This is a genomic window from Mycobacterium sp. 852002-53434_SCH5985345 (assembly GCF_001667155.1).
GTDB lineage: Bacteria > Actinomycetota > Actinomycetes > Mycobacteriales > Mycobacteriaceae > Mycobacterium.
The window spans coordinates 57672-113222 of record NZ_LZIE01000066.1 but is presented as its reverse complement, the minus strand read 5'-3'; the positions used below and the strand labels follow the sequence as shown (position 1 = coordinate 113222).

Here is a 55551-nt window from a genome sequence, read left to right as displayed (position 1 = left end):
GTTCGAATGATACGTCGCCCCACCGACAACACCAGCCGCCCCGAAACCACTGAAACCAAAGTGGCGTAAGTGATTTCGGGGCCCGGTGCGCCATTGCCCAGGCCGCCCTTGCGCTGCTGCGAAACAATGGGTCCAAGTCGACGAATGCGTCCGGTAAGCCGGAGATGGAGGAGCGTCATGGCCTCGTTGCTCACGGCCTGCGGCGGATTCCTGTTCGCCGTCTTGTGGATGGATCTCATCTTCGATGTGCAGGTCCTGCGATTTCGTTCTGCGCCAACCGATCTGCCAGAGGCCGTACTTGCCTCCATCGCGGCTTACTACCACCGCGCGACCACCACCTCGCGCCCGATGAGCCGGCTCATCGCCGCCGTCATGGTGGTCCTGCTGGGCGCGTTGACCTACCAGTCCGCACGCGGGCATGACCCCTGGTGGCTTCTGGTGCTGTCGGCAGTCCTCGCGGGGAGTCCGACCATGCTGGCGTTGACGCAAACGGTTCCCGATGCGGTGCGGCTGGGGCGCCGAACAGACGGTCCGCCCGAGCAGGCCCGGCTGGCGCGGTCCGTCTGCCGGGATCACCTTGTCTGCGCCGGCTGCATGTTCGCGTTCCTGGTGCTGTGGGTCGCGCGCAGCGTGGCACTTTGACCGGCCGACGGGTCGTAGTGACAAAACGCAGGTCAGGACCCGGTGGCCACGTCAGGGCCGTCCGTACTAAACTAGAACACGTTTCAATTCGGCCGCGTCCCAGGAGTAGGCATGCACACCCCTATTTGCGACGAACTCGGTATCGAGTTTCCGATCTTCGCGTTCACCCACTGTCGTGATGTCGTGGTCGCAGTCAGCAAGGCCGGCGGTTTCGGCGTGCTCGGCGCGGTCGGCTTCACCCCCGAGCAGCTCGAGATCGAGCTCAACTGGATCGACGAGAACATCGGCGACCACCCGTACGGCGTCGACATCGTCATCCCGAACAAGTACGAGGGTATGGACTCGCACCTGTCGGCCGAGGAACTGGCCGACACGCTGCGCAAGATGGTGCCCCAGGAACACCTCGACTTCGGCAAGAAGATCCTGGCCGACCACGGCGTGCCGATCGAGGACAGCGACGGCGACAGCCTGCAGTTGCTCGGGTGGACCGAGGCGACCGCCACGCCCCAGGTCGAGGTGGCGCTCAAGCACCCGAAGGTGAAGATGATCGCCAACGCCCTGGGCACTCCCCCGGCCGACATGATCAAGCACATCCACGAGGCGGGACTCAAGGTGGCCGCGCTGTGCGGGTCGCCGTCGCAGGCTCGCAAGCACGCGGACGCGGGCGTCGACATCATCATCGCCCAGGGCGGCGAGGCCGGTGGGCATTGCGGCGAGGTGGGCTCCATCGTGTTGTGGCCGCAGGTGGTAAAGGAGGTCGCCCCGGTGCCGGTGCTGGCGGCCGGTGGCATCGGCAGCGGCCAGCAGATCGCGGCGGCCCTGGCGCTGGGCGCCCAGGGGGCGTGGACGGGCTCGCAGTGGCTGATGGTCGAGGAATCCTCGAACACGCCGGTTCAGCAACAGGCGTACGTCAAGGCGGGCAGCCGGGACACCGTGCGCAGCCGGTCGTTCACCGGCAAGCCGGCCCGCATGTTGCGCAACGACTGGACCGAGGCGTGGGAGGCGCCGGACAACCCGAAGCCGCTGGGAATGCCGCTGCAGTACATGGTTTCCGGCATGGCGGTGCGGGCAACGAACCGGTACCCGAACGAGAGCGTGGACGTCGCATTCAACCCGGTGGGTCAGGTTGTCGGCCAGTTCACCAAGGTGGAGAAGACGGCGACGGTCATCGAGCGCTGGGTGCAGGAGTACCTGGAAGCGACGAACAGGCTGGACGAGCTGAACGAGGCCGCCTCCGTCTGACGGCGGAGCTAGACCTCGTCGTCGAGCTCATCGCGGCCGCTGAACATCTCCCTCGTCCGGTCCACCGCGTACGTGCCGATCTCGATCGAGTTCTGGACGATACCGCTGACACCGCCGGAAATGTCGCCCCGGATGATGTCACTACCGTGTTCGACGATGTCGGAGGCCTTCTCGACCGCGTTGGTCGCGATGTCCCTGGCCGCGTCGACCGCATCTTTCGGGCTGAAGCCCATCTCGAGTCTCCTCTCGTGGCAGGACAGTTGGCTATGACTCTAGACCGGGCGTAGTGCTCAGTAGTTGACCAAGGTGCGCCAGTAGGATTCGGGGATTTCGGCCCCGGACCGCAATATTCGGGCCAGCCCCACGGCCATCGCGATGCCCAGCAGGCCAAGCCAGAGTCCGGCCAGCCCGATGATCGCCCACAGCGCGGCGGTGACGACGGGCCACGGCGAGAGCACCGCGAGGATCGGCGCGAAAAAGAAACCCGTCCCGATATACCACGCCGAGCCCGCGCGATCCGACGCGAGGACGAAACGCAGCCAACGCGGGACGAGGGTCTCGCCCGGCCCGCCGTCGTCCATGGCTCAGCCGCTCACTCGGCCGGAGGGAAGAATCCCGCTCCGGTGAACCATCCCTCTTGCCAACCCCGCTCGCCCAGGCACAACATGGGCAGCCCGCGGTCCGACTGCGCCGCGGCTTGCGGCCCAGGGCACTTCGCGCCCGCCTGCTGCACCCCGTACAGCGGATAGGAGATGACCCAGTAGCCGGTGGTGGCCGCCGGGAACTGGTTCGGCGGAGGGAAGTGGCACGCCTCGGCCTGACCGCTGGGGCCCCGGCCGAAGATGAAGTGCTCATAGTTGTCGCACGGCGCGCCCAACGACGCCTGATAGTTCATCCCCGGCACGTCGCCGTCGTATCCGGCTGCCGCGCACGGCGCCACGCCAATCGCAATGCCCGCTATAGAAGCGGCGCTGAGCACTTCCCGAATCATGTTCCACCCCGCCTGTCGTCGCTGGTGACCTGCACCAAAGCATATCCATCGGGCCGTAGCCCACAAGACCGTATTGGTGGTCTGGATGAGAAACGAAGAACACGTTCCAATTTGCACCCGGCGATCTTGCGTCAACGCTTCCCAACCGTGGTGCGGCAATGGTTTATTTGCACAAAGACGACTAGACCACTTCGTCATCGAGGAGCGGGCCATGCCAACCGTCGAGCCAACCGCCAAGCCGGTCCCCAATCTCCCCCCCGGATTCGACTTCACCGATCCGGACATCCACGCCGAGCGACTGCCGGTGGAGGAGCTGGCCGAACTGCGGCGGACCGCGCCGATCTGGTGGAACGAGCAGCCGCTGGGGGCGGGCGGATTCGACGACGGCGGCTTCTGGGTGGTGTCCAAGCACAAGGACGTCAAAGAGGTATCGCTGCGCAGCGATGTCTTCTCCAGCCTGCAGAAGACCGCGCTGCCACGCTACAAGGACGGCACGGTGGGCGAGCAGGTCGAACGCGGCAAGTTCGTGCTGCTGAACATGGATGCGCCGCAACACACCCGGCTGCGCAAGATCATCTCGCGGGCATTCACCCCCCGATCCATCGAGCGCCTGCGCGGTGACCTCGCCGAGCGGGCCCGGAACATCGTCGCGGAAGCGGCCGCCGAGGGGCGCGGTGACTTCGTCGAGCAGGTCTCCTGCGAGTTGCCGTTGCAGGCCATCGCCGGGTTGATGGGTGTGCCGCAGGAAGACCGCAAGAAGCTTTTCCACTGGTCCAATGAGATGGTCGGCGACCAGGATCCGGAGTTCGCCAGCAACGACGCCATCACCGCTTCCGTCGAGCTCATCATGTACGGCATGCAGATGGCCGCCGACCGGACGAAGAATCCGGGCGAAGACCTCGTCACCAAGTTGGTCCAGGCGGACATCGACGGCCACAAGCTCTCCGACGACGAGTTCGGCTTCTTCGTCATCCTGCTGGCCGTTGCCGGCAACGAAACAACCCGCAACTCCATCACGCAGGGCATGATGGCCTTCACCGACTTTCCCGATCAGTGGGAGCTGTTCAAGAGGGAGCGTCCCGCCACCGCGGCCGACGAGATCGTCCGCTGGGCAACCCCGGTGACGTCCTTCCAGCGCACCGCGCTGGAGGATTACGAATTGTCAGGTGTGCAAATCAAGAAGGGTCAGCGGGTGGTGATGGTCTACCGCTCGGCCAATTTCGACGAGGAAGTCTTTGACGACCCGTTCACGTTCAACATCCTGCGCGACCCCAACCCGCACGTCGGGTTTGGCGGCACCGGCGCGCATTACTGCATCGGGGCGAACCTGGCGCGGATGACGATCGACCTGATGTTCAATGCGATCGCCGACGGCATCCCGGACCTGGAATCGATCGGAAAGCCCGAACGGCTACGGTCGGGCTGGCTCAACGGGATCAAGCACTGGCAGGTCGACTACCACACCAACGGCGCGAAATCCCCTGCTGCGCAGTAGCATCAACCGCATGGCAACCCATCGAGCAGTTCACGTCAAGTCGGCCGGGGCACCATTAGAACTGGTCGATGTCGAAACCAAGCCACCAGGACGTGATGAGGCGCGGATAAACGTCACCGCGTGTGGGATCTGCGGCACGGACGCACACTTTGTCGCCGGCGGCTTCCCCGGCATGACGTGGCCGTTGACTCCCGGGCACGAAATCGCCGGAACGATCGCCGAACTCGGTGCGGGTGTCGAGGGTTTCGCCGTCGGCGATCGCGTCGCGGTCGGGTGGTTCGGCGGGTGCTGCTACCACTGCGATGAATGCCGAAAAGGCCACTTCATCCATTGCGAGAACGGGAAGGTCCCGAGTTACCAATATCCGGGCGGGTATGCGGAATCGGTGACCGTTCCGGGGAGCGCGCTCGCCCGCATACCGGAAGGGCTTTCCGACGCAGAAGCCGCGCCGATGGGTTGCGCCGGCGTTACCACGTACAACGCGTTGCGGCATACGAAGGCAGTGCCCGGTGATCGGGTCGCCATCCTCGGTGTCGGCGGGCTCGGCCACCTCGGGGTGCAGTTCGCCCGGGCGATGGGTTTCGAGACCATCGCCATCGCTCGTGGCAGCGGCAAAGAGGAGGACGCCCGGAAGTTGGGCACCCACCACTACATTGACTCCACCGCCGCCGATCCCGCAGAAGCGCTGAAGGCCCTGGGCGGCGCGGCAGTCGTGCTGGCGACCGCGGGCAACTCGTCGGCGATGGCCGCAACCGTCGGCGGGATATCGCCGCAAGGCGAGCTCGTCACCATCGGCGTCACGCCCGAACCGTTGCCGATCAGCCCCATCCAACTGATCACACCCGGGGTCAGCATCGTCGGTCATCCTTCCGGCACGGCGAAAGACGTTGAAGAGACGATGCATTTCGCCGTGCTGTCCGGCGTGCGGGCCTGGATCGAGGAACTACCGCTGTCACAGGCGGCCGACGGATACGCGGCGCTGGAGCAAGGCCGTGCGCACTACCGCACAGTGCTGACGATGTGATTACAGTCGGCCTATGACCGACGAGTGGAGCTTGGACGCAGCCGACGGCGAGCTACTTCTTGCCACCGGCGTTCGCGGGCGAGCGGCGCGAATGGGTCACCGTCTCACCATCGCCATGACCCGCTGGCATGCCACCGTCGGCTGGGCCGGCTCGGAACCCGCCACCGTGGAGCTTGTGGTCGAAGCGGATTCCCTCGAGGTGCTGCGCGGCGAGGGCGGCGTGAAGGGGTTGTCAGGTCCCGAGAAGGTCTTGGTGCGTTCCAACGCCTTGAAGTCGTTGGACGCCGGCCGGTTTCCCGAGATCCGCTTTTTCGCACGGGCCATTGACAAGACCGAAGACGGGTACCGGCTCACCGGCCAACTCGAAGTTCGGGGAAAGTTCCGGGACCACGTAATCGACCTGCGCACAGAGGATCTCGGGGACGCGTGGCGGATGTCCACCGAATCATCGGTCCGCCAGACCGACTACGGCATCAAGCCGTACTCATTGCTGATGGGTTCGGTCCAGGTCGCCGATGAGGTTTCGGTGTCCTTCACCGCGATTCACGCGAAGAACGCCTGAGCGGCTGTCCCGGCGCCGACGTCAGGGCTGCGGCTGGGCGGGCGCCTGCGAGGCCGAGGCACCCGTCGCGTCACCGGTGTCGCCCGGAATGTGTTCGAGCATTCGCGTCAGGTAGGGCTGCCTGCTATTGGGTTCCGGCTGCTGCTCGTCGGGCGCGGCGGCCTCCGTGATCGGTTCGCCGACGGAGACTTTCGCCTGCGGGGTCAGCGGCGCCACGACCGGGGGCGGTGCCACGGCCTCGGCGAGCTGCGGAGTCGGTGCGGGCTCCGTGTGCCGCGGGACGGGCTTGCTGGCCGGGGCCAGCTGGATGCCCACCGCGAGCGATATCGAGGAGACAAAGGTGATGACGCCGGCGGCCAGAGTGGTCACGGCCCCGGCGTACGACAGCTTTCGCGGCGCCGGCGGCGCGGCGGCGGGTTCACCGGGGTGGACCACCAACTGGTCGTCGGTGAACTCGGTGCTTCGGGCGGCGGTCAGCGCAGCGCCCCGCGCAATGGTCACCTGAGCCATCGCTTGCACGAACACCGGCACCGGCAGGGTCTTTTCGAGCTGCCAGGAGAGGCCGTCGATGTCGCTGTGCGCGCCGATGACCACCACCCCGGCCGGCTGCCAGCCATTGCGGTCGAACATGCCGGTCAGCCAGCGAGTCAGGCCGTCGAAACCGCCGCGCACCTGCTTGGTCGCCGTCTGCGTTTCCCCGTCGCGGGTATCGACCATGACGACGGTCGTCGAGTCGTGTTCGAGGAGACAGACCGCGGTCTGCTCGTAGCCGATGACCGGCGCGATGGCCTGCGCCAGTGTCTCGACGGCATCGAGTTGCCTTACCGGCACGACATTGTCGAAGCCACTGTCGGTCAGCGCTTCCAGCAGCAACGCGGCGTGGGCCGCCGCGTCGTCGTTCCACGTCACCCCGATGACCCGCAGCCGATGGTCGCTGGCAGCCGCCTGCGCTTCCACCCGCGCGATCTCGTCGGCTACTTGGTCGGCGGTACTCACGGCGCGTGCGCCGTGACCGGCGTCCAGCGCCAGCTCCTGATGATCCAGGATGGTGCCGTCCGCGCCGTGTCCTTCAGCGAGCACCCACCCAACGGTGGTCGGCGTCACTGACAGCCCAAGTACCGTATCCAAACTCATGCCCCAATCGATCCCGGACGCCCGACGCCCTCAGCCACACCCACGCGCACCAGAAAACCCTGGTCAGGTGGGTCGTGAGGGCCGGAACGGACCGAGATAACGTGGTCTCCATCGGCTTGCTCCGTGAGAGCCTACGCGGTCGACGCGGGTCCGGTTGCCCCGGTTCCGCCTCGCGGCAGAATCCGCCCCTCGGGAACCAGTCGATGCGCCCACAGGTCGTGCTGGCGGGAGAAGGGCCGTCGGCGCGGGGAAACCGTCCCTTCCGCCCGCCGCGATAAACGTCTTACGGGTACCGAATCGACTTTTTCGGCGCTGGTTCGGCGGCGCGGCGCCGCTAGACGTCGTGGCGAGATCGAAAATGGCGGCTTTGCGCATTACGGCCCGGCCCGCCCTAGACCCCGCTGCCAGGCGTTATGCGCGGCCCGGTGGTCAAATCCCGATGCGGGTCAACCGGTGCGAACGTTGCGGCGCTCTTATCCCCGCGAGCGCAATTGGCGGGGGAATTCCGATACCAAACTGAGACACCCCCGCGTCCCGATCGACATTCGGGCTATTCGCACGGTAAATTCCTGCCTGAGACGACGGTCACACACGACAAGGGGCAGGTATGACAGATGTGAGCGAGATGGTCCGGGCCTGGGGGCGCCGGCTTTTAGTCGGTGCGGCAGCCGCCGTTACCCTCCCGGGGCTGATCGGTCTTGCCGGCGTCGCCCCGACCGCGGGAGCGTTCTCGCGCCCGGGCCTGCCGGTTGAATACCTGCAGGTGCCGTCGGCGGGGATGGGCCGCAACATTAAGGTCCAGTTCCAGAGCGGCGGCAACGGCTCCCCCGCGGTGTACTTGCTCGACGGCTTGCGCGCCCAGGACGACTACAACGGCTGGGACATCAACACGCCGGCGTTCGAGTGGTACTACCAGTCGGGCCTGTCGATCGTCATGCCCGTCGGTGGCCAGTCCAGCTTCTACAGCGACTGGTACAGCCCGGCCTGCGGCAAGGCCGGCTGCTCGACCTACAAGTGGGAAACCTTCCTGACCAGTGAGCTGCCGCAGTACCTGGCCTCCAACAAGAGCGTCAAGTCCACGGGCAGCGCCGCGGTCGGCATCTCCATGGCCGGTTCCTCGGCCCTGATCCTGGCCGCCTACCACCCGAACCAGTTCATCTATGCGGGCTCGCTGTCCGCGCTGATGGACCCCTCGCAGGGCATGGGGCCATCCCTGATCGGCCTCGCGATGGGCGACGCCGGTGGCTACAAGGCGAGCGACATGTGGGGCCCGTCGAGCGACCCCGCGTGGCAGCGCAACGACCCCTCACTGCAGATCCCCAAGCTGGTGGGCAACAACACTCGGCTCTGGATCTACTGCGGTAACGGCACACCGTCGGAGTTGGGCGGGGCGAACATGCCCGCCGAGTTCCTGGAGAACTTCGTGCGCAGCAGCAACCTGAAGTTCCAGGACCAGTACAACGCGGCCGGTGGCCACAACGCCGTGTTCAACTTCAACGCCAACGGAACACACAGCTGGGAGTACTGGGGAGCCCAGCTCAACGCCATGAAGCCGGACCTGCAGGGCACCCTGGGTGCTACCGCAGGCGGCGGCGGATAGCCTCACCTGCCCCGAGGTCGCTGCTGCGCCCGACGACGACGCCGTCGGGCGCAGTAGTGCGTCATGGCCCTTTGGGTCTCCCCCGATCAACGCGTCGCGGCGAATTGGTCGGTGACATCCGTCCAAGCCGTCGCGTCCCTGCGGTGATCGTTCATGTTGCGGCACTGGCCGTAGACGCGTAGGACGCCGAGGTGCGGTTCGTCGTCGTGGCGGTAAACGATCACTGTGACGCCGTCCTTGGTGAGTGTCTTCGCGAACGCGTGATTGTTGGGTGGTAGGCCCTCGGCCCAGCCATCGCCGGCCAGCGTCGCGGCAAACCGGCCGAAATAGGTGTCGGCCGGTGCGGTGGCGGGCAGCGAGAACGTCAGGTAGATCGAGCCCTGATACGGCGGGTCGTCGCGGTTTTTGCAGGACATCAGCGAGTAGCCCGCCGAGGACGCTTGCAGACCCGTCGCGGTGACGATGTGCTGGGCCGATTGGACGACCTGGGCCTTCGATTGATCGTCGCTCACCGGACTGGCGGGATGTTCGAGGGCGTCGGCGGGCGTCGAGTGCAGCCGGTCCACCATGATGAGCGCCGCACCGAGCAACAGGGGAATCGCCAGCGCGACGGCGATCAGCGCACGAATCTGCCTCGAGCGCAACGATTTCCCGCGCTTCCCGCCAACGCGGCGCGGGCCGCGATTGTCCATGGTCGACGACATCAGCACCCCAGGCTAACTCCCGAATGCGCTCGTATCCGGCGCTGCCGCAGAATCATGGTCATGCAGAGCCGGCGCATGATCCTGGTTACCCGCTGCGCCGGCATGGCCGTCGGACTGGCGATCCTGGTCGCATCGCCCGCGGGAGCCGACGATGCGAGCCCCCTCACCGAGTTGGTCGACGCCGCCGCGCAGCGGTTACAAATCGCCGAGCCGGTGGCCGCCTTCAAGTGGGTCAGTCACGGGGCCGTCGAAGACCAAGGACGCGTCCGGCACGAACTGGCGAAAATGGCCGCCCAGGCCTCGGCCAGGCGGATCGACCCCGACTACGTCACCCGGGTATTCGGCGACCAGATCCGGGCCACGGAGGGCATCGAATACAGCCGGTTCGCGGATTGGAAGTTCGATCCCGACGCCGCGCCGGCCGAGTCGGCCGATCTGTCGGCGTCGCGGTCGGCGATCGACGACGTCAACCAAACGATGCTGAACCAGATCGTGGCCAACTGGGACTTGCTGCATTCGGCGGCCTGCCCCGCGCAACTCGGGCTCGCCGCGAGCGGCGCCATCCGCGCCCGCGGCCTCGACACCCTCTATCAACGGGCGCTGGCGTTAGCCACTCAGTCATATTGCCAGCAATAATTTAGTTTTTCCTCAACGGTTTCTAACACTTTCTTTTTGCTCCTCGATATTGCCGTTTGCGCAGATAGAAGGCATATCTCGCGGCATTTTCGAATGGGTAACGCTTTGGCCACAGCGTCCGAAATCCATGACATGAAAATTCTCTGCAAGCCTCTCGTCAAGTCCCTGGCGGTCGGCGGGTTCGTTGCAGCGTCGATAGCTTCGTCCACTGGTATAGCCACCTCCGCACCCACGCCCAACTGGGACGCGATCGCCCAGTGCGAGTCCGGTGGCAACTGGCACGCCAACACCGGAAACGGCGAATACGGTGGACTCCAATTCAAGCCGGGTACCTGGGAGCGGTACGGCGGCGTCGGCAACCCGGCGGCCGCGTCCCGAGAGCAGCAAATCGCCGTCGCCAACCGGGTTTTCGCCGACCAAGGGGTGGAGGCGTGGCCGAAGTGCGGCGCCAATTCGGGCCTGCCGATCGGTTGGTACTCGCACCCCGCGCAGGGCATCAAGGAGATCATCAACGGGCTGATCCAGGCGGCGGCGCCGCACTGACGATCAATGTCCTCGCGGTCTATGACCGAACGGCAAGCTGTGTTTGGATCAGGCCATGGAAGGTTCGGCGACTGTTCATATGGCGGCGTCTGCGGACAAGATCTGGGATCTCATCGCAAACGTTCGCAACATCGGCCGGTTCTCCCCCGAAGTGTTCGAGGCCGAGTGGCTGGGCGACGCGAATGGCCCCGCCCTCGGCGCGAAATTCCGTGGTCACGTTCGGCGCAACGAGATTGGGCCGGTGTATTGGACGACGTGCGAGGTGACCGCGTGCGAGCCTGGCCGCGAATTCGGGTTCGCGGTGCTGCTCGGCGATCGGGCGGTCAACAACTGGCACTACCGGTTGGCGCCCAGCGGTGGCGGCACGGATGTGACCGAGTCTTTCCGGCTCAACCCGGCCCCGTGGCTCGGCCTCTACTGGCTCTTCGGGGGTTTCCTGCGTAAGCGACGCAACGTGCGCGACATGACCAAAACCCTGAACCGCATCAAAGATGTGGTCGAGGCCGGCTGACGCGCCGTGAAATCGATCTTCATCACCGGCGCGGGCAGCGGCATGGGCCGGGAGGGGGCAAAGCTGTTCCACGCCAAGGGGTGGCGGGTCGGCGCCCTGGACCGCAACGGCGACGGCCTGGCGACGCTGCGGGAAGAACTCGGTGGCGACCGGTTGTGGACCCGCCAGGTCGATGTGACGGACAGGGCGGCCCTGGAGGGTGCCCTCGCCGACTTCTGCGCAGGCAACAGTGACGGCGGGCTCGACATGATGTGGAACAACGCCGGCATCGGCGAAAGCGGCTGGTTCGAGGACGTGCCCTACGAGGCCGCCATGCGCGTCGTCGACATCAACTACAAAGCGGTGCTTACCGGCGCCTACGCGTCGTTACCGTATCTGAAGAAAACGCCTGGCAGCCTGATGTTTTCGACCTCGTCGTCGTCGGGCACCTACGGCATGCCGCGGCTCGCCGTCTATTCGTCGACCAAGCACGCGGTCAAAGGGTTGACCGAGGCGCTCAGCGTCGAGTGGCACCGGCACGGGGTCCGCGTCGCCGACGTGCTGCCCGGCCTGATCGACACGGCCATCCTGACCACGACGACGAATCACTCCAACGACGGCGGCGCGCCGAGGACGGCCGACGAGCTTCGGGCCACCGCGCCCAAGAAGGGGTTGTTCCGGCTGATGCCGGCGAGCAGTGTGGCGGAAGCCGCGTGGCAGGCTTACCACAACCCGAAGCGGTTGCATTGGTACGTGCCGAAGAGCATTCGCTTGATCGACTTCTTCAAGGGCCTGAGTCCGGAACTCGTGCGACGCAGCATCGTCAAATCCCTACCCGCGCTGATGCCGAAGCGGCAGTGAAGGAGTTGAACCAATGCGAAACCGGTTGATCGCAGTGGTTTTCGTGTTGATCGCCGGTGTCGGCGTCGCGGGGTGCGGACAGGCCCAGACCACGCCCCGTAAAGCGGCCCGCCTGACCATCGACGGCGCCACTCACACCACCCGCCCTCCGGCGTGCAGCCAAAACCAGCAGTACCGCACCATCGACATCAAGGACCGCGACGGCGGCGTCGAGGCAGTGGTGCTGACCAGTGGTTACCGGGTGATGCCCCAGTGGGTGAAGATCCGCAACGTCGACGGATTCACCGGGAGCTTCTGGAACGGCGGCGTGGGCGACGCGCGCGCCGACGTCACTAACGACGCCTACACGATCACCGGTAGCGCCTACGGCATCAACAGCAGCAACCCCGACAAAGTGGTGACGACGGAGTTCAAGATCATCGCGGAGTGCTGACGGTGTCCGGGGTCCGGGCATAGGCTCGGTGACATCAATCGATGGAGGGGCCGGTGAAGGCGCGATTGCACTGGTTGGCGATGCACGGGTTCATCCGGGGCGTCGCGACGCTCGGGGTCCGGCGCGGTGACCTGCACGCCAGGCTGATCGCCGACCCCGGGGTGGCGGCCGATCCGGTGCCGTTCTACGACGAACTCCGAGCGGCGGGGCCGCTGGTCGAGGGTCGCGTGAGTTATCTGACGGCCGAGCATGCGCTCGCCCACGAGCTGCTGCGCTCCGACGACTTCCGCGTGCTGGTGTTCGGGGCGAATCTGCCCGGTCCGCTGCGCTGGCTGGAGCGCCGCAGCCGCGACGATCTGCTGCATCCGCTTCGCGCGCCGTCGCTGCTCGCCGTCGAGCCGCCGGATCACACCCGCTACCGCAAGACGGTGTCCGCGGTCTTCACTCCCCGCGCGGTCGCCGCGTTGCGCGCTCGCGTGGAGCAGACCGCCGCCGACCTGTTGGATCAGCTGGCCGCCCAGTCCGGGGCCTCGCAGGTCGTTGACATTGTGGGCCGGTATTGCTCGCAACTCCCCGTCGCGATCATCAGCGACATCCTCGGCGTGCCGGAGCGTGACCGGCCGCGCGTCCTGGAGTTCGGTGAGCTCGCCGCACCGAGCCTGGACATCGGACTGACCTGGCGGCAATACCGCAGCGTGCAGCGAGGGCTCGCCGGCTTCAGCTCCTGGCTGGGCGAGCATCTCGGTCAGTTGCGGCGCGCCCCGAGCGACAACCTGATGAGCCAGCTGATCCAGGTAGCCGAAAGCGGCTCGGCCGAAACATATCTGGACGAGAACGAGCTGCAAGCGATCGCCGGGCTGGTATTGGCGGCCGGGTTCGAGACCACGGTCAACTTGCTCGGCAACGGGATCCGCATGCTCCTGGACGCTCCCGACCGCCTGGATACCCTGCGCGAACGACCGGAGCTGTGGCCTAACGCCGTTGAGGAGATACTGCGGTTGGAGTCGCCGGTACAGCTGACCGCGCGGATGGCGCAGGGCGACGTTGAGCTTGCCGGGAAGCGGCTGCAGCGTGGCGACTTGGTGCTCGTCTATCTGGCAGCCGCCAACCGCGACCCGTCCGTCTTCGACGAGCCGCACCGCTTCGACATCGAACGGCCCAACGCGGGAAGGCATCTCGCGTTCTCCGGGGGCCGGCACTTCTGCCTGGGCGCCGCGCTGGCGCGCGCCGAGGGCGAAGTCGGGCTGCGTACGTTCTTCGACCGCTTCCCCGAGGTGCGTGCGGCGGGCGTGGGCAGCAGGCGCGACACGCGGGTGCTGCGGGGCTGGTCGTCGCTGCCGGTCGCGCTGGGGCCGGCACGGTCGATGGCTCGCGTCGACGGCTAGTGCGGCGTGCCGGGAGGGTGCCGGCTGTTGACACCCGTTCGGCAACCGAGTTTATTTGCGCTATGACAGACGTTTCTATGATCTCGGTCGAGGATGTCGTCCTCGGGCTTTGGCAGGCGCTCTCGCGGCGGGACTGGGAGGCGGTCAAGACGTTTTTGTCCGATGACTGCCTCTACGTCGATATGCCGGTTCCGGCGCTTTCGGCGCGCGGACCGGAAGACATCGTCAAGCGGCTCAAGATGGGTCTCGAGCCGCTGGCGGGCTATGAGAACCACGATGGCGTGCTGGTGTCCAACGGTGCTGACGTGATGTACGAGCACTCCGAGACATGGACGTTCACCACGGGTGAGCGCGGCGTGCTGAGGTTCGTGACGGTCCACAAGGTCGAGGGCGGCAAGGTCACCGTTTGGAAAGACTATTGGGACATGAACAGCCTGGTCAGCTTCGCTCCCCCGAACCACTTCGAGAACCTGGCGACGGCCGACACGAGCTGGGTCTTCGACGCGACAAGCTTGGTCTAGCAGACTCGGGGTTACCTCATTTCTCTGCTGGTGTGAGCGCACAGGCGCTCCCCCCGAACTGACCAAGCGGAATGTTCAGGGCTAGGTAGCCAGACTGAGAAACGCTTCAGCGCATCCAACCACGTTGTCGCCGTAGCAGATTGGGCAACCGCGTTCGAGTATGTCGGTCATGGCGGAGGAGGGCGAGATCTCCTGCGATCCGCTTGCTGGGTGATCGCCGGTCCGTCTGGCCAATGAGGCCCTCCGACGCCGCGCGATGACGGTACTCGAGACGTTAACTGCGGCGCCGAAAATCGGAGATTCGGGTGCGGTCGTCTGACGACTTCAGGGCGGGCGCCTCAACCGACGCTGGTTGTACTCGATCACGCGATGCTTACCAAATGGATAGGAAACCCTATCCCTAGCGGCAACCCAATCTGGCTTCCCGGTCATTCCGGAAGCAGTGCTTTGTCTAGCACCATTTCCTTCATGAGTTCGTCATGAATTAGGCAACGACAATCACATGACCGAAACGAAGTCAACGAGGAGAATGCCATGACCGCCCGTAACATCCACCCGTCGACCGCCGTCGACCAGCAGAACCCTCTCCGGTCGGCGCTCTCCACGAGCTTCCGCGTCGCCTTCATCGTGGCTGTGGCTCTGGGCACCTTGGCTGGAACCGGGCTGGTCCTGTCGCTGTTGAAAGCGCTCGCCACCAGCAGGTACGGCGTCTACTTCGGGGTCTAGCCCGAAGTGAGCTCGGCATCTTGAGGAGATCCCATGTTATCGGAACTCGCGGTTGTGCTCGCCCTGTGCGCCGCGCTGGCATCCGCGATCGGCGCGGTGAGCCGTCAACGGTCCGCGCATGAAGTCACCGATGAACCAGTCGGCCACTGGGAGTTGTTCCGCATGTCGTTGCACGACTCCCGGTGGTGGCTTGGCGGCGGGGGGGCCGTTGCCAACTACAGCCTGCAAGCCGCCGCGCTGGGGGTCGGGTCGGTGATGTTGGTGACGTCGCTGCAGGTGACGGCGCTGCTATTCGCCCTGCCGCTCAATGCGCGGCTGACCCATCAGCGGGTGACCCGCCGGCAGTGGATGTGGGCGACGGTGCTCGCCGTCGCTTTGGCGGTGGTCGTCACGATTGGCGACCCGAAGGCCGGGCAGTCGCAGGGGTCGCTGACAACCTGGACTGTGGTGGCCCTGGTGTTGGGTCCGCTACTGGTGTTCTGTGTCCTGGGTGCGCGCATTTGGCCCGGCCCGCGTGCGGCTGTACTGCTGGCGGTGGTGGCCGGTTCGTCGCTGGCCCTGTTCGCGGTGCTAACCAAAGCCGTCGTCGCGGCGGCCGGACATGGTTTCGGGGCGCTGCTGTGCGCGCCGGAGTTCTACGTCTGGATACTGGCGGCGTTGGCAGGGATGATCTTTCAGCAGTCATCGTTTCGCGCTGGTGCGCTGACCGCCTCAATGCCGTCGGTGACCGTGGCCAAACCAGCGGTGGCATCGGTTCTGGGCATCGTGGTGCTCGGCGAGACCCTCAACGCCGATGGCGTGGGGATGATCGTGCTGGCGTCGGCGGCGATTGTGGTGATTGTCGCGATAGTGGCTCTAGCCCGCGGCGAGGCCCAAACGGCGGCACTCAGTAGCGAGCAAAACGCGGAAACCTCTGATCAGGCTGCGGTGCCCGAGACACTAACCCGGCCGCACGTGACGTTTGGGTCCGCGGTGCCATCGACACCTATTCTTGGCGAGCGCAGCTGTCGTGCCGCATGAGCGTTCCTACGCGCTCACGGTTCGGGAACAAGTCTGCTGCCCGAACCACAGTGGGCGACCCGAGCGGACTCAGGCGTCGGGAAACATTCTGGGCTGCAACGGATTCGGCGACATCGGCGCTTACGTCGCTTGGATGGTCACCCCTCGTATGTCGACCATCACAGCGCCTTGCGCAGCGCCGACGTCGCCAACCGCTATAAGTACTGTTGGGCGCCGCCGTGGCCGTGGCAGGCACCGCCGGCGATGACCGCGGCGACGGGAGTCGCTCGGAGCAACATGCTGCCAAACCCCTTTCGTGTTCGAAGTTTGGTGACGTTGCCCGATTCGTCGATCGGAGCGTAAGCCGCGCTGCGGTTGATCACACCGGAAATTGGAAAAATTGGCTACGACTCGGCCAACGTCCGGAGGCGTTTCAGGGTTCCGGCGAGCGTGCGTCCCACCTGGCGCACGGCGATTCGGTCCGCGATGTATCCGAGCAGCCCGCCCGGTGCCTGATACGACAGTCTGAACGTCACCTTCGTGCGGCCGTCGCGCGCGTCACGCAGTCGAATCCGCCCGCGCAGGGTGATGCCGGTGAGGCCCACGAAGGCCAGGTCGCGGTCGTCGTCGAACTCGACGACTTCGATGAGCCCCCCGACCGGGACGGAGCCGATCTTCCAGTGGACGGTGTAGCGCGCGCCTACGCCGGTCGGTTTGTCGTTGGAGGACTCCCAGCGCTCCAGGTTGGTCATGAACGACGGGTAGCAGTCCGGGTCGCTGACGATCTTCCAGACCGCGGAACGGTCGGCGTTGATGACGCAACAGCGTTCGACGCGCATCAGCCGATCACCGGGAATCGCCGCTCGGCGGCCAGCCGGTCGACGCCGCCCTGCAGGCTGGCCATCACCTTGTCGTGCACCGCCTGGTCGTCACCATCGACCTCGATCGGGTGTTGGACCTCGATCACGATCTTGGTGGGCAACGGGAGATGCGCCGCCAGGTCGCTGACGTTGAGACCCCAGGGCAGCGCCAGCGATATCGGGATGCTTTTGAGCCGGAGCAACTTGTCGGCCATCAGCAGCTTGGCCAACCACTGCCCGCGGTTGAGGAACAACGCGCTTTCCTGCCCGCCGACGCTGGCGACGGGCACGATCGGCACTCCGGCCTCGCGGGCCAGCTTGACGTAACCCATGCGCCCGCCGAAGTCGACTTTGTGGCGCTCCCACGAGGGCCGAAACACCTCGTAGTCGCCCCCGGGGTAGACCAGCAGCGCGGCCCCGGAATCCAATGCGAGACGGGCGTTTTCGGGGTTGGCGGCAACGGTGCCGAATTTGCGCAGCCAGCCCAGCGGCGGTGCGGACACCACGAGGTTGTGGGCCAACTGGTAGAAGGGCCGCTCGACGCCGAAATAGGAGCAGAACGCCAGCGTGAAGACGAAGGTGTCGGGTGGCACGTTGCCACCGCTGTGATTGCCGACCAGCAGTACCGGCCCCTCGGCGGGAATGCGATCCATGCCCCGCACGTCCGCCCGGAAATAGAGCGACGCGAGCAGCCAGGTGCCCGGGAGCTGGTCGCGAATGTAGTCGGGGTCGCGCTGGTCGAGATCCGCCTTGGGCACCCACGACACGACCTTGTCGCGGGCCCACTCCAAGACGCCCTTCGCGGTCGACATAACGGGCCGTATACCCCGGCTTCACCGGGGGTCAAACGCGGTAGAGAACTGCGGCGTTGTCGTGAGCGATCAGGTCGACCACCCGGATGGCGTCGCTCTCGCTCCAGTCGTCATTGACCACGAATTCCCGCAATGCGCGATGAATGCCGCTGCGCCACAAAGCCGCGCCGAGGAAGTGGAGTTCCGCGGGGCCGAACCCGTCCGAGGAGTAGAGGATCTTGCGGAAGGGGGCCAGCTCCAGCAGCCGGGCGATGAACGCACCGGACCGCGCGCCCAGCTGATTCACACTCAACCCACCGTCGAGGTAGACGTTGTTGAAGGCCTGTGCCAGGTATCCCGCCTCGCGCTCGTAGGGGTAGCAGTGCAACAAGACGATTGGGGTGTCCCCGGACTGCCGCAGGAAGTCGAGCAACAGCATCGGGTTGGTCTTGTGCAGATCGCAGTCGCGGTCGCCGAGGCCGACATGGAATTGCAGGGGTTTGCCCAGCCTCAGCGCCTGATGCAACCCGAAACGCAGCAGCACCCGATCCTGTAATCGGGTGCCGCCGCGGTCGCGCCATCGGGCGGCCGCGTCGGCGACCTGCGACGGCGACGGCTCGCTCAGGTCGCCGCCGAACCCGCCCCGGTAGGCCAGGATCGACTTGGTGCCGACCGCCGTCGCCGCGCGCCGCCGCAAAATGTCCTCGAAGGCCGCCGCGTAGTCGCCCGGCGCCTGCGCGGCCTGCTCGGCGATCTGCTCGAGGCGAATCACCTCGTAAGCGCGGCCGCCGGACTGTTCGGCCATGCCGGCCGGACCGGCGGTGCCGGCGTCGATCCCGGTGTCCACCAGCCAGTCGCTCACTCCCGCGGCCGGCAGGAACATGCGGGCCAGCTCGGGCTCGCTGAACTGGCTGCGGCGCTCCCAATAAGATTGCGGGTCAACGTGTCTGGCCAGCCCGAGGATGGGACCGCAGTGCGCGCGCACGGCGAAGCCGAGTTGCGAGTCGAACCCCGGCCCCACGATGGGTTCGGTGTTGGCCTCGTTGAGCCCGTTCTCGAACCGTTGCCGATCCCCCGCCGTCAGCCAGCAACCGTGGACGTGTTGATCGATCAGCCGCACTTCACCGATGTGCAGCTCCAGGGCGTCGGACGTCATCGCGTGCCCCGTCACAGGCTCCAGGCCATCCGGAATTTGTCCGCTAGTTGCTCGGTGTCGAGGTCGCCGTATCGCTCGTGTTCCAGGCGGCGCACGGCGACCACCATGTCGACCGCCGGATCGCCGAGAATGCCGCGCAGCAGCTCCGAATTATCCAGCGCCGCAATCACTTCGGGCTGTCCTCTGGCGAGGCTGACGACATCGTCGCGCTCGCGGTCGGAATCGGACAGGGTCGCCGGGTCGATCGTGATCTCCGGCGGCAAGCTCGCCTGACGCTTGATTCCATCGAGCGCCAGCCCAAGGATCGCCGCGGAGGCCAGGTACGGGTTGGCGGAGGGATCGACGATCTTGACTTCGACGTTCCCGCCACGCGGATTCCCGGGCCCGCCCGTGATGAACCGCACCGCCGCCTCGCGGTTCTCGGTTCCCCAGCACGCGTACGCGCCGGCCCAGTTGCCCGGGCGCATCCGCAAGCCGGACACGATCGACCCGCACAACACGCCCTGCGCAGCCGGCAGTCCGCCGACCAGCCCTGCCACCGCGCTCTCCCCCGCCGCCGTCATGCCGTGGGCGCTGGCGCCGTCGGAGAACAGCGGGCCATCCGTTGTAGTCAGCGAGAAATGTTGGTGGGCACCGGATCCCACGCCGCCCGCGAAGGGCGCAGGCGACAGGCTGATGCGAACCCCGTGGCGGCGGGCCACCCGCCCGATGACGAGCCGCAACAGCACCAGGTGGTCGGCGGCGGCCACCGGGGATTGTGGCGCCAGGGAGAGTTCGAACTGGTTGGCGCCGTACTCGGGATGAAACTGCTCGATCGCGATGCCCGCCGCCGCCGCCGACCGGGTGACGTCCCGGACGAACGCTTCGTGCTCGAGGATGCCGGCGAGGCCATACTGCGCCCACAACGTCGACGGGAGGCGGCCGCCGTCCGGGGCGACCAAGAGGAATTCCACCTCGTGTCCGATCATCGCCTCGATCCCGGCTTCGGTGAGCGCGGCTTCGACCCGGCCGAGCGTGCCGCGGGCGCAGGCTGGAACGGGTGTGCCGTCTTGGGAGAAAAACGCGGCGGGCGCCCACGCGAGCCCGTCGCCGGCGATGCGCAGGGCCGACACGTCGATGCGCAGGCGCTGGTCCCCGATGACGCCGACGTCGGGGGTGAAGGCGATGCCGCTCTGGTCGATCGCGAAGGCGTGCCACGAGGGGCTCGCGCCGAGACCGGGATCCGCGAACGCGTTGGTCCGCCGGATCGGAACGGTCTTGGCAAGGGTGAGCCCGGCGGAATTCACGACGGTGCCGATGACGGTGTCGACGCCCTCGGCCTCCAGCTGGGCGATCCCCGCGGCCGCAAGCGGTGTGCCGGTCATGGCAGTCATTGTGCAGGCTCGAGCCGCCCTGGCTGACGAATTCAGTTCTGGCGGGCGATCAGCTCGGCGACGAACCGATCGAGGAAGCCCTCGATGGGAGCGCCGCCCGCCGGCCGGATGACGAATTTCGTCAGGCCCGCATCGATGTAGGCGTCGAGTTGGCGGTGCAGGTGATCCCATCCGGTGGCGATCAGCTCGGCGGGGTCAACGTCGGGGCGACGCTTGCGGGCTGCAGCCGCCAGCTCCGGGGGCAAGTCGCCTTCTGTCACGGCCAATGAGATCCCGAAATGGTCGGGGTCTATCTGCCGGCCCGCTTGCGCCGCGGCTCGTTCGATCGCCTCACGGCCGGCCCGCGCCTCCTCGGGGGTCAGGAAACTGCCCAGCCAGCCGTCGCCGAGCGCGCCGATCCGCCGAAAGGCCCCGGGCGCCGAACCGGCCAACCAGATGTCCAGCGGCGGGTTGGGCCGCGGCATCACGGAAGCCCCGTTGACCGTGAAATATCGGCCCGTGTAGCTGGCCGAATCCTCGGCCAGCGCCGAGCGCAGCACCCGCAGCGACTCATCGAACACCGCGGCCCGCTCTCCGTCGGGGACCACGAACACCTCGCGTTCGGCCGGAATCGCGGACCGCAGCCCGAAGACGGGAAGGACCCGCTTCGGCGCGACCGCCGCCAACGAAGCCAGTTGTTTGGCGACCAGTACCGGATGCCGCCCGGGAAGCACGGCCACCGAGGTGCCGACCTTCAACCGCGTCGTCCTGGCGAGGGCGTAGGCCATGCCGACCACCGGATCGACCGCCGGGGAGTAGACCAGCTCAGAGAACCACAGCGAATCCACTCCAGTGGCCTCCAGCCGATCCACGATGGTGGCCAACCGATCCGGAGCGGTGTCCGCGCCCAACCCGACGCCGAAGCGAATCTTCATCCATGGCGCAACACCGTGGTGCCGCCTTTTGTGCCCGCGAAACATAAACCGCTGAGACGTTTTCCGGCGTGTCGTCGCTGACGTTCATGTGTCGCCGCGGAAATGCCCGCGGCGAGAAGGGCTATGCGCGGCTGGGAATGGTCAGCTTGCAGGCTTGGCCGATGTCGAGGGTCCGCAACACTCGACCCATGCCGACCCATAGCGCGCACGACAGGGCCAAGTCGGCCAGCAGCTCGTCGGAGAAGTGCTCGGAGCAACGGCTCCAGAAGTCCTCGTCGTCGCGCAGGGCGGTGTGATCGCTGGCGAATCGGTCCGCGAACTCGGCGGCCAGCCGCTCCTGCTCGCTGTAGCCGGGCCAGGTGCGCCACTCCTGGGCGTGGTCGTACAGCTCTTCGTCGACTCCGGCGGCGGGCCCGTCCTCGTCGCGGGTGTTGACGCAGACGACGCACTCGTTGCGGTGGGCGATCACGGCGCGGGCCAGTTCGCGCGTGCGCAGCGGCAACCGGTTCTTGGTGTAAACCGCGTTGCTGAAACCGCCAAGCGCGCCGCCGATGTCAGGTGACTTCACAAACCAGCCGGCCAGGTCGTCGTCGGCAAATGTTCCGATTCGGCTCATGGCGTGATGGTACGCCCGGAGCGCCCGTCTCAGGGTGCGGGCACCGGGATCTTCGTGGTGGGACGGTCGTCGTTCCAGTCCCGTTGCGCGAGAACGCGGCCCGCGACTCGATTCAGCGCCGCTTCGACGACGCGACGATCCGGTCGTCCGTCGAATCCCGGTGACCGGGCGAGCTTGTCGACCAGCCAGCCCACCAGCAGCGAGTGCACGTATTCCACCTGTTGGGCCCCCGCGGGGGTCAGCCACATCTGGTCGCCGTCGCCCCGGGCGTATCCGGTCGCGATCAGGCGCGAGAAGGTGGGCTCCAAGACCTCGAACGGTATCCGTAGGTAGTCGGCGATGTCGGTGAGCCGGGCCGTGCCATACATCTCCCCGTACCGGTTGATGCGCAGGACCCCCCACAATCCGGCCACGTCGAGTCGGCAGTCGGGTCGCATCGCGATGCTGCGCAATCGCATGCCAGGCACACCGCGCAGCATGCGTTCGACCGCGCCCTCCAGCATCTGGTCCGGTGTCTCAGTGTTTGGCATGCCGAACGCGTCGCCGAGATCGATTGTGCTGTCGTGCATTTCCCGCAGCGGGACCTCCCGCAGGAACAACGCCAGGACGAACCCCGCCAGCGCGACCGGAACCGCCCAGAGGAATACGTGGGTGAGCGACTCGGCGTAGGCGGCGACGATCGGAGCGGCCGCCTGGCGGGGCAACCGGTGCAACGCCTCCGGCGACGCGGCGGCCGCGGCCGGCGCGCGGCTGGCCACCAGCGCCGGGCCGATCCGGCTGTGCAGGAAATTGGTGAACAGTGACCCGAAGATGGCGGCGCCGAACGAGCTTCCGATCGTGCGGAAGAAGGTGACGCCGGAGGTCGCGACGCCGAGGTCGTCGAAGTCCACCGTGTTTTGCACGATCAGGACAAGGGTCTGCATGCACATCCCGATCCCGGCGCCGAGGATGACCAGGAACAGCGATTGAACCAAGACCGACGTCGACGGGTCCATCCGCGACATCAGAAAGAACGCCAGCGCCATGACGGCGGTGCCGGCGACCGGAAAGACTTTGTATCTGCCCGTGCGGCCGACGATGACACCACTGCCCATCGAGGTGGTCAGCATCCCGATCACCATCGGCAACGTGCGCAGGCCCGACGTGGTGGCCGAGACGCCGTCGACGAACTGCATGTACGTCGGCAGGAACGTCAGGGCGCCCAGCATCGCGAAACCGACCACGAAGGACAAGACGCAGCACACCGTGAACACCGGACTGCCGAACAGCCGGGTCGGCAGGATCGGCGCGGCGGCGCGGCTTTCCACCCAGGCGAAGGCGCACAACGCGATCGCGGAGCCGACAAACAGCCCGATGATCATGGGCGATCCCCACGGGTAGGTGGTCCCGCCCCAGCTGGTGGCCAGTGTCAGCCCCGAGGCGCCCAGGCCGACGAACAGGATGCCGGTGTAGTCGATGACCGGTTTGGTGCGGTTGGACAGCGCCGGGATGGCGGCGGCCGCCACGAAGAAGACCACGACCGAGATCGGCACGTTGATCCAGAACGCCCAGCGCCAGGTGAAGTGGTCGGTGAAGTAGCCCCCGAGCAAGGGACCGATCACGGTGGTGACGCCGAATACTGCGCCCATCGCACCCTGGTAGCGGCCGCGGTCCCGCAGCGGGATCACCTCGCCGATCAGCGCCATGGCGGTCACCATGAGCCCGCCGCCGCCGATGCCTTGCAGCGCGCGCGACGCGACCAGCATGCCCATCGAACTCGAGAGCCCACACAGCACCGATCCGGCGACGAAGAACACGACGGCCGCCTGGAACACCCGCTTGCGGCCGAACAGGTCACCGAACTTGCCGACGAGGGCGGTGATGATGGTCGAGGCGAGCAGGTAGCTGGTGACAACCCACGATTGATGGCCCGCGCCACCAAGATTGGCGACGATGGTTGGCAATGCGGTCGCCACGATCGTCTGGTCCAGCGCGGCCATCAGCATGCCGAGCAGGATCGCCACGAAGATGAAATTGCGTCGCTGCGGGTCGACCGACGCGCTGCCCGGCGCGGCGTCCGTCGATGAACCGCCTCGAATTGCTGCTGGGCTCGTCATGCCTGCCTTCCGTCGGCGACCGTTGCTCAGGGATGCCCGCGGTTAACCAAAGGCAATCTAACCGCGCAGCAACGGGGCCCGCGGAGGCGAATCCCCTAGCCGCCGGCTAGCGACAATCAACCCGCGCGTCGGTCTCTTGCTGGAGGCTGAAGACCTGCACGGGGGCTGACTTACCTTTCAGGGCGTGGGACCCCCGGTCGATCAGCGCCGGCGGCCGAGAACTCAGGGCGTCGACGCACTGCCGAGTGAGAAGGATTGCGTCGCCGGTGGTCTTGGTTAGTTGCTCGACGCGGGCAGCGACGTTGACGGTGTCACCGATCAGGGTGAACTCCAACTTGCCGCCGCCGCCGATGGTGCCGGCGATCACCGTGCCGGTATTGATGCCGATGCCGATCCGAAGCGTGCCGCCGAATCGCGCGGCGACACGGCGGTGGATCAGCACCGCGGCGCCCACCGCGGCGTCGGCATGCTCCGCAAGGTCGTTGGGCGCGCCGAACACCGCTAGTGCACCGTCGCCGAGGAACTTATTGACGTGCCCACCGGCGTCGACGACGGCAGGCACCACGATCTCGAACAGGGCATTGAGGCGGGCCACCGTGTCTTCGGCGGTATGTGTCTCGGCGAACGGCGTGAAGTCGCGGATGTCGACGAACATCACCGACACCTCGCGGCGTTCTCCGGTGAACATATCGTCGCCCTGCTCCAGCAGGCGTGCAGCCAGGGCCGGATCGACGTATGTCCCGAACGCGGCGTGAAGTCGTTGCCGCTCGGCCAATCCCGCTTGCATGCGGTTGAAGGACGCCGCCAGTGCGCCGAGATCGTCGTCTTGAACCACCGGCAGGCGTTGGCTGTAGTTGCCGGCCGCAACACGTTCGGTTCCTGCGGCAAGGTCGCGAAGGGGTTGCAGGGACGGGGCGAACGAGGCGCCGACGGTGAGCGGCACTGCGAAGAAAAGCACCAAGCCACAACCGATGACGACGATGAGGACCGGGGCCTCCCGGACCCGATCGATCGCGACTGCGAACAGCGCGCCGACGACGGCGAAAACGAACGCGGCCGCGAGCACGGACACGTTCGACCACGCGGCGAAAGTCGGGCGAGAGCGAGGCAGGGCGTCACCCATTCCGGTGTCTCCGGCGAGAGCGACCCTGGCGGGCCGCAGGGCCCCTTCGGGGTAGCTGTGCACAGCGATGAGCACCACCGAAGTTCCTGTGGCGGCGCCCAGGATCGCGAACTGGGCTAATCGTGGCCCGGTCGCCCCGGCGATCGCACCCACGACGAGGAATAACACGGCGATGAAAACACCATTGGCCCCCACCCCGCGGGGTCCGGCCGTCCGGCTCCACGCGTACGTGGCTTCCAGCGCCCTCGCCCGATCGACCTCGCGCCCGGCCGCCCACCGCTCAACAAGACGGCTCCCGCCCAGTCCGGGGAGATTGGTCACGTACACCATCACCAGCACGGTGCCAACGGTCACCGCGACCGCCTCGACGTAGCGATCGGACCGTTCGAACGCGACGATCAGCAACGAGAGCGTGAGGTAGACCGACAGCAACTCGGAGACGCTGACCGCATAGATCACCCACGAGTACCGCGTCCGGAACCGATTCCACGCCCACTGCCAGATGCGATCCATGCCGGGAGACTAATCGGCTGGCCACCTTGCCATCCGAGTTTGAACGTGGCGGCTTCGTCAGCCGGTCACGCCCGAGACCGCAGACGATTGCGACGCGGGCGGGCCTGACCGAGGCTTAGCTCGGCGGCCTCGAGACGCACTGCGCCGAGTAGAGCTCCACCCCGAGCTTGTCCATCAGCTCGAGTTGCGTCTCGAGGTAGTCGATGTGCTTTTCCTCGTCCGCCACGATCTCTTCCAGCAGATTGGCGCTGGTGGAGTCCTGCTTCTCGCGGCACATGATGATGCCGGGCTTGAGCCGGTCCATCACCTCGTACTCGATGGCCAGGTCGGCCTCGAACTGCTCGCGCAGCGTCTGGCCGATGCGCAGCGAGAACAGACGCTGGTAGTTGGGCAGCCCGTCGAGCAGCAGAATGCGATCGGTGATCGCTTCGGCGTGCCGCATCTCGTCGAAGGACTCGGCCCGGGTGTGCTCGGCGAGCTCGGTGAATCCCCAGTTGTCCTGCATCTTGGAGTGCAGGAAATATTGGTTGATCGCGGTGAGCTCGCCGGTCAACTGCTCGTTGAGCAGGCGCAAAACATCCGGATCCCCTTGCATGATCACTCCCCTATGGTGACGTGAAACGGCGGTCATTTCGTGGCTCCGGGCCGGGTGCGCTGGGCTGAACGCACCGTGCCGGGCCGTACCCGCACTTTGCCACGACGAGTGGCGATCTTCCAGCAAGGTATGGCTGTGCTCAGTGTGTGTTGCTTGCGGAGCGAGTGGGGCACGTTGCTAGCGACTAAGGTTAGACTGCGCTAACGAACTTAGGTTAGACTCAACTAATAACGCTGTCGGTTCGGAGGACGAAAGTGCGGTCGCTTGGCCACGCCGTCGACGAAGGGAATGTCGCCAGCATGCAGGGGATGCGCTGATGTACGTGTGCCTGTGTGTCGGCGTCACGAACCACACGGTGTCCGAGGTGGTCGCGCGCGGTGCCTCCACCTCCAAAGAGGTCGCGGCGGCGTGCGGGGCCGGCGGTGACTGCGGGCGTTGCAAGAGGACCCTGCGGGCGATCATCGCCGCGTCGGCAAATCTCGAGACCGCTCCGTCGCTTTAGCCCCGCGCTTTGTTGAAGTCCGCCAGGGCCGCCGCATTGGCCTGTGCGCCCATCAGTTCGGCGAAGTGAGCGTTTTCCCGCGCGGTGGCCGCCGCGATCTCCGGACGCACCGGTTCCATCATCGTGTGCTTGACCGCCATCAAGCTCGAAATGGGCCGACTGGCAAGGATTTCCGCGTGCCGACGGGCTTCGGGCAACAGGTCCTCGGGCTCGCAGACCCGCCAGACCAGGCCCATCCGCAACGCCTCGTCCGCATCGACCCACTCCGAGGACATCAACAGCCAGGCGGCATTCTGCCGGCCCACTAGCTGCGGCAGCAGATACGACGAGGCCGCTTCCGGCGCCACCCCCAGGCTGGTGAACGGACACTTGAGGCGGGCCGTCGACGACATGAAGGCCAGATCGGCGTAGCCCAGGATCGTGGCGCCGATGCCCACGCCCATACCGTTGACCGCACAGATGAGCGGCTTGGGGAACGCGCTCAGGGCGTCGATCAGTCCGACGAAACCGTGCTTGCCTGGCGTGAAATCCGGATCGGTGATGCGGGCCTGCATCTCGGCGAGGTCGGTACCGGCGCTGAAGCCGCGGCCCGCGCCGGTCAGCAGCACCACGGCGACCTCGGGGTCGTCAGCAGCGGCCAACAGCGCTTCGGCGGTCAGGTCGTACAGGGCTTCGTCAAATGCGTTCAGTGCCTCGGGCCGGTTCAGCGTGAGGGTGCGCACCCGCTTTTCGTCATTGATCTGCAGCGTCACGGCTGCAGCCTAACGACGTCAGCCGTTGCTGTAGACGCGGGTGGGCACGATCAGCACGGCGGCGCGCCGCTCCCGTGCCATGACGCGGTCGTATTCGTCCCAGTCGTCGTGGGTGCCGCCGGCGGCGGTGAAAACCTCGCGCAGCAACAGCCGCAGCTGGTCGTCCGTAGCCAGCCAAGGCCGCGCGTCGTCGGGGCCGGCGAGCTCGGCGCGGCCCTCGACGGTCGCCCACTGCCATCCCGTGCGGAAGGTGACCGCCAGCTGCGGCCGAGCCCGGAGGTTGGCCAATTTGACCTTGCCGTAGGTGGTGAAGCCCAGCACCTCCTGGCCGCTTTCCGGATGCGGCAACAAACCAACGTTGACCAACGAAGCCTGCACCGTTCCGTCGGCCCGAACGGTGGACACCACCGCCAGGCCATTTTCCGCGGCGGCCAACGCCACGGCGTCACGCAGTGTTGTCATAAGAGTTCCTCGATGAACGGTGTCTTGAAGACGTAGCGGCTGGTGGGGACGGTGTCGATATTCTCGTTGGCGCCGAACGCCGTGGTGCTGGCGACCATTCGGCCCAGTCGGTCCTGCAGGTCGTTGTCGTCGGCGGCACCGAAGAACGCCTTGAGATCGGTGATCGCCTCCTTTGGGAACAACTCTTCGACGATGCCCGCGATTCCCGGTGCGTCCGGGGTGAGGGTGCGCACCACCCAGTTCTGGGTGTAGCCGAAGGTCGCCTGCGTCTCGATGGCCACTGAGGTGTGGTCGCGCTGCCACCGGGTCAGCCAGCTCTCCTGGTCCAGGCCGGCGGGCCGACGCAGCAGCGCAATGTTAGCCAATCCCGCGCTGCGAGAACCGGATTCGGTTACCGGTGCCCTGAGCGGGACCGACTCGGTCACCAGATAGGCGGCGAGTTGTTCGCATTCGGCCTCGAGCAGGGTCAGCGCTGCGGACATCTGCTCGCCGTAACACTGCTGGGTCCACATGCTCACCACCGACGCGACCGGCGGATCCAGTGTCGTGAGCGTCATCAGTGAATGGCGCACGGCGTCGTCGCGGACGTTGATCGACAACCCCGGCAGACCCAAATCCAACAGGGCGCGGGCGACCGGGCCCCGCTGGCGGGCGCACCACCCCTCGTCCGAATCGGCACGCATGAGGACGGCGATGACCTTTTCCATAGGCAGAACCTACCCGCGCCGGCCGCGCTATTTGACCAGCCGGACGGGATGTTCGCCGCTGATCAACTTGCCGATCATGTCCGCCAATCGCCGGTAGGACTCGTCACGGCCGCTCGACGAGCGGTACACCAACCCGATGCGCCGTCCTGGGCGGGGCGCGGCGAACTGCGCCAGCCCCAGGCGGCTTCTCGTCGCCTCGACCGGCACCGCACTCTGCGGGATCAGCGTCACCCCCAGGCCGCCGGTCACGCACTGCACCGCCGTCGCCAGCGACGCCGCCCGGGTATTGGCCAGCTCCGCTCGCACGCCCGCCTTGTGGCACACGTCGAGCGCCTGGTCGCGCAGGCAGTGCCCCTCGTCCAATAGCAGCAGGGGCAGGTCGGCCAGCGCCGTCGCCGGAACCCGCCGCTTTCCCGACAGCCGATGCCCAGGCGGTAGCGCGAGGACGAAATCCTCGTCGTAGATCGGGATCGCGGTGACGCCGCCGGCGTCGGCGGGCAGGGCGATGAGCGCCGCATCGAGCGCACCCTCGCGCAATACCGTCATCAGCCGTTCGGTCTGGTCTTCGGTCACCCGCAACGTCATTCCGGGGAACTGCTCGGCCAGGCCGGCCAGGACGGTCGGCAAGACGTAGGGCGCGACCGTCGGTATCAGTCCCAGCCGCATCCCGCCTCGCAGCGGATCGGATGAGCCCGAGGCGGCGGCGGTGAATGCGTCCACCGCCTCAATGACGGCCTGGGCGCGCGGAAGTAGCTCCGTGCCCTCCGCCGTCAAGAGGACACGCCGCGTCGAGCGCTCGATGAGCTGGGTGCCGAGCCCTGTCTCGAGCGCCGCAAGTGCCTGCGAAAGCGTGGACTGGCTGACTCCGAGAGTGGTTGCAGCGCCGCTGAATTGACGCTTTTCAGCGATCGCGGCGAACGCGCGGAGGCCGGCGATCGTCGGCTGATAAATCTTATCGGGCATACCGATAAGTATAGTGGGAAATATCACCTTTACTTCAGACCGGCCGAGCGGGCACCATGGGCAATGAAATTGCTAATCTTGAGTGAATCCAAATTAGGAGAGCCATGCCTTTGCTGACCATCGGCGACCAGTTTCCCGACTACGAGCTCACCGCGCTGATCGCGGGCGATTTGTCCAAGGTCGACGCCAAGCAGCCCGAGGACTATTTCACCACCGTCACCAGTGAGGACCACGAAGGCAAGTGGCGCGTTGTGTTCTTCTGGCCCAAGGACTTCACCTTCGTGTGCCCGACCGAGATTGCCGCGTTCGGCAAGCTCAACGACGAGTTCGCCGACCGCGACGCGCAGGTCCTGGGCGTCTCGATCGACAGCGAATTCGTGCACTTCAACTGGCGCGCGCAGCACGAAGATCTGAAGAAGCTGCCCTTCCCCATGCTCTCGGACATCAAGCGTGAGCTGAGCCTGGCCACCGGCGTCCTCAACGCCGACGGTGTGGCGGACCGGGCAACCTTCCTGGTCGACCCCAACAACGAGATCCAATTCGTTTCGGTCACTGCCGGATCCGTCGGACGCAACGTCGAGGAAGTGCTGCGGGTCCTCGACGCCCTGCAGTCCGACGAGCTGTGCGCCTGCAACTGGCGCAAGGGCGACCCGACGCTGAATGCCGCCGAGCTGCTCAAGGCCTCGGCTTAGTCGCGTAGGGTCTGAACAGGGAGACGAGATGAGCGTAGAAAACCTCAAGGAAGCGCTGCCCGAGTACGCCAAGGACCTCAAGCTCAACCTCGGCTCGATCACGCGCACGACCGAGCTCAACGAGGAGCAGCTGTGGGGCACCCTGCTGGCGAGCGCCGCGGCGACGCGAAACACTCAGGTAATCACCGAGATCGGTGCCGAGGCGGCCGACATCCTGTCCGCCGAGGCGTACAACGCGGCGCTGGGCGCCGCATCGATCATGGGCATGAACAACGTGTTCTACCGTGGCCGGGGCTTTCTCGGCGGCAAGTACGACGACCTGCGTGCGGGATTGCGGATGAACATCATCGCCAATCCCGGCGTGGAGAAGGCGAACTTCGAGCTGTGGTCCTTCGCGGTGTCATCGATCAACGGATGCCCGGACTGCGTGGCCTCCCACGAACACACGCTGCGCGAGGCGGGAGTCTCCCGGGAAACCATCCAGGAGGCGCTGAAGGCCGCGGCCATCATTTCCGGCGTGGCACAAGCGATTGTCGCCGCCCAGACGCTGGCCACCGTCGGCTGACGCAGTGACGGCACCGGCCTGGGTAGAACACGCGATCTGGTGGCAGGTCTATCCGCTGGGGTTCGTCGGCGCCTTTCCTTCGTCGGAGCCGCCGCCCCCGGGAGAACACCGGCTGCGGCGGCTCGTCGACTGGTTCGACCACGCCATCGCACTGGGCGCATCCGGCGTTGCGCTGGGCCCGATCTTCGCCTCGCGCACCCACGGTTACGACACCACCGACCATTACCGCATCGACCCCCGGCTCGGTGATGACGCCGATTTCGACCACCTCGTCGCCGAGGCCCGTCGGCGCGGCCTGCGCATCCTGCTCGACGGCGTGTTCAATCACGTCGGCGTGGATTTCCCCCGTTACCAGGAGGCGCCGAACGACGAGGCCGCGGCGCGCTGGTTTCGCGGGCGCCCGGGACGCTTTCACACCTTCGAGGGCCACTCCGAGCTGATCACGCTCAACCACGACAACCCCGAAGTGATCGACTACACCGCGGACGTGATGGCGCACTGGCTGGAACGCGGCGCCGACGGCTGGCGACTCGACGCGGCTTACACGGTGCCGGAACGGTTTTGGGCCTCAACGCTGCCGCGGGTGCGAAAGCGCTTCCCCGAAGCCTGGTTCGTCGGCGAGCTCATCCATGGCGACTACGCCGCCGTCGTGCGGGCCGCGACGTTCGACTCGGCGACGCAATACGAGTTGTGGAAGGCGATCTGGAGCAGCCTCAACGACGGCAACTTCTTCGAGCTGGACTGGGCGTTGCAGCGGCATGGCGAGTTCCTGGCCGGCTTCGTCCCGCTCACCTTCATCGGCAACCACGACGTCACCCGGATAGCCAGCCAGCTGGATAACCCCCGGCACGTGGCACACGCCCTGGTGCTGCTGCTCACCGTCGGCGGCGTGCCCAGCGTGTACGCGGGCGACGAGCTGGGATTCCGCGGTGTCAAGGAGGAGCGCTATGGCGGGGACGACGCCGTGCGCCCCGAGTTCGCCTCTCCCCCATTGGAATTAGATGCGTTCGGGGCGGAAATCTGGGCGTTGCACCAGTTCCTGGTCGGGTTGCGCCGCCGTCACCCGTGGCTGCACCGTGCCTCGACCACCGCGCTGCGGCTGGAAAACCGGCATTACCTCTACGAGACCCGCAGCGGCGACGACGCGCTGCTGGTCGCGCTCAACATCGACGACGAGCCGATGCGCGTGGCGCTGTCGGAACTGGGCACGTCTCGCTGGCGGGTCATCGGCGGCTCGTCGGCCCCGCCGCAAGAGGTGGTGAACTTGCTGGTCGTGGAACCGCATGGGTGGCGAATCTTAAGCCCGGCCTAGGCGTTCCAGAGTCAGCTGGTCCTGCCGGCCGTCGTAGTACTTGTCGAGGACCGCGCGGAATTCCTCGTTATCGTCCGTGGCGCGGGCGAACAGCGTCATCGACGAGCGCAGCTTGAGGTCGTCGGGCGAGCCGAAGATGTCCGCGACCGATCGGCCCTGCACCTGGTTAACCAACCGGGCGCACTCACGCAACCGCGGGCCGAGCAGCTCATGGCGCAGATAGGCGCGCGCCTCCTCGAGCGAGGAGATGCCGTAATGCACCGCGGTCGGGCTGCCACCCAGGCCGCGTAACTGCGGGAAGACAAACCACATCCAGTGACTGCGTTTGCGTCCGGAGCGCAGCTCTTCGACCACGTTTCGGTACACCGGGGCCTGCGCGTCGACGAAGCGGTTGAGGTCGAAGGGGTCGCTCGCCGATTCCATGTGACTACGGTTGCACATATGGCGGTCAAACGACGAGTGCCCAAGTTGCGCGACCTCGCGCCGCTGATCCAGTTCAAGCGCCCGCAGTTCGACGCGACCAAGCGCCGCCTCGATGCCGCGCACACCATCGAAGATCTGCGACGCATTGCCAAACGTCGCACGCCCAAGGCGGCGTTCGACTACACCGACGGCGCCGCCGAGGACGAGCTTTCCATCCAGCGCGCCCGGCAAGCGTTCCGCGACATCGAGTTTCACCCGACGATCCTGCGTGATGTCAGCAATGTCACCGCCGGCTGGAATGTGCTGGGCCAGCCGGTGGTCCTGCCATTCGGCATCGCGCCCACCGGCTTCACCCGACTGATGCACACCGAGGGCGAGATCGCCGGCGCGGCGGCGGCGGCCAAGGCCGGCATTCCGTTCTCGCTGTCCACGCTCGGCACCTGCGCGATCGAGGACCTGGTGACCGCTGTTCCGCAGGGCAGGAAGTGGTTTCAGCTCTACATGTGGCGCGACCGGGAACGCTCGATGGCACTGGTCCGGCGCGCCGCCGATGCGGGATTCGACAGCCTGCTGGTCACTGTCGACGTTCCGGTCTCCGGCGCCCGGCTGCGCGACAACCGCAACGGGATGACGATCCCGCCGACGCTGACGCTGCGCACCGTCCTGGATGCGGTGCCGCACCCGAAATGGTGGTTCGACCTGTTGACCACCGAGCCGCTGGCGTTCGCGTCGCTGGACCGCTGGTCGGGAACCGTCGCCGAGTATCTGAGCACCATGTTCGACCCCAGCCTCACCTTCGATGACCTGGAGTGGATCAAGGCCCAGTGGCCCGGCAAGTTGGTCGTCAAGGGCATCCAGACGCTCGACGACGCCCGTGCCGTCGTCGATCGCGGCGTCGACGGCATCGTGTTGTCGAATCACGGTGGGCGCCAACTTGATCGGGCCCCGGTGCCGTTCCACCTGTTGCCCTCGGTCTCGCGTGAGGTCGGCAAGCACACCGAGATCCTGCTGGACACCGGCATCATGTCGGGTGCCGACATCGTGGCGGCGATCGCGCTGGGCGCGCGGTGCACGCTCGTCGGGCGGGCCTACCTGTACGGGCTGATGGCCGGGGGCGAACCCGGCGTCGCCCGCGCGATCGACATCATGGCCGAAGGCGTGATGCGCACCATGCGTCTGTTGGGTGTCACCTGCCTCGAGGAGCTCTCCCCCAACCACGTCACACAACTGCGACGCCTGGGGCCTGTCGAACCGCCCGCCTGACGGCGCTACTGCAGGCGGGCGACGCGCTCCGTGCGGTTGCGTACCAGGTCGTTGAAGGCCTCGCCGGGCCCGACGTGCTCGAAGAGTTGGGGCGGGTAGTGCGTGACGTACATCGTGCGCCGGCCGCCGGCGCCGGTCGGCCGGGGTGAGGCGTGCATCAGGTCCTGGACGTGGACGGTCACGTCGCCGGGGGCGGTGTCGATGCTCACCACCGGTACCCGTTGGAGCCGATGTTCCCAGCGGTAATGAATCGCCTGACCGTGGCTGCCCGGCACCACCTGAAGGTTGCCGGTCGACGCCTCCGAGCCGGTCAGTTGAATGCCGATGCTGACCGCGGGGCACATGAGAGCGTGCCCACCCATGCCGCAGTCCTGATGCCAGGGGATGTTCGACAGCCCGCTGGGGTTGCCTGGCACTTTGAGCAACACCGCGCTGCCTTCCATCCGGTCGGGTGCGGGCCGCAGCGCGGGATTGATGAGGGTGCCCAGCCTGCGCACCCGGGGATCGTTTTCCAAGGCGGCGAGGACAGGCGAGCGCAGCGTTGCGTAGACCAACCGGCACAGCACGCTGCCGCCGTCCTCGTCGGTGACCCACCACGACCGGTCATCCCCCGGCCGGGCCCGGGCCGCAAGGCGGTCGACCTCACGGTTGGCGGCCCGCATCTCATCGGCGTCGAACACGCCGCTGACGTGCAGGTAGCCCATGGTCTGCAGCTGTGCGCACAACTCGGCGTCGTCCGCGTCGAGCGTGAATGTGGCGAGCGGGTCGCGCCCCTTCAGGTCGGCGCGGGCCGGATCGTAGGGCGGGACGCCGGCGTGCAGGTACCGCAGGACCGGGTCCCAGTCGGCCAGCTGGTCGAAGCCACCCCGCTCGAAGGACAACTCGTCGCTGAGCAGGAGGTTGATGACCGTGCGGATCTGGCCAACCATGTCGTCCCACGCCCGTCGGGACAGCCGCACGACGGCGTCTCCAGTGCGCTGCCCCTCGTTAATGCGGATCGTCGAGCCATCGACGGCATAGGTGACGGCATCGTCGTCGACGAGGAAGGTGATGGCGCCGACGGAAGCGATGTCTCTGGCCGCGGATTCCAGGACATCCGGGTCGAGGGCGGTCGAGGCGGGGTGCGTCAGCGGCACGGACCGATTATCCAAGACCGCCAACGTGATAGCCACCACTTACCCGCCGCGGAGCCTCGGAGGGGAACAAACCGGCGCCCACCTGGGTTGAGCGCATCAGACTCAGTTTTTGGAGGATTGATGGCTGAAGCCAAATCGGTGCCGGTGCTGTTTATCGCCGACACCATCGTGTTGCCCGGAATGGTCGTTCCGATCGCGCTCGACGAGGCCGCGCGGGCGGCAATCGACGCTGCTCAGGCGAGTGAATCCGGGCAGCTGCTGATCGCGCCCCGGTTGGACGACCGATACCCGTCGCACGGTGTGATCGCCAAGATTTTGCAGGTCGGACGCATCGCAGGCGGCGGCACCGCGGCCGTCGTGCGCGGTGAGCGCAGGGCCCAGATCGGGGCCGGTGCGTCCGGGCCGGGGGCGGCGCTGTGGGTCGAGGTCACCGAGGTCCCCGACATCGAGCCGACCGACGAAGTCAAGGCGCTGACGGCCGAGTACAAGAAGCTGCTGCTGGCCATGCTGCAACGGCGCGAGGCCTGGGAGATCGTCGACTACGTCAACCGGCTCACCGACCCGTCGGCGTTGGCCGACACCTCCGGCTACGCGTCCTACCTGTCCAGCGAGCAGAAGCGGCAACTGGTCGAGACCGAGGATGTCGCCGAGCGGCTCCGGGTGCTGATCGACTGGACCAGCGACCACCTCGCCGAGGTCGAGGTCAACGACAAGATCGCCGAGGACGTGCGCGAGGGCATGGAGAAGACGCAGAAGGAGTTCCTGCTGCGCCAACAGCTGGCCGCCATCCGCAAGGAATTGGGTGAGGGCGAGCCCGACGGGTCCGATGACTACCGGGCACGCGTGGAAGCGGCCGACCTGCCTGAGAAGGTGCGCGAGGCCGCGCTGCGCGAGGTCGGCAAGCTGGAACGGTCCAGCGACCAAAGCCCGGAAAGCGGCTGGATCCGCACCTGGCTGGACACCGTGCTCGACCTGCCCTGGAACGTCAGGACCGACGACTCCACCGACCTGAAGGCCGCGCGCGAGGTGTTGGACGCCGACCACCACGGGCTGGACGACGTCAAGGACCGCATCGTCGAATACCTGGCCGTGCGGGCCCGCCGCGCTCAGCGGGGGCTACAGGTCGTCGGCGGCCGCGGTTCCGGCGCGGTAATGGTGCTCGCCGGTCCGCCCGGCGTCGGCAAGACGTCGCTGGGCGAGAGCGTCGCCCGCGCGCTGGGCCGCAAGTTCGTGCGCGTCGCCCTGGGCGGTGTGCGCGACGAGGCCGAGATCCGCGGGCACCGGCGCACCTATGTGGGCGCGTTGCCGGGCCGGATCGTGCGGGCCATCGGCGAGGCGGGCTCGATGAACCCCGTTGTGCTGCTGGACGAGATCGACAAGGTCGGGTCCGACTATCGGGGCGACCCGAGTGCGGCGCTGCTCGAGGTGCTCGACCCGGCGCAAAACCACACGTTCCGCGACCACTACCTGGACCTGGACCTGGACCTGTCCGACGTGGTGTTCCTGGCCACCGCCAACGTCATCGAGAACATCCCGTCGGCCCTGCTGGACCGCATGGAGTTGGTGCAGATCGACGGCTACACCGAGGACGACAAGGTCGCCATCGCCCGGGACTACCTGCTGCCCCGCCAGCGGGACCGGGCGGCGCTGACCGAGGACGAGGTCACGCTGACCGACGCCGCTCTGCGCAAGATCGCCGCCGACTACACCCGGGAGCCCGGCGTGCGCCAGTTCGAGCGGCTGCTGGCCAAGGCGCTGCGCAAGGTGACGACCAAGCTCGCGGAGACGCCCGAGCCGATCACCATCGACGAGCCGGATCTGGTCGAATACCTCGGCCGCCCGCGTTTCACCCCGGAGTCGGCCGAACGCACGGCCGTGCCCGGCGTCGCCACCGGCCTGGCCGTCACCGGCCTGGGCGGCGACGTGCTCTATATCGAAGCGGGCGCGACGGACGGCGAGGCGGGTTTACAGCTCACCGGTCAGCTGGGTGACGTGATGAAGGAGTCGGCGCAGATCGCGCTGTCCTACGTGCGCTCCCACGCCGCCGAGTTGGGCGTCGATCCCAAGGCCCTCGACCGGCGCATCCACGTGCACGTTCCCGCGGGAGCGGTGCCCAAGGACGGACCCTCGGCCGGTGTCACCATGGTGACCGCGCTGGTCTCGATGGCCACCGGACGTCAGGTGCGCTCCGACGTCGGCATGACCGGCGAGGTCACGCTGAACGGGCGGGTGTTGCCGATCGGCGGCGTGAAGCAGAAGCTGCTGGCGGCCCAACGGGCCGGCCTGGCAACGGTCTTCATTCCGGCGCGCAACGAGCCCGACCTGGATGACGTGCCCGCGGAGGTGCTCGACGCGCTGACGGTCAAACCGATGACCGACGTCGCCGACATCGTCAGGCAGGCGCTCGAGCCGGCGGCCGAGACCGTTACGGTCGCTGCTTGACATGAGCTTGGCCGGGATGCGTAGCAAACTCGCTCGCATCCCGGTCAAGCGCGTTGAGATCCGTTGATGGCCGTGATCTCGCGCAGATTTGCTCCGCATTGGCAACCTTCCCGCCGACATTGGGGCCGACAGTCGAGCCGGAGGGGATCATCCATCCCCCGCCGTTCGCTGACCTTCGGCGTTCCGCGAGAGTCGGTTTACGCGCCGTCGGCGTTGCGGTCCCCCGCCCGGCGCGAGCGGCTGACCTGGCCTGACGCCGGCGGCAGGGCAACGGAGGTTTTCCGCGTCCATGTGTCGGGTATCAGGGGGTTGGAGGTTCGGCTGCCCGTGAGGGCGGTGGGGTGAGCGAATCACCAAGTCAATTGGTTCAGCTGCTATTCAGGCGGCCAAATCGCTCGACAAGGGGGTTCACTTATGAATCTGAGCAAAATCACAGCCGGCGCACTCATGGCCGGAAGTATCACGTCCGCGGCGCTGGGAATCGGCGCCGGAATCGCACAAGCCGGTCCGGACGGTCCGAATGTGCCGAATCCGAACATTCCGGGCCCGAATGTGCCAGGAGGCGACCGGGACGTACCGGGTCCGGGCCAACACGTGCCGGGACAGCCGATTTGTAACCCGGGCGCCCCGGGCGTCAACTGCAACGAGCCGGGCAGCCCACTTCCCCCGGGACAGAACGGGTTCCCCCCGCCGGGGCACTACAACGACCCGGTCCGCTACGGGCTCCCAGCCACCTGGGTGCCGCCAGTGGGTGACCCCGACGGGACCCAGCTTCCCGTCGTATTCAACCCGCAGCTGGGTCAGTGGGGCGTCAACACGACTACCGGTTTCCAGGTGTTCACGCCCGCAGGCGGGACCTCAGGCTCCGGCCAGGTCAGCGGCGGGGTCAACCCCGGGACCTAAAACGGCATGACGAGGCAGCCGCCCCTTCGGGGGCGGCTGTTTTCGTTGCACGGTGACATGGCGCCAAGCTCGGCGTTGAATGAAACCGTGACTCTCAAACGCCAAGTCGTCCACCGCGTGCAGCGGCTGCTCGTCAACCCGGTCGGCCGGCAGATGCCGGGGATCATCCTGGAAACCACCGGCCGCAAGAGCGGCAAGCCGCGGCGCACCGCCGTGGGCGGACGCCTGGTCGACAACCAATTCTGGATGGTCTCCGAACACGGCGAGCACTCCGACTACGTCCACAACATCAAGGCCAGCCCCGCCGTGCGGGTGCGCATCGGCGGCCGATGGCGCAGCGGCACCGCTCACCTCCTGCCCGACGACGATCCGCTGCGGCGGCTCGGCGACCTCCCGCGGCTCAACAGCGCGGTGGTGCGGCTGATGGGCAGTGACCTGCTGACCATTCGGGTGGATCTGGACTGACGCGCCGCGCATGGCGTACGACGAGTACCTGGCCGACGAGATCCGCGAACTTCTCGCCTCCGAGCGCGGGGTCGAGGAGAAGCGCATGTTCGGCGGTCTCGCGTTCCTGGTGAACGGCAACATGTCCGTGGCCGTCAGCGGTCAGGGCGGCCTGCTGGTCAGGGTGCCGGCGGACGAGCTCGACAAAATGCTGCGGCGCGCTCACGTCAGCCCAATGGTGATGGCGGGCCGCGACGTTCGCGGCTGGGTACGGGTGGAGCCAGCCGGAATGCGGACCAAACGACAGCTCGAGGGCTGGGTGGCCCGCGGCGTCGGCTACGCGCGCACCCTGCCGGCCAAGTGACCGGCGCGGTTTGCCAGCACTCGGCGCGGGTACGTGGACAGGTATGTCCGAACGCCAGCAACTGGTGCGACGGCTGCTCGACGTTGCCGGGACCACGTACGCCGCCGAGGCGCGAATTAAGCTCGCCGACAAGCCGATGCCGCTGTTTCAGCTGCTGGTCATCTGCATGCTGGCCAGCAAACCGATCGATGCCGCCATCGCCATGGGCGCCGGGCGCGAACTGTTCAAGGCGGGCCTGCGCACGCCCAAGGCGGTGCTGACCTCGGATCGGCAGACGATGATCGAGGCCTTCGGCCGTGCCCACTACGTCCGCTACGACGAAAGCTCGGCCACCCGCCTCACCGAGATGGCCGAACGCGTGCGCGACGAGCACTCCGGCGATCTGCGCGAACTCGCGGACCGCAGTGGGCGTGACGTCACCGCGGCGAAGCGGTTCCTCAAGGGGTTCAAGGGAATCGGGGATACCGGGGCCGACATATACCTGCGCGAGGTGCAGGACGTGTGGACCTGGGTGCGGCCGTATTTCGACGGCCGCGCCACCGCCGCGGCGAAGCAGTTGGGTCTGCCTACCCAACCGGCGAAGCTCGGAGCCCTTGCGCCGCAAAGCAACGCGCGGCTGGCCGCCGCGCTCATCAGGACATCGCTGGACGACGACCTGCGCCGGCGGGTGAGCGGTTGACCGTGCGGATCGGTACCTCCGGATGGTCCTACAACCATTGGGCCGACGTGCTGTACCCGCGTGGCCTGCCCACCGCGCGCCGGCTGGCACGCTACATCGAGGTGTTCGACACCGTCGAGTTGAACGCGAGTTTCTACCGCTGGCCGAAGGATTCGACCTTCGCGGGATGGCGTCAACAGTTGCCGGACGGCTTCAGGATGTCGGTCAAGGCGCATCGAGGACTGACCCACTACCGCCGCCTGGCATCCGCCGGGCCGTGGGTCGAGCGCTTCGAGCGCTGTTGGGAACTGCTGGGCGATCGCGCCGGGGTGTTGCTGGTTCAACTGCATCCCGAGCTGCAGCGCGACGACTCGCGCCTGGATGCCTTCCTGGGTAGCGTGCCGGCGTCGATCCGCTTGGCCGTCGAGCTGCGCCACCCGTCCTGGAACGACGAGGCCGTCTACGACTTGCTGGCCCGCCGCCGCGCCGCCTACGTGGTCATGAGCGGCGCCGGGCTGGCGTGCGTGCCGCGGGCGACCACCGATCTGGTGTACATCCGGATGCACGGGCCGGATCAGGACGCGATCTATGCGGGCTGCTACACGGACGACGAGCTGCGGCGGTGGGCGGAGCGGATCGCCGGGTGGCAGGACGACGGCAAGGACGTGTGGATGTATTTCAACAACGACCTCGGCGGCCACGCGGTGCGCAATGCGCTGACGTTGCAAGAACTTTTGCGGTGAGCAGGCGCGAGTAGGCTGGGAATGTCGATTGCAGGACGGAGTGACAATCATGGCCAGCTCGATCACCTTCGTTATCATCGGCGGCGGACTTGCTGGAGCAAAAGCGGTAGAAGCGTTGCGCGACAGCGGGTTCGATGGGCATCTCACCTTATTTGCTGAAGAGAAACGTCTGCCCTACGAGCGACCTCCGCTTTCCAAGGAGTATCTGGCCGGGAAGAAGTCGCTAAACGATTTCACCGTGCACAACTCCGACTGGTACCGCGACCACGATGTCGACTTGAGGCTCGGTTCCCGGGTGTCCGCCGTGAACCCCGCCGAACATCTCGTCTCGCTTCCCGACGGCTCCACGATGCGGTACGAGAAGCTGTTGCTGGCGATGGGGTCGGCCTCTCGGCGGCCGCCGATACCCGGGTCCGATGCCCACGCGGTCCACTATCTGCGCACCTACGACGATGCTGTGTCGCTGGATTCGATTCTCGCCGAAGGATCTTCGCTGGCGGTGGTGGGAGCCGGCTGGATCGGCCTGGAGGTGGCCGCCGGCGCCCGCCAGCGTGGAGTCGACGTGACCGTCGTCGAGACGGCCAAGCAACCGCTGATGGCCGCGCTCGGCGAGACGGTGGGTGAAGTATTCGCCCGGCTTCATCGCGATCATGGGGTGGACTTACGGCTCGAGGCGCAGGTGGAGGAGATCACGACAACCGGCGGCAAAGCCACCGGGCTGAAAATGCGGGATGGCTCGACGGTGCCGGCTGATGCGGTGTTGGTGGCCGTCGGCGCTAAGCCGAACGTCGAACTCGCCGAACAAGCCGGGCTCGCCATGGGCTCGGGCTCTCAAGGCGGCGTGCTGGTCGACGCGTCACTGCGCACCAGCGATCCGGACATCTACGCGGTCGGCGACATCGCCGCCGCAGAGCACCCCCTGTTCGGCGACCGGATCCGCACGGAGCACTGGGCCAATGCGCTCAAGCAACCCGCGGTGGCGGCGGCCGGGATGCTCGGCAACCCAGGCGAATACGCCGAGCTGCCCTATTTCTTCACCGACCAGTACGACCTCGGGATGGAGTATGTCGGGCACGCCCCCGGCGTCGAGCGCGTGGTGTTCCGGGGCCACGTTGCCGGACGGGAATTCGTCGCGTTTTGGCTAGACGGCGGCGACCGGGTGCTGGCCGGGATGAACGTCAACGTCTGGGATGTGCTCGACGACGTCAAAGCGCTGATCAGGTCCCGGAGCTCGGTCGACCCCGACAAGCTGGCCGACACGGAGGTCCCGCTGGCCGAGCTATTGGGCTGACGGTTCCACGGGCACCCACGTCCCGTCAATCACGTCGGGCGGGCGCTGCACCTGCAACCTTTCCCGTTCGGCGCGGCGGCGTTTGATCCGCAGCCGGGCGTCGCCCGGCATGGTGACCAGCTCGTCACACGTCAGGTAGTACACGTCCTCGACGACGTCGATCAGGTCCGCCGCGACTCGACGAGATCCCAATTCCCGCAACGTCATCCGGAGTTCATGGGTGAATCGCAGGGTGGTGTCGTGGGCCAGCTCGCGGGAGTCGCGGGCGCTGGTGATCAGGCGTTGGGCCAGCGTCGGTGGCGGCGCGTCGGGCGAGGCGGCGTCGGCCACCGCGACTTCCCCGGCCGCGCGCAGCAGCATCGCCGGATCGTCGGCATAAGTCTGGCTGGCCAGCTCGGCCTCCCCGGGACCACGGTGCGCGACGCGGGCGACGGCCGCATCGACCGCCGCGGCGGTGGTGGATGACAACGCGCGGATGCTGGCGAGATTGCCTTCCTGGGCGAGCGCACACAACGGCGGGTCGGCCCGCAGCACCGCGGCCAGTTCGGCGGTCTCGGTCGCGACGACGGTGCTGTCCATGATCATGTCCACCCCGGGCACGCTGCGCGCCGCCTTGCTGCGCTCCAGTGCCGCCGCGGTGACGCCGGAATCGATCAGCCACAACGCCGTGAGGATCCAGCCTTGGTGAATGCGGTCCCGCAGCAAGCGAATCCGGACCTCCAGGCCGGCGTCGGGCAGCGAGCCCAGCTGCGCGGCGTCGAGGTGTTCGGTTTCGGCTGCCGCGCCGTACGCCCGTGTGTCGGACTTGAGATGGCGCAACAGGGCCAGCGATCGCCCCGCGACGACGGCTTTGGCGACGTAGCCGAGGGCACCGCCCGCCAGCGCGGGCTCACCGAACGGCAGGGGGTCTCCGACGTGCGGCCGGCCGACGAGGGCGTTGCGTGCGACGGCATCCTGGTCCCAGCCGGGCAGCTGCGCGGCCGCGACCATGTTGACCGACACCCCAACGTAGGGCCGATGCCCGAACACGGCGACGGCCCGGTTGCCCCACTCCTGGCCCACCACGCCGCCCAGCGCCAGGACGTGACTGAGCACCCGGTTCGCGGCGCGCAATCCGCTCAGCTGAACATCCAGCGTGATCGGGGTGAGCGGCCCGGGCAGCGCCTCGCCGAGGCTGCCCGCACTGAAAATCGGGAAGCGCGGATCGACCCGGTCGTCGAATTCGCCCTCGACGCCCTCGGGCGCGGCGCTGCGCTCCTCGCCGGAGGGATCGGGGCGTGGGGCGACCTCGACCGGGAGCGCCAGTTGGCGCCCGTGGCCGGTGGCACCCACGGCGGTGATCTGACGGCCGACCAGGCCCCGGGCGGTGTCGGCCACTGCCTCGACCGCCTGCCAGCCGAACTCGAACGCCCAATCCTCTTGCACCGCAGCGATATCCATGTTCGGAATGAGCCGGGGCCAGCTGCGCACCCGATTCAGCCGGGAACGCGGGTCGGCGGATCGCAGCATCCGCCACGCCGTGATCACGTTGACGGTGTCCGGGGAGGCGAGGTCCACCACACCGGAGCGGTCGGTGTTCAGCGCCGAAACCAGGAAGCGCACCAAATCGTCGACGTGCAGCACCCGTATCGGCTCCGCCGAAACCTTGGTGCGCAGCAGCGTGGCCACCGTGCGGCACACCATCCAGTCGAGCTGCCGGCCCACCGGCGGGGCGCTCCGGACGACCAGGCTGGGCCCCCAACTGGTGGAGACCAGTTCCTCGGCCGGCTTGTACAGTTCCGGCCGTCCCGCGGCCTGGGACACGAACAGCAGCCGGGCGCCGGCGCGGGCGGCCACATCGGTTACGTGCGCCAGACCCTCGATGTCGGCGCTGCCGGGTGCGGTGGTGTCGACGGGGGCCAGGTGGATCACCGCGTCGGCTTCCTCGGTGAGCTCCCGCAGGACCGGGGTGCGCAGCGATGCGCAAACCAGGTCGACGTTGCGGTCTAGGCAGGGATGCGGCCTCTCAGCAATGCCGCTGACCGTGTGCCCGGCAGCGATCAACTGCCGTGCGACCAGCCGCCCGAGTGCGCCGGTGGCGTCGGTAACCAGGATCTGCACCTGGGTCTCACCTCCCCGACCTCAAACTAAACAATAGGCAAGACGGCATGACCTAGCGACCGTTACTGGGCAAACGGCACCCTGAGCTTGCGGGAAAGCCTCGCCGGGTTATTGGAGCGTGGCGCTGCCGTCCGCGGCGACGGCCACCTTGACGCCGCCGATGTCTTCACGCACGGTTACCTGCGCCGCCGCGCCGTCCGTGATCAGGGCGAGGGTCCGCGCCCCGTCGGGCGTGCGCACGGCCAAGAAGGCCTTTTCCGGTCGCCCCTCGCGATCGAACGGTGTCGTCCACGCTTCCACCGTCCCGACCCCTTCCCATTCCACCAAGCCGTCCCGGGTGGGCTCTCGGTCGACGACCGGTTGCACGTCCTCCCAACGGAACTCGGCGGGCGGCTCGGTGCCGTACACGCCGAAGCTGTGCTTGGTAAGGAAGCCGCCGTTGGCGGTGATCAGGCCGCGCCGCCCCGGATTGGCCGCCAGCAACTCCGCCATGGTGGCGATCGAGTGCATCACGTAGTTGCTCCACGGGCCGCCTGCGAACGTCAAACCCCCGGTGACGGTGAGCGGGCGCGCGGGATCGTCGACGGGCAGGCCCAGTTCGGCCGCCGCCACCTGAACGGCCGAGGGAAAGCAGGAATACAGGTCGACGTAGTCGACTTCGTCGATGCCCAGTCCCGCCAGCTCCAGCGCGCGGCCACCGGCGATCCGGATGGCCGGAGAGCGGTGCAGCTCGTCACGCTCGGCGGTGGCGGAGGTGTCATGCGCGTCGGTGCCCGCATGCGGGTAGATCCAGCGATCGGCGGGGATCTGCAGGCGGCTGGCCTCCTCCACCGAGGTCAAGACGAGCGCGGCGCCCTGATCGACCATGTTGTTGGAGTTCATCAGCTTGGTGTACGGCCAGCTGATCATCCGGTTCTGCGGGCCGGGCTCGCAGATCTCCTCGGCGGTCACCGGTTTGCGGATCCATGCGTGCGGATTGTCGACCGCAACGGCGTTGAAGCGGGCCCACAGTTCGCCGATGCGCTTGCGGTGGTGCTCAACCGATTCGCCGTTCGCGATCCGCAGGGCCTGCTCGAACAGCGGGTAGACGAAGGCCGGCCGGTCCAGCCGGATCCTGATTTCCGCGTCGCCGGCCATCGGGACGTCGTCGCCGCTGACCGCGGCCATCGGGACGGAGTCGTCCTGAACGGTCCACTCGAGTTTGCCGCCCTTGGCCCGCAGGCCCCGGCGGGTGCGCCACGTCTCGGCGCCGGCCAGCAGCACCACCTGGGCGCTGCCCCGCTGGATGTCCAGGCAGGCCTGATTGACCAGCGACTGCGGCACGTTCCCGCCGACGGGGCTGTACAACGTGGTGAAGTCCGTCGCACCGATCCGCTCGCCGAGCAGTAGCCCTGGGTCGCGGTAATGCGCCGACAGGATGTTCACCACGCGGATGGAATCGACCGCCTCGATCACCCGCGAATCGGCGGCTCGTCGGGCGGCCGCCGCCATCAGGTCCACCGGCTCGACGGACCGCTTGTCCGGGTCGATCTCGTCGCGGTGGTTGACCTGGCCGTAGCCGATCAGCACGGGTGTCCTGGGGTCCACGGTCATAGGACGAATTTAGCGTGGCTATCGATCCGTCTGGTCGCGCGGGCCGGATTCCGCGCGCGTTATGGGGGACCGAACAGCACGCCGTCGCTGATGAGGCGGTCGATCTCCTGCGGGCGCATACCGAGCAGCCTGCGGCAGACGTCGACGGTGTCCTGGCCGGGCAGCGGCGCGGGCCGCTGAGGCGCCCGCGGGATGTGCTGGAACGGCGCGGGGCCCGTCTCGGCCGGCAGCGGACGCTCGATGAGGGGGTGCAGCATCTCGGCATAGAGTTTCCGCTCGACCAGCTGGGGGTCTTCCAAGATGTCCGGCGGCCGGTTCATCGGCCCGGCGGCAACCCCGGAGGATTGCAGCAGCTGGGCGGCCCGGACCGGGGTGCGCATGCGGGTCCAGGCCGACACCAATTCGACCAACTCCTGCCGGTTCGCCAGCCGCGCCTCGCCGGTCGCGAAGCGCGGATCGTCGCCCCATTCCGGGTGATGGAAAACACCTGCGGCACAACGCCATTCGTCGTCGGATTCGATCGAGATGACGCACCACTCGTCGTCGCCCGCGCACGGATAGACCGCGTGCAGGCTGGTGGCCTCGGAGATTCTCGGCACGCCCGCGGCCAGGGCGGCCTGGGTGACGTACAAGGTGTCGAGTTGGTTGATGACGGCTTCGGCTTGCGAGATGTGCACGTGCGACCCGCCGCCCGTCCGGTGGCGGTGGATCAGCGCGGCCAGCGCCGCGATCGCGGTGATCCGCCCGACGACGTGGTCGGGAAAGACGGTCGTCGCGTCGTAAAAGGCATGCCGCCCAGCGTGATTCCGGTTCTCCGGTTCGTCGGCAATCCACAACCGGGTGACACCGGTCGCGGCGCGGACCAGCGGCCCGTAGCCCATGCGGGTGCTCCACGGGCCTTGGTCGCCGTAGGCGCTACTCTCGGCGAGTACGATCCGCGGGTTGACGGCATGCAGATCGTGGTAGGAAAAGCCAAGCGCGGTAAGCGTTCCCGGCTTGAAGTTGGCGAAGACGGCGTCGGACTCGGCGACGAGCCGGGTGAAGATCTGCTTGCCCGCGGGGCTGCGCAGATCCAGGCCCATCGCCAGGTTGTTGCGATGCGTCCAGGCGAACGACTCGCTCATGGCCTCACCGACGCGGGCCTGCCGCAACCCGTCCGGGTATTCGGCGCTTTCGATTTTGATGACCTCGGCGCCGAGGTCGCCGAAGAGCCGGCTCAGCTCGCCGCCGGCGACGATGATGCCCAGATCCAGGATGCGAAGGCCCGCAAACGGATAGTCGCCGACGCGGCCGGAGGGCGATTGCACGACCGCCGGGTTCCCCCGCCAGCCCGGTCCGTCCTGCCCGGCGGCCGGGGCCGGGCTTCGGAAACCCGCGTGCCGCCCATCGACGACGAAATAGCCGGTCGGCACGCTCGTCCGCACCCCCGGGACGAGCTCGGCGTCGGTGATCGCGCCCACCGACTGAAAATGCTCGGAATTCATCGCCCACGACGGCGTCAGCACGGCGGCGATCGGCACACCGTGAGCCTGCCCCGCGGCCACCAGATCCTTCATGGACTGTCCGGCGAACAACGCCTGGACCAACTCGCTGATCTGCGGCCACGCGGCGAAGCGTGCGGCGATCACGTCGTATTTCGGGTCCTGGAAATCGTCCGGCTCGCCCAGCCAGCGCCGCAGGCCCCGCCATTGGCGCGGCGCCATCACGCACAGCCGGACGTAACCGTCTTTGCAGGGGTAGATCGGGTACGCGTCCTGGTTCTTCGGGCGCCCCCGCCACTGCCCGGTGCGGCGGATGCCGGCGGCGGCCTGTCCATGAGCACCGAATGCCGGGTCGAGCGACATGACCACGGCGTCGAAGCGCGAGAAGTCAATGTATTCGCCTGTGCCTGAACGCAATCGGTTGTAGTACGCCACAAGGGTTGCCCACGCCGCCTGGGCCGCGGCGGTGGCCGACGCAATACCGTCCGGGGGCAACACGGGGGTGCCGGTGGTGGGGCCTGAGCGTGACAGAGAGCCGCACATCGCGTACAACACCGGATCGGTGGCCCGCCACAGCGACCGCGGCCCCGTCGCGCCGAAGTCGGTGATCGAGAGCACCACCAGATGCGGGTGCTGGGCGGCCAGCTCCTCCACCGAGGTGCCGAAGGTGGGCGCCTCCCCATAGAAGCCGTCGTCGACGACGATGTCGGCCTGGGCGGCCAGGTCGAGGAACACGCCGCAGTCGTCCTCGTCGAAAGGGTCCAGTACGACGCTGCGCTTGTTCGCGTTGTGCACGGCAAACGGGATGCTCGCACCGGCCAGCGTAGGCCGCGCATCGCGTGCGGGGCTTCCGGTAGGGGGTTCGACCTTGAGCACGTCGGCGCCCAGGTCGGCTAACAGGCGCGTCACCGCGTCGCCGTTGCCGCTCGACAAGTCGAGGACGCGCACGGCGTCGAGCAACCCGTCGGACATCAGCACACCGTACCCGCCGGTGTGGACGGTCGCCTCACCAGCCAAAAAGCCAACCAGGCAAGCTGATTGGGTGGGCGAACTCTCGGTCGGCTATCGTCACAGGCCGATCGGCGAGGCCACGGGCGAAACGATCCGACGGAGGCATCTGATATATGAGCGCGCACTTGACCTACATCGAGGCGGTGGTGGTCGGCGCGTTCCAGGGCGTCACCGAGCTGTTCCCGGTTTCCAGCCTCGGGCATGCGGTGTTGGTGCCCGCGGTGGTCGGCGGCCGGTGGGCCGAGGACCTGAGCGTCTCGGCCCCCGAATCGCCCTACCTGGCGTTCATCGTCGGCCTGCATGTGGCCACCGCCGCCGCGTTGCTGGTGTTCTTCTGGCGGGACTGGCTGCGCATCGTGGCCGGATTTGTGTCGTCCTTGCGGCATCGCCGGATCAACACCCCCGATGAGCGGCTCGCCTGGCTCATCGTGGGGGCCACCATTCCGGTCGGGCTGGCGGGGCTGGTCCTGGAAAAGACGTTCCGCACCACACTCGGCAAGCCCATCCCGGCGGCGATTTTCCTGCTGCTCAACGGCATCGCGCTTTACGCGGGCGAAGTGCTTCGCCGGCGCGTCGCGCCCGCGCCCGACCACGAGCAGCCGGTCGGCGAACAACCTGCCCATACCGGCGAGGCCGTCGACAACCGCCTGGCTCAACTGCCCCTGCGCCGCGGCATCCTGATCGGCGCCGCACAGATCCTGGCGCTGCTCCCCGGCATCAGCCGTTCGGGCATCACCATGGTGGCGGGCCTGTGGCGCGGCTTGTCCCACGAGGATGCCGCCCGGTTCTCCTTCTTGTTGGCGACGCCGATCATCCTGGCCGCCGGCGTGTACAAGATCCCGGAGTTGTTCGGACCCCAAGCGACCGGAATAGGCGGCCAGGTACTGGCCGGGAGCATCGCCTCCTTCGTATGCGCCTACCTCGCCGTGCGGTTTCTGACGCAGTACTTCCAAACCCGCACCCTCACACCGTTTGCCATCTACTGCGCCCTGGCCGGCGGCGCCAGCCTGGTGTGGCTCGCCATCCGCTGAGGCGATGAACGACTACTGGCCCTAGGCTGCCCGTAGCCTGGCCGGAGGCACGAAGTAACCGACGAGTCGAGGCAACGCACATGAGCCGCTCCCCATCTGAAGGCCTCGGACCGCGCCAGGAGTCGGTGTGGGACTATCCGCGCCCACCCCGCGTCGAGCCGTTCACCGGTCGCATCACCGTCGAGTTGGGCGGAGTAGTCATCGCATCAACCCGTCGCGCCTGGCGGGTGCTGGAGACCAGTCATCCGCCGACCTATTACCTCCCACGCGACGCGTTTGCCGACGGGGCCCTGCGGAAGACGTCCGGCGGCTCTTGGTGTGAATGGAAAGGCCGGGCAACCTATTACGACCTGATCGGCGGCGGGGTCGTCGCCCGGAAATCCGCTTGGAGCTATCTGAGTCCGACGCCCGGATTCGAAGCCATCGCCGGGGCGGTCGCGGTGATGGCCGCCAACGTCGACCGTTGCACGGTCAACGGAGAGGTGGTCGTGCCCCAACCCGGCGGCTTCTACGGTGGCTGGATCACCAGCTGGGTGACCGGCCCGTTCAAAGGCGTTCCCGGCTCGACGGGTTGGTGATGGCGCCGCTACACCGGTTCAATCCGGTAACGAACCAAGCGCCGCGTGTCATTGCCGAAAACCGCTGGGCGGCAAGCCCCGTCGGGCCGCCACCCGCCGCACTCGTAGAATCGTCGAGCCTCGGTGTTGCCCTCCAGGGCCCAGAGCACGGCGCCGTCCACACCGAGACGCCGCAGCCGCTCACGGGCGGCCGTCATGAGCGAGATCCCCACCCCCGCACCCAGGTACGCCGGGTCGACATACAGCGCCATCAGCTCACCGAAGTTCGGTAGGTCGCTTTCGCGGCACAGGCCCGTGGTGGCGAAGCCGCGGATCGCCGACCCCTCCACCGCGACCAAGGTGGACGGCATCCGCAATCCCACGCGGCCGAAGGTGTAGCGGTCGGCCAACGCCTCCGGGGTGAGACTGTCCAGGTAGTCCTGAGCGATGAGCCCCGGGAAGGCCGACCGCCAAGAGCGCACATGCAAACAGGCCACTTCGTAGGCGTCCGCCGGGACCGCCGCCCGCACCGGGGTCATCGTTGCAGTATTCGACGATCTGGGGTCAGATTGCCTAGTTGACACCCGTCAAGACTTCCGGAGGGTACGAAAATGGCAGACACGGCGTCCGTTGGGCTGAAGGTCCGCGGCAAGGTAATCGTGATCACCGGTGGCGCCCGGGGCATCGGGTTGGCCACCGCGACCGCGTTACACAATCTGGGCGCCAAAGTGGCCATCGGTGACATCGACGAAGTGCGGGTGAAGGAATCCGGGGCCGCGCTGGGCCTGGACGTGTACGGCAAGCTCGACGTCACCGACCCGCACTCGTTCGCGGACTTCCTGGACGAGGTCGAGCGCCAACTCGGCCCGATCGACGTGCTGGTCAACAACGCCGGCATCATGCCGCTCGGCCGGATGGTCGACGAGCCGGACGCCGTCACCCGGCGCGTCCTCGACATCAATGTCTACGGCGTCATCCTGGGCAGCAAGCTGGCCGCCCAGCGCATGATCCCCCGCCGATCCGGACACGTCATCAACGTCGCGTCGCTCGCCGGGGAAACCTACATCGCCGGGGCGGCCACCTACTGCGCCAGCAAGCACGCGGTGATCGGCTTCACCGATACCGCCCGGCTCGAATGCCGAACGGCGGGCGTGAAGTTCTCGGTCGTCATGCCGACGTTCGTGAACACCGAGTTGATCGCCGGCACCTCGGGGGCCAAGGGGATCAAGAACGCCGAACCGGCCGACATCGCGGAGGCGATCGTCAAATTGGTGGCGCATCCCCGCCCGCGGGTGCGGGTGACGAAGGCGGCCGGCGCCATCATCGCGTCGCAGAAGTTCATGCCGCGCGCGCTGTCGGAGGGGCTGAACCGCGCGCTCGGCGGCGAGCACGTCTTCACCGACCACGTCGACGCGGAGAAGCGCAAGGCCTACGAGTCGCGCGCTCGCGGCGAAGAGTAGTCGGCGATCGCGAGCGCGGCGGAGCCGGGCGAAGCGGGTCGCCGCCATCAGGAGTAGTCGGCGATCGCGAGCGCGGCGGAGCCGGGCGAAGCGGGTCGCCGCCAGCAGGACGGAGCACCGCATCGGGCGCCGTTCACCGCGGGCGCGGACAATCGGCGGGGTGAGCCTAGAAACCCAGACAACCGCTCCCCTTGCCGACGACGAACTCGACCTGATCAACGCATACTGGCGCGCCGCCAACTATCTGTCGGTCGGACAGATCTATCTGCTGGACAACCCGCTGCTGAGCGAACCGCTGTCGCCCGAGCACGTCAAACCGCGGCTGCTGGGCCACTGGGGCACCACCCCGGCGCTGAACCTGATCTATGCGCACCTGAACCGAATCATCCGCGACCGCGACTCCAGCGTCATCTACGTCACCGGGCCCGGGCACGGCGGCCCCGCGCTGGTCGCCAACGCGTATCTCGAAGGCACCTACAGCGAGGTGTACACCGCCATCGAGGAGGACGCCGAAGGACTGCGAAAGCTGTTCCGGCAGTTCTCTTTTCCCGGCGGCATCCCCAGCCACGTCGCCGCCCAGACGCCCGGCTCCATCCACGAGGGCGGTGAACTCGGCTATGCGCTGGTGCACGCCTACGGCGCGGCCTTCGACAACCCCGATCTGGTTGTGGCCTGTGTGATCGGCGACGGCGAGGCCGAGACCGGGCCGCTGGCCGCCAGCTGGCACTCCAACAAATTCCTCAACCCGGTCACCGACGGCGCGGTCCTGCCCATCCTGCAGCTCAACGGCTACAAGATCGCCAACCCGACCGTGCTCGCGCGCATCCCCCACGCCGAACTCGAGGCACTGCTGCGCGGCTACGGTTACCGGCCCATCACGGTCGCCGGTGACGACCCGGCCAACGTGCACCAGCAGCTGGCGGCCGCGTTCGACGACGCCTTCGACGACATCGCGGCCATCCAAAGCGCCGCCCGCAACGGCAACGCGATGCAGCGGCCCGTCTGGCCGATGATCGTGCTGCGCACGCCCAAGGGCTGGACCGGTCCGAAGGTGGTGGACGGCAAGAAGGTCGAGGGCACCTGGCGAGCCCATCAGGTCCCGCTGGCCGAGACGCACGACAATCCCCAGCACCGCGCGGAGCTCGAGGAGTGGCTGCGCAGCTACCGGCCTGAGGAGCTTTTCGACGCCGACGGCAAGCTGCGCGCCGAGCTGCGAGCGCTGGCGCCCCTCGGCGACCGCCGGATGAGCGCCAACCCACACGCCAACGGCGGCCTGCTGCTGCACGACCTGGACCTGCCGGACTTCCGCGACTACGCGGTCACGGTGTCGCGGCCGGCGGTGGTGACGCACGAGGCGACCCGGGTGCTGGGCACGTTCCTGCGGGACGTGATCGCCCGCAACTCCGACCGGTTCCGCCTGATGGGCCCGGACGAAACGGCCTCCAACCGGCTGGACGCCGTCTACGGGGCGACGGCCAAGGTCTGGCTCTCCGAGCTCGGGCCCGACGACGAGAACCTCGCCGCCGACGGGCGGGTGATGGAGGTGCTCTCCGAGCACCTGTGCCAGGGCTGGCTGGAGGGCTACCTGCTGACCGGTCGGCACGGCCTGTTCAACTGCTACGAGGCGTTCGTCCACATCGTCGACTCGATGCTCAACCAGCACGCCAAGTGGCTCGCCACCAGCCTCGAGCTGCCGTGGCGGCGGCCGATCGCGTCGCTGAACTACCTGCTGTCCTCGCACGTGTGGCGCCAGGACCACAACGGCGCGTCACACCAAGACCCCGGCTTCATCGACCTGGTGGCCAACAAGCGGGCCGAACTGACCCGGGTGTACCTGCCACCGGACGGCAACACGCTGCTGTCGGTGGCGGACCACTGCCTGCGCAGCCGCGACTACATCAACGTCATCGTCGCCGGCAAGCAGCCGGCGCTGGCCTACCTGGACATGGATCAGGCCATCGCGCACTGCGCGCGCGGCGTGGGCATCTGGCCGTGGGCGAGCACCGCCAGCGGTGAACCCGACGTGGTGCTGGCCTGCGCCGGGGACATCCCGACGCTGGAGACGCTGGCCGCCGCCGACATCCTGCGCCGCGAACTGCCGGAGTTGGCGGTCCGGGTGGTCAACGTGGTCGACCTGATGCGGCTGCAGCCGGATTCCGAGCACCCGCACGGCCTGCCGGACAAGGAGTTCGACGCGCTGTTCACCCGCGACAAGCCGGTCATCTTCGCCTACCACGGCTACCCCTGGCTGATTCACCGGCTCACCTACCGCCGCACCAACCACCCGCACATCCACGTGCGCGGGTTCAAGGAGCGGGGCACCACCACGACGCCGTTCGACATGGTGATGTTGAACGATCTGGACCGCTTCCATTTGGTGATGGACGTCATCGACCGGGTCGACGGGCTGGCCAGCCGGGCGGCCGAGCTGCGCCAGCGGATGGTCGACGCCCGGCTCGCCGCGCGCATCTACACCCGTGAGCACGGCGAGGATGACCCGCGGATCGCCGGCTGGACCTGGGAGCGAGACGACCGATCAGGCGGGCAGTCCTGACGCCGAGATTGCCGCCGCGGCTGCGCTTGGGGCGCCACCGCGACCGTGACGGCAATCTCGTTGGGCCGTCCCGGCGGGGGCCATCGGTAAGCTGGATGAATGCTTGACGCCGCCGAGACGCCCGACATTCACCATCCGGTGATCTCGCAGCTCTCGGCGCTGCACCGGGTTCGCATCCACCTCGACATCGCCGTCGTCGTCGCCGTCTTGGTGCTGACCAACCTGGTCGCGCACTTCACCACCCCGTGGGCCGGCATCGCCGTCGTCCCCGCCGCCGCCGTCGGCCTGGTGTTCCTGATGCGCGCCAACGGTCTGGACTGGTCCGATCTGGGCTTGGGACGCGAACACTGGAAGTCGGGGCTGGGCTATGCGGTGGCCGCGGTGCTGGTTGTGGCCGCGGTGATCGCCGTGGGGGTGCTGCTCCCCATGACCCGGCCGATGTTCCTGAACCACCGCTACGCGACGGTCTCCGGCGCCCTGATCGCCTCGATGGTCATCATCCCGCTGCAGACCGTGATCCCGGAGGAGCTGGCGTTCCGCGGCGTGCTGCACGGCACGCTGCATCGGGCGTGGGGGTTCCGCGGCGTCGCGCTGGCGGGATCGTTGCTTTTCGGGCTGTGGCACGTCGCGACGTCGCTCGGGCTTACCAGCAGCAACGTCGGCTTCACCCGCATTCTCGGCGGCGGCGTCGTCGGGATGGTGGCCGGGGTGACCGGCGCCGTGCTGGCCACCGGAGCGGCGGGATTCGTCTTCAGCTGGCTACGTCGTCGCAGCGGCAGCCTGATCGCGCCGATCGCGCTGCACTGGTCGCTGAACGGACTCGGGGCACTGGCCGCCGCCCTGGTCTGGCACCTGACTGCCTGAGGCCGGTCACACCAGCAGCACCGCCGCGCCCGCGATCCGGCCCGCGCTGAGATCGCCCAGCGCGCGATCCGCCTGGCTCAGCGGATACTCCGGCGTGGTCACCTCGATATGGTGTTCGCCCGCGAAGTCGAGGAACGCCCGCGCGTCGGCCCGCGTGTTGGACGTGACCGAGCGAACCTGGCGTTCCTGGAACAGATGACGCTGGTAGTTGAGCGGCGGGATATCGGACAGGTGGATGCCGGCGATCGCCAACGTGCCGCCGCGGTCCAACGCTTCCAGCGCGGGCAGCACCAGGTCACCGACCGGTGCGAACAGGATCGCCGCATCCAGCGGCACCGGTGGCGGGTCGGCCGCGCCCTGCGCCGACGCCGCGCCGAGCTGCATCGCCAGTTCGCGCGCCTCGGCTCCCCGCGTCATCACGTGCACCTCGGCGCCCTGCGCCAACGCGACCTGCGCGGTGATGTGGGCGCTGCCGCCGAACCCATACAGACCCAGCCGTCCGCCCGGTGGCAGATCGGCGCGCAGCAGGGAGCGATAGCCGATGATGCCGGCGCACAGCAACGGCGCCAACTCGCTGTCGCTGTAACCGCCCGGCAGTCGGTGCGCGAAAGCGGCTGGAACAGTGGCGAATTCGGCGTAGCCGCCGTCGGCGTCCCAGCCGGTGTAGCGAGATTCAGGGCAGAGGTTCTCGTCGCCGCGGCGGCAGTACTTGCACACGCCGCAGGTGTGGCGCAGCCAGGCGATCCCCACCCGGTCTCCCACCCGAAATTCGTCGCCCGCCTCCGGGCCGACCTCGACGACTTCGCCCACCACCTCGTGGCCGGGCGTGACGTGGTCGCGGTGTACGGGCAGGTCGCCCTCGGTGACGTGCAGGTCGGTGCGGCACACCCCGCAGGCCCGCACGGCGACCAGCAACTCCGCCGGCCCGGGGCTCGGCACGTCGGCGGTGATTTGCTCCAGCGGGCCGGTATCCATCGGACCGGGCCGGCGCACCCGCCACGCGCGCATGGTCGTGGTGGTTAGCTGTGGAACCATTCGTCCATCATGCCGCTAACCACCACGGCCGCAACGTGCTAACTGATCAGGTCCGCCGCACCATGCCGACGATCCAGAGCAGGATCAGCGACCCGAGCAGCGCGGTGAGGAAGGTGAAGATCAGGCCACCACCCGCGGTGTTGACGAAGAAGCTCAGGATGAAGCCGCCGATCAAGGCGCCGATGATGCCGATCACGATGTCCATCAGGATGCCGGCG

General features: G+C 67.4%; 58 protein-coding genes (1 of these 58 cut by a window edge). 32 read left to right on the top strand and 26 right to left on the bottom strand.

The genetic code is table 11. The features are described 5' to 3' along the window. Window positions 1–177 precede the first annotated feature (177 nt). Both A5756_RS16420 and A5756_RS16415 read left to right on the top strand, forming a co-directional pair. Window positions 178–642, top strand: a complete 465-nt coding sequence (locus tag A5756_RS16420) for a hypothetical protein (protein ID WP_066954348.1) — start codon at window positions 178–180, stop codon at window positions 640–642. A gap of 111 nt (window positions 643–753) precedes the next feature. Continuing rightward, entirely contained in the window at window positions 754–1884 is a 1131-nt protein-coding gene (locus A5756_RS16415) for a nitronate monooxygenase (RefSeq protein ID WP_066954345.1), read from the top strand. An 8-nt stretch (window positions 1885–1892) separates the two neighbouring features. Here A5756_RS16415 and A5756_RS16410 read toward each other — a convergent pair whose 3' ends face one another. From A5756_RS16410 to A5756_RS16400, 3 genes are read right to left on the bottom strand one after another with little or no spacing between them, the layout of a single operon-like run. Beyond that, a complete protein-coding gene (locus tag A5756_RS16410) occupies window positions 1893–2117 on the bottom strand; it encodes a hypothetical protein (RefSeq protein WP_066954342.1) in 225 nt (74 codons plus the stop codon). 57 nt (window positions 2118–2174) lie between these two features. Continuing rightward, window positions 2175–2465, bottom strand: coding sequence for a hypothetical protein (locus tag A5756_RS16405; protein WP_066954339.1), 291 nt, complete (start codon window positions 2463–2465; stop codon window positions 2175–2177). An 11-nt stretch (window positions 2466–2476) separates the two neighbouring features. After that, on the bottom strand, window positions 2477–2875 hold the full coding sequence (locus A5756_RS16400; protein WP_066954336.1) for a hypothetical protein: 399 nt from the start codon (window positions 2873–2875) through the stop codon (window positions 2477–2479). A 211-nt stretch (window positions 2876–3086) separates the two neighbouring features. Here A5756_RS16400 and A5756_RS16395 point away from each other — a divergent pair, with 211 nt between their 5' ends. Genes A5756_RS16395 through A5756_RS16385 form a run of 3 tightly spaced genes read left to right on the top strand, consistent with a single transcriptional unit; the run spans window position 3087 to window position 5956 of the window. Next, window positions 3087–4370: a cytochrome P450 gene (locus tag A5756_RS16395; protein ID WP_066954333.1), complete on the top strand. Its 1284-nt coding sequence runs from the start codon at window positions 3087–3089 to the stop codon at window positions 4368–4370. A 10-nt stretch (window positions 4371–4380) separates the two neighbouring features. Beyond that, window positions 4381–5394 carry an alcohol dehydrogenase catalytic domain-containing protein gene (locus A5756_RS16390; protein ID WP_066954331.1) on the top strand — a complete coding sequence of 338 codons (1014 nt, stop codon included), beginning with the start codon at window positions 4381–4383 and terminating at the stop codon, window positions 5392–5394. Between the two features lie 13 nt (window positions 5395–5407). Then, window positions 5408–5956, top strand: coding sequence for a YceI family protein (locus tag A5756_RS16385; protein WP_066954328.1), 549 nt, complete (start codon window positions 5408–5410; stop codon window positions 5954–5956). A gap of 21 nt (window positions 5957–5977) precedes the next feature. On the opposite strand, the gene A5756_RS16380 is transcribed toward A5756_RS16385, so the two are convergent. Further along, on the bottom strand, window positions 5978–7084 hold the full coding sequence (locus A5756_RS16380; protein WP_066954704.1) for a hypothetical protein: 1107 nt from the start codon (window positions 7082–7084) through the stop codon (window positions 5978–5980). A gap of 613 nt (window positions 7085–7697) precedes the next feature. On the opposite strand from A5756_RS16380, the gene ag85B reads away from it, so the two are divergent. Beyond that, on the top strand, window positions 7698–8690 hold the full coding sequence (gene ag85B / locus A5756_RS16375; RefSeq protein WP_066954325.1) for a diacylglycerol acyltransferase/mycolyltransferase Ag85B: 993 nt from the start codon (window positions 7698–7700) through the stop codon (window positions 8688–8690). Window positions 8691–8776: 86 nt separating this feature from the next. On the opposite strand, the gene A5756_RS16370 is transcribed toward ag85B, so the two are convergent. Continuing rightward, window positions 8777–9394, bottom strand: coding sequence for a hypothetical protein (locus tag A5756_RS16370; protein WP_197505783.1), 618 nt, complete (start codon window positions 9392–9394; stop codon window positions 8777–8779). A 54-nt stretch (window positions 9395–9448) separates the two neighbouring features. Between A5756_RS16370 and A5756_RS16365 the strand changes: the two genes are divergently transcribed. From A5756_RS16365 to A5756_RS16325, 9 genes are all read left to right on the top strand, one after another. Next, entirely contained in the window at window positions 9449–10030 is a 582-nt protein-coding gene (locus A5756_RS16365) for a chorismate mutase (RefSeq protein ID WP_082960046.1), read from the top strand. Between the two features lie 93 nt (window positions 10031–10123). Further along, the gene (gene rpfC, locus A5756_RS16360) at window positions 10124–10573 is read left to right on the top strand and encodes a resuscitation-promoting factor RpfC (RefSeq protein ID WP_232001941.1); all 450 of its coding nucleotides are present in this window, start codon (window positions 10124–10126) and stop codon (window positions 10571–10573) included. 37 nt (window positions 10574–10610) lie between these two features. Further along, the gene (locus A5756_RS16355) at window positions 10611–11084 is read left to right on the top strand and encodes an SRPBCC family protein (RefSeq protein ID WP_197502247.1); all 474 of its coding nucleotides are present in this window, start codon (window positions 10611–10613) and stop codon (window positions 11082–11084) included. A gap of 6 nt (window positions 11085–11090) precedes the next feature. Next, on the top strand, window positions 11091–11924 hold the full coding sequence (locus A5756_RS16350; protein WP_066954318.1) for an SDR family oxidoreductase: 834 nt from the start codon (window positions 11091–11093) through the stop codon (window positions 11922–11924). 13 nt (window positions 11925–11937) lie between these two features. Further along, on the top strand, window positions 11938–12357 hold the full coding sequence (locus A5756_RS16345; RefSeq protein WP_066954315.1) for a lipoprotein LpqH: 420 nt from the start codon (window positions 11938–11940) through the stop codon (window positions 12355–12357). Window positions 12358–12410: 53 nt separating this feature from the next. Next, on the top strand, window positions 12411–13742 hold the full coding sequence (locus A5756_RS16340; protein ID WP_066954693.1) for a cytochrome P450: 1332 nt from the start codon (window positions 12411–12413) through the stop codon (window positions 13740–13742). Between the two features lie 77 nt (window positions 13743–13819). Further along, window positions 13820–14263, top strand: coding sequence for a limonene-1,2-epoxide hydrolase family protein (locus A5756_RS16335; RefSeq protein ID WP_066954312.1), 444 nt, complete (start codon window positions 13820–13822; stop codon window positions 14261–14263). A 534-nt stretch (window positions 14264–14797) separates the two neighbouring features. Then, window positions 14798–14989 (top strand): hypothetical protein, encoded by a 192-nt coding sequence (locus tag A5756_RS16330; protein ID WP_066954309.1) that lies wholly within the window; start codon window positions 14798–14800, stop codon window positions 14987–14989. A 33-nt stretch (window positions 14990–15022) separates the two neighbouring features. Then, entirely contained in the window at window positions 15023–16009 is a 987-nt protein-coding gene (locus tag A5756_RS16325) for a DMT family transporter (protein WP_066954306.1), read from the top strand. A gap of 383 nt (window positions 16010–16392) precedes the next feature. On the opposite strand, the gene A5756_RS16320 is transcribed toward A5756_RS16325, so the two are convergent. The 9 genes from A5756_RS16320 to bfr all read right to left on the bottom strand — a co-directional run bounded on the left by A5756_RS16320 (window position 16393) and on the right by bfr (window position 26025). Beyond that, window positions 16393–16827: an SRPBCC family protein gene (locus A5756_RS16320; RefSeq protein WP_066954303.1), complete on the bottom strand. Its 435-nt coding sequence runs from the start codon at window positions 16825–16827 to the stop codon at window positions 16393–16395. Next, a complete protein-coding gene (locus A5756_RS16315; protein WP_066954300.1) occupies window positions 16827–17660 on the bottom strand; it encodes a lysophospholipid acyltransferase family protein in 834 nt (277 codons plus the stop codon). The genes A5756_RS16320 and A5756_RS16315 overlap by 1 nt, the downstream gene beginning before the upstream one ends. A gap of 31 nt (window positions 17661–17691) precedes the next feature. Next, window positions 17692–18795: an amidohydrolase family protein gene (locus A5756_RS16310; protein WP_066954297.1), complete on the bottom strand. Its 1104-nt coding sequence runs from the start codon at window positions 18793–18795 to the stop codon at window positions 17692–17694. 11 nt (window positions 18796–18806) lie between these two features. Beyond that, a complete protein-coding gene (locus tag A5756_RS16305) occupies window positions 18807–20159 on the bottom strand; it encodes a glutamine synthetase family protein (RefSeq protein ID WP_066954294.1) in 1353 nt (450 codons plus the stop codon). A gap of 41 nt (window positions 20160–20200) precedes the next feature. Continuing rightward, window positions 20201–21082 (bottom strand): TIGR03854 family LLM class F420-dependent oxidoreductase, encoded by an 882-nt coding sequence (locus tag A5756_RS16300; RefSeq protein ID WP_066954291.1) that lies wholly within the window; start codon window positions 21080–21082, stop codon window positions 20201–20203. A 121-nt stretch (window positions 21083–21203) separates the two neighbouring features. Further along, window positions 21204–21698 (bottom strand): carboxymuconolactone decarboxylase family protein, encoded by a 495-nt coding sequence (locus tag A5756_RS16295; RefSeq protein WP_066954288.1) that lies wholly within the window; start codon window positions 21696–21698, stop codon window positions 21204–21206. Window positions 21699–21727: 29 nt separating this feature from the next. Then, a complete protein-coding gene (locus tag A5756_RS16290) occupies window positions 21728–23794 on the bottom strand; it encodes an MDR family MFS transporter (protein ID WP_066954285.1) in 2067 nt (688 codons plus the stop codon). Window positions 23795–23900: 106 nt separating this feature from the next. Then, window positions 23901–25430 (bottom strand): adenylate/guanylate cyclase domain-containing protein, encoded by a 1530-nt coding sequence (locus A5756_RS16285; RefSeq protein ID WP_066954281.1) that lies wholly within the window; start codon window positions 25428–25430, stop codon window positions 23901–23903. A gap of 115 nt (window positions 25431–25545) precedes the next feature. Then, entirely contained in the window at window positions 25546–26025 is a 480-nt protein-coding gene (gene bfr / locus A5756_RS16280) for a bacterioferritin (protein ID WP_066954691.1), read from the bottom strand. Between the two features lie 316 nt (window positions 26026–26341). Between bfr and A5756_RS16275 the strand changes: the two genes are divergently transcribed. After that, window positions 26342–26527, top strand: a complete 186-nt coding sequence (locus A5756_RS16275) for a bacterioferritin-associated ferredoxin (RefSeq protein ID WP_066954279.1) — start codon at window positions 26342–26344, stop codon at window positions 26525–26527. On the opposite strand, the gene A5756_RS16270 is transcribed toward A5756_RS16275, so the two are convergent. The 4 genes from A5756_RS16270 to A5756_RS16255 are packed head-to-tail and all read right to left on the bottom strand — an operon-like array spanning window position 26524 to window position 29411. Then, window positions 26524–27279, bottom strand: a complete 756-nt coding sequence (locus A5756_RS16270) for an enoyl-CoA hydratase/isomerase family protein (RefSeq protein WP_066954276.1) — start codon at window positions 27277–27279, stop codon at window positions 26524–26526. The two genes, A5756_RS16275 and A5756_RS16270, sit on opposite strands and share 4 nt — an antisense overlap. Before the next feature lie 18 nt (window positions 27280–27297). Further along, a complete protein-coding gene (locus tag A5756_RS16265; RefSeq protein WP_066954273.1) occupies window positions 27298–27741 on the bottom strand; it encodes a TIGR03618 family F420-dependent PPOX class oxidoreductase in 444 nt (147 codons plus the stop codon). Continuing rightward, the gene (locus A5756_RS16260) at window positions 27738–28448 is read right to left on the bottom strand and encodes an EthD domain-containing protein (protein ID WP_066954270.1); all 711 of its coding nucleotides are present in this window, start codon (window positions 28446–28448) and stop codon (window positions 27738–27740) included. Before A5756_RS16260 ends, A5756_RS16265 begins: the two co-directional genes overlap by 4 nt. A gap of 27 nt (window positions 28449–28475) precedes the next feature. After that, window positions 28476–29411, bottom strand: a complete 936-nt coding sequence (locus tag A5756_RS16255) for a hydrogen peroxide-inducible genes activator (protein WP_066954266.1) — start codon at window positions 29409–29411, stop codon at window positions 28476–28478. 104 nt (window positions 29412–29515) lie between these two features. Here A5756_RS16255 and A5756_RS16250 point away from each other — a divergent pair, with 104 nt between their 5' ends. From A5756_RS16250 to A5756_RS16240, 3 genes are read left to right on the top strand one after another with little or no spacing between them, the layout of a single operon-like run. Continuing rightward, window positions 29516–30103 carry a peroxiredoxin gene (locus A5756_RS16250; protein ID WP_066954263.1) on the top strand — a complete coding sequence of 196 codons (588 nt, stop codon included), beginning with the start codon at window positions 29516–29518 and terminating at the stop codon, window positions 30101–30103. Window positions 30104–30131: 28 nt separating this feature from the next. Beyond that, window positions 30132–30668, top strand: coding sequence for an alkyl hydroperoxide reductase (locus A5756_RS16245; protein WP_066954260.1), 537 nt, complete (start codon window positions 30132–30134; stop codon window positions 30666–30668). Between the two features lie 4 nt (window positions 30669–30672). Continuing rightward, the gene (locus A5756_RS16240; protein ID WP_066954255.1) at window positions 30673–31980 is read left to right on the top strand and encodes an alpha-amylase family protein; all 1308 of its coding nucleotides are present in this window, start codon (window positions 30673–30675) and stop codon (window positions 31978–31980) included. On the opposite strand, the gene A5756_RS16235 is transcribed toward A5756_RS16240, so the two are convergent. Continuing rightward, window positions 31966–32403 (bottom strand): DUF1810 domain-containing protein, encoded by a 438-nt coding sequence (locus tag A5756_RS16235; RefSeq protein ID WP_066954252.1) that lies wholly within the window; start codon window positions 32401–32403, stop codon window positions 31966–31968. The genes A5756_RS16240 and A5756_RS16235 overlap by 15 nt on opposite strands. 18 nt (window positions 32404–32421) lie before the next feature. Here A5756_RS16235 and A5756_RS16230 point away from each other — a divergent pair, with 18 nt between their 5' ends. Beyond that, window positions 32422–33666, top strand: a complete 1245-nt coding sequence (locus tag A5756_RS16230; protein ID WP_066954249.1) for an alpha-hydroxy acid oxidase — start codon at window positions 32422–32424, stop codon at window positions 33664–33666. A gap of 5 nt (window positions 33667–33671) precedes the next feature. Here the strand turns inward: A5756_RS16230 and A5756_RS16225 are convergent, their stop codons facing one another. Beyond that, entirely contained in the window at window positions 33672–34802 is a 1131-nt protein-coding gene (locus tag A5756_RS16225) for a phytanoyl-CoA dioxygenase family protein (protein WP_156659566.1), read from the bottom strand. 120 nt (window positions 34803–34922) lie between these two features. Between A5756_RS16225 and lon the strand changes: the two genes are divergently transcribed. The 7 genes from lon to A5756_RS16190 all read left to right on the top strand — a co-directional run bounded on the left by lon (window position 34923) and on the right by A5756_RS16190 (window position 41647). Then, window positions 34923–37244: an endopeptidase La gene (gene lon, locus A5756_RS16220; protein ID WP_066954243.1), complete on the top strand. Its 2322-nt coding sequence runs from the start codon at window positions 34923–34925 to the stop codon at window positions 37242–37244. A gap of 447 nt (window positions 37245–37691) precedes the next feature. Further along, window positions 37692–38147, top strand: a complete 456-nt coding sequence (locus A5756_RS26490) for a hypothetical protein (RefSeq protein ID WP_231989187.1) — start codon at window positions 37692–37694, stop codon at window positions 38145–38147. 57 nt (window positions 38148–38204) lie between these two features. Further along, entirely contained in the window at window positions 38205–38612 is a 408-nt protein-coding gene (locus A5756_RS16210; RefSeq protein ID WP_369817371.1) for a nitroreductase family deazaflavin-dependent oxidoreductase, read from the top strand. Window positions 38613–38622: 10 nt separating this feature from the next. After that, window positions 38623–38955, top strand: coding sequence for a TfoX/Sxy family protein (locus A5756_RS16205; RefSeq protein ID WP_066954240.1), 333 nt, complete (start codon window positions 38623–38625; stop codon window positions 38953–38955). Window positions 38956–38998: 43 nt separating this feature from the next. Then, window positions 38999–39634, top strand: a complete 636-nt coding sequence (locus A5756_RS16200; protein ID WP_066954237.1) for an endonuclease — start codon at window positions 38999–39001, stop codon at window positions 39632–39634. Further along, window positions 39631–40356, top strand: coding sequence for a DUF72 domain-containing protein (locus A5756_RS16195; protein WP_066954234.1), 726 nt, complete (start codon window positions 39631–39633; stop codon window positions 40354–40356). Before A5756_RS16200 ends, A5756_RS16195 begins: the two co-directional genes overlap by 4 nt. Before the next feature lie 49 nt (window positions 40357–40405). Beyond that, the gene (locus tag A5756_RS16190; protein WP_066954232.1) at window positions 40406–41647 is read left to right on the top strand and encodes an NAD(P)/FAD-dependent oxidoreductase; all 1242 of its coding nucleotides are present in this window, start codon (window positions 40406–40408) and stop codon (window positions 41645–41647) included. Here A5756_RS16190 and A5756_RS16185 read toward each other — a convergent pair. The 3 genes from A5756_RS16185 to A5756_RS16175 form a co-directional block, all read right to left on the bottom strand. Next, window positions 41636–43747 (bottom strand): NAD-dependent epimerase/dehydratase family protein, encoded by a 2112-nt coding sequence (locus A5756_RS16185; RefSeq protein ID WP_066954229.1) that lies wholly within the window; start codon window positions 43745–43747, stop codon window positions 41636–41638. The two genes, A5756_RS16190 and A5756_RS16185, sit on opposite strands and share 12 nt — an antisense overlap. A 108-nt stretch (window positions 43748–43855) precedes the next feature. Beyond that, window positions 43856–45340 (bottom strand): acetyl-CoA acetyltransferase, encoded by a 1485-nt coding sequence (locus A5756_RS16180; protein ID WP_066954226.1) that lies wholly within the window; start codon window positions 45338–45340, stop codon window positions 43856–43858. Window positions 45341–45399: 59 nt separating this feature from the next. Further along, entirely contained in the window at window positions 45400–47793 is a 2394-nt protein-coding gene (locus tag A5756_RS16175) for a CaiB/BaiF CoA transferase family protein (protein WP_369828663.1), read from the bottom strand. Window positions 47794–47945: 152 nt separating this feature from the next. Between A5756_RS16175 and A5756_RS16170 the strand changes: the two genes are divergently transcribed. Continuing rightward, window positions 47946–48863 (top strand): undecaprenyl-diphosphate phosphatase, encoded by a 918-nt coding sequence (locus tag A5756_RS16170; RefSeq protein ID WP_066954220.1) that lies wholly within the window; start codon window positions 47946–47948, stop codon window positions 48861–48863. Between the two features lie 80 nt (window positions 48864–48943). Continuing rightward, window positions 48944–49441, top strand: coding sequence for a DUF427 domain-containing protein (locus A5756_RS16165; RefSeq protein WP_066954217.1), 498 nt, complete (start codon window positions 48944–48946; stop codon window positions 49439–49441). Between the two features lie 8 nt (window positions 49442–49449). Here the strand turns inward: A5756_RS16165 and A5756_RS16160 are convergent, their stop codons facing one another. Continuing rightward, window positions 49450–49959 (bottom strand): GNAT family N-acetyltransferase, encoded by a 510-nt coding sequence (locus A5756_RS16160; RefSeq protein WP_066954214.1) that lies wholly within the window; start codon window positions 49957–49959, stop codon window positions 49450–49452. Window positions 49960–50031: 72 nt separating this feature from the next. Between A5756_RS16160 and A5756_RS16155 the strand changes: the two genes are divergently transcribed. The 3 genes from A5756_RS16155 (at window position 50032) to A5756_RS16145 (ending at window position 54298) form a co-directional block, all read left to right on the top strand. Next, complete coding sequence (locus A5756_RS16155) at window positions 50032–50880, top strand: SDR family oxidoreductase (protein ID WP_066954211.1); 849 nt, start codon at window positions 50032–50034, stop codon at window positions 50878–50880. Between the two features lie 160 nt (window positions 50881–51040). Beyond that, window positions 51041–53434, top strand: coding sequence for a phosphoketolase (locus A5756_RS16150; protein ID WP_066954208.1), 2394 nt, complete (start codon window positions 51041–51043; stop codon window positions 53432–53434). A 99-nt stretch (window positions 53435–53533) separates the two neighbouring features. Further along, complete coding sequence (locus A5756_RS16145) at window positions 53534–54298, top strand: CPBP family intramembrane glutamic endopeptidase (RefSeq protein ID WP_066954205.1); 765 nt, start codon at window positions 53534–53536, stop codon at window positions 54296–54298. Window positions 54299–54304: 6 nt separating this feature from the next. Here the strand turns inward: A5756_RS16145 and A5756_RS16140 are convergent, their stop codons facing one another. Both A5756_RS16140 and A5756_RS16135 read right to left on the bottom strand, forming a co-directional pair. After that, on the bottom strand, window positions 54305–55333 hold the full coding sequence (locus tag A5756_RS16140; protein WP_066954201.1) for a zinc-binding alcohol dehydrogenase family protein: 1029 nt from the start codon (window positions 55331–55333) through the stop codon (window positions 54305–54307). Window positions 55334–55379: 46 nt separating this feature from the next. Beyond that, window positions 55380–55551 carry the 3' portion of a GlsB/YeaQ/YmgE family stress response membrane protein gene (locus tag A5756_RS16135; RefSeq protein ID WP_066954198.1) on the bottom strand. 128 nt of this gene lie beyond the right edge of the window, so the window shows 172 of its 300 coding nt (coding positions 129–300); its start codon lies beyond the right edge, outside the window; its stop codon occupies window positions 55380–55382.

Coding starts and splice junctions, on each gene's coding strand:
- A5756_RS16140 (WP_066954201.1), bottom strand. CDS start 55,333: ATGGTTCCACAGCTAACCACCACGACCATGCGCGCGTGGCGGGTGCGC.
- A5756_RS16160 (WP_066954214.1), bottom strand. CDS start 49,959: ATGACCCCGGTGCGGGCGGCGGTCCCGGCGGACGCCTACGAAGTGGCC.
- A5756_RS16410 (WP_066954342.1), bottom strand. CDS start 2,117: ATGGGCTTCAGCCCGAAAGATGCGGTCGACGCGGCCAGGGACATCGCG.
- A5756_RS16235 (WP_066954252.1), bottom strand. CDS start 32,403: ATGGAATCGGCGAGCGACCCCTTCGACCTCAACCGCTTCGTCGACGCG.
- A5756_RS16230 (WP_066954249.1), top strand. CDS start 32,422: ATGGCGGTCAAACGACGAGTGCCCAAGTTGCGCGACCTCGCGCCGCTG.
- A5756_RS16290 (WP_066954285.1), bottom strand. CDS start 23,794: ATGACGAGCCCAGCAGCAATTCGAGGCGGTTCATCGACGGACGCCGCG.
- A5756_RS16210 (WP_369817371.1), top strand. CDS start 38,205: ATGGCGCCAAGCTCGGCGTTGAATGAAACCGTGACTCTCAAACGCCAA.
- A5756_RS16390 (WP_066954331.1), top strand. CDS start 4,381: ATGGCAACCCATCGAGCAGTTCACGTCAAGTCGGCCGGGGCACCATTA.
- A5756_RS16310 (WP_066954297.1), bottom strand. CDS start 18,795: ATGACGTCCGACGCCCTGGAGCTGCACATCGGTGAAGTGCGGCTGATC.
- ag85B (WP_066954325.1), top strand. CDS start 7,698: ATGACAGATGTGAGCGAGATGGTCCGGGCCTGGGGGCGCCGGCTTTTA.
- A5756_RS16170 (WP_066954220.1), top strand. CDS start 47,946: ATGAGCGCGCACTTGACCTACATCGAGGCGGTGGTGGTCGGCGCGTTC.
- A5756_RS16260 (WP_066954270.1), bottom strand. CDS start 28,448: ATGGAAAAGGTCATCGCCGTCCTCATGCGTGCCGATTCGGACGAGGGG.
- A5756_RS16335 (WP_066954312.1), top strand. CDS start 13,820: ATGATCTCGGTCGAGGATGTCGTCCTCGGGCTTTGGCAGGCGCTCTCG.
- A5756_RS16320 (WP_066954303.1), bottom strand. CDS start 16,827: ATGCGCGTCGAACGCTGTTGCGTCATCAACGCCGACCGTTCCGCGGTC.
- A5756_RS16175 (WP_369828663.1), bottom strand. CDS start 47,793: ATGTCCGACGGGTTGCTCGACGCCGTGCGCGTCCTCGACTTGTCGAGC.
- A5756_RS16245 (WP_066954260.1), top strand. CDS start 30,132: ATGAGCGTAGAAAACCTCAAGGAAGCGCTGCCCGAGTACGCCAAGGAC.
- A5756_RS16285 (WP_066954281.1), bottom strand. CDS start 25,430: ATGGATCGCATCTGGCAGTGGGCGTGGAATCGGTTCCGGACGCGGTAC.
- A5756_RS16200 (WP_066954237.1), top strand. CDS start 38,999: ATGTCCGAACGCCAGCAACTGGTGCGACGGCTGCTCGACGTTGCCGGG.
- A5756_RS16315 (WP_066954300.1), bottom strand. CDS start 17,660: ATGTCGACCGCGAAGGGCGTCTTGGAGTGGGCCCGCGACAAGGTCGTG.
- lon (WP_066954243.1), top strand. CDS start 34,923: ATGGCTGAAGCCAAATCGGTGCCGGTGCTGTTTATCGCCGACACCATC.
- A5756_RS16330 (WP_066954309.1), top strand. CDS start 14,798: ATGACCGCCCGTAACATCCACCCGTCGACCGCCGTCGACCAGCAGAAC.
- A5756_RS16405 (WP_066954339.1), bottom strand. CDS start 2,465: ATGGACGACGGCGGGCCGGGCGAGACCCTCGTCCCGCGTTGGCTGCGT.
- A5756_RS16155 (WP_066954211.1), top strand. CDS start 50,032: ATGGCAGACACGGCGTCCGTTGGGCTGAAGGTCCGCGGCAAGGTAATC.
- rpfC (WP_232001941.1), top strand. CDS start 10,124: ATGGGTAACGCTTTGGCCACAGCGTCCGAAATCCATGACATGAAAATT.
- A5756_RS16370 (WP_197505783.1), bottom strand. CDS start 9,394: ATGTCGTCGACCATGGACAATCGCGGCCCGCGCCGCGTTGGCGGGAAG.
- A5756_RS16400 (WP_066954336.1), bottom strand. CDS start 2,875: ATGATTCGGGAAGTGCTCAGCGCCGCTTCTATAGCGGGCATTGCGATT.
- A5756_RS16165 (WP_066954217.1), top strand. CDS start 48,944: ATGAGCCGCTCCCCATCTGAAGGCCTCGGACCGCGCCAGGAGTCGGTG.
- A5756_RS16325 (WP_066954306.1), top strand. CDS start 15,023: ATGTTATCGGAACTCGCGGTTGTGCTCGCCCTGTGCGCCGCGCTGGCA.
- A5756_RS16300 (WP_066954291.1), bottom strand. CDS start 21,082: ATGAAGATTCGCTTCGGCGTCGGGTTGGGCGCGGACACCGCTCCGGAT.
- A5756_RS26490 (WP_231989187.1), top strand. CDS start 37,692: ATGGCCGGAAGTATCACGTCCGCGGCGCTGGGAATCGGCGCCGGAATC.
- A5756_RS16305 (WP_066954294.1), bottom strand. CDS start 20,159: ATGACCGGCACACCGCTTGCGGCCGCGGGGATCGCCCAGCTGGAGGCC.
- A5756_RS16295 (WP_066954288.1), bottom strand. CDS start 21,698: ATGAGCCGAATCGGAACATTTGCCGACGACGACCTGGCCGGCTGGTTT.
- bfr (WP_066954691.1), bottom strand. CDS start 26,025: ATGCAAGGGGATCCGGATGTTTTGCGCCTGCTCAACGAGCAGTTGACC.
- A5756_RS16265 (WP_066954273.1), bottom strand. CDS start 27,741: ATGACAACACTGCGTGACGCCGTGGCGTTGGCCGCCGCGGAAAATGGC.
- A5756_RS16345 (WP_066954315.1), top strand. CDS start 11,938: ATGCGAAACCGGTTGATCGCAGTGGTTTTCGTGTTGATCGCCGGTGTC.
- A5756_RS16415 (WP_066954345.1), top strand. CDS start 754: ATGCACACCCCTATTTGCGACGAACTCGGTATCGAGTTTCCGATCTTC.
- A5756_RS16395 (WP_066954333.1), top strand. CDS start 3,087: ATGCCAACCGTCGAGCCAACCGCCAAGCCGGTCCCCAATCTCCCCCCC.
- A5756_RS16180 (WP_066954226.1), bottom strand. CDS start 45,340: ATGACCGTGGACCCCAGGACACCCGTGCTGATCGGCTACGGCCAGGTC.
- A5756_RS16420 (WP_066954348.1), top strand. CDS start 178: ATGGCCTCGTTGCTCACGGCCTGCGGCGGATTCCTGTTCGCCGTCTTG.
- A5756_RS16275 (WP_066954279.1), top strand. CDS start 26,342: ATGTACGTGTGCCTGTGTGTCGGCGTCACGAACCACACGGTGTCCGAG.
- A5756_RS16190 (WP_066954232.1), top strand. CDS start 40,406: ATGGCCAGCTCGATCACCTTCGTTATCATCGGCGGCGGACTTGCTGGA.
- A5756_RS16205 (WP_066954240.1), top strand. CDS start 38,623: ATGGCGTACGACGAGTACCTGGCCGACGAGATCCGCGAACTTCTCGCC.
- A5756_RS16145 (WP_066954205.1), top strand. CDS start 53,534: ATGCTTGACGCCGCCGAGACGCCCGACATTCACCATCCGGTGATCTCG.
- A5756_RS16250 (WP_066954263.1), top strand. CDS start 29,516: ATGCCTTTGCTGACCATCGGCGACCAGTTTCCCGACTACGAGCTCACC.
- A5756_RS16365 (WP_082960046.1), top strand. CDS start 9,449: ATGGTCATGCAGAGCCGGCGCATGATCCTGGTTACCCGCTGCGCCGGC.
- A5756_RS16385 (WP_066954328.1), top strand. CDS start 5,408: ATGACCGACGAGTGGAGCTTGGACGCAGCCGACGGCGAGCTACTTCTT.
- A5756_RS16255 (WP_066954266.1), bottom strand. CDS start 29,411: ATGCCCGATAAGATTTATCAGCCGACGATCGCCGGCCTCCGCGCGTTC.